Here is a 57,671-nt window from a genome sequence, read left to right as displayed (position 1 = left end):
GGCTGCCACGTCGAGCCCTTCACGCCGATCGGCGAATGCCACGGTGCATCGGCCACCGGCGCCGACGCACTGCCGTCGCCGTTGCCGTCCTGCGTATCGGTCACCGGCGGCGGCGCGATCACCGGATCGAAGCCGCCCGGCAGCAGATCGACGATCGCGACGTTGCCGACGTTCGCCGAACCGGTCGCGCGAATCTTCAGGTGTACGTCGATCTCCTGGCCGAGCGCGATCCTCGCGAGCGGCTTGCCGTCGGTATCCGTGTAGTCGCGCACGATCTCCAGCCCGTTCCTGATCGCCTTCGTCGACGTGCCGCGGTCGTAGCCCGACTGGCTCGCGACCCACCACGCCGGCAGCGCGCTGCCGTTCACGAAGTCGACGCGCGACGCGCCGGCCGCCCACGTGCCCGAGCGCACGAGGTTCGCCTGAATCGACGACACGTCCTTCGGCGCTGCGCCCGCACGCACCTCGTTGATCGCGAGCCGGTCGAGCTGGCCTGCGTTCGACGCCGCATACGCGTCGAGCGCGAGAATCGTCATCGCCGACGACAGCGTGTTGTAGCGGTTGTCGACGAGCGGCGCGGCGAGGTTGTCCATCGCGCGCGGCGACAGCTTGCGCACGCGCTCCGGGAAGTGCTTCGCGAGCAGGTACAGCACGCTCGCATCGCGCGTCAGCGGGTCGATGTAGTAGCCGGCCGCGTCACCGCCGTCGGACGCGCGCTTGCGTTCGAGCAACGCCTGCGGGCCGGCAATCAGCGCGGCGGCCTCCTTGTCCTGCTTCAGCAACTGATACGACGCGGCGAGCCACGCGGCCGCGAGATCGTTGTTCCAGTCGTTCGGATAGGCCGCCTGCAGCCGCTTCTGCACGGCCGCGAGGCTGTTGGTCGTCACGTTGCCCTGGCGCGTCAGCAGGTACACCGCGTACGCGCGCTGCCGCAACAGGTCGAGCGAGCCGAGCGAATCGTTCGCGGCGAGCCGCTGCAAATACGCGTTGCCCGCGTCGAGCATGTCCTTCGGCACCGCGATGCCGCGCTCGCGCGCATCCAGCAGCACGTGCATCGCATACGCGGACACGAACGGATCGGCATCGGGCGTCGCGCTCCACAAGCCGAAGCCGCCCTGCGCGTTCTGCCGGCCGCGCAACACGCCGAGGAACTGCGCGATCGCGCTCGCGTTCGCCGTGTCGGCGCCGGCTTCCGGCGCATGCATCGCGCTCGTCAGCGCGCGCACCGACAGCCATTTCGCCGCGAACACGCGCGGCACGGCCGCGCTCACCATCTGCTCGCTGCAGGAATGCTCGAAGTTGACGAGATACGACGACAGCCCTTCGGACAGCACCAGCGGCGCCGTGGAAATACTCGCGTCGCGCGACGCATACGCGTCGTACATCGACCGCAGGTTCGGCACGCCCGTCTTCTTGCCCGGGTCGAGCCGCGCGATGTCGAGCTGCGTGCGGAACGCGGCGGCCGGCCGCACCGACACGTCGACACGCTGCTGCGCACCCTTCGCGCCGTAGCGCGCGCCGAACGACAGCGCGCCGGAGCCGAGCGTATCGGTCGCCTTCACGCGGAACAGCGCGACGCCTTCGTGCTGCGGCGCGAGCGCGACGTTCTGCGTCGCCGGCCCGATCACCTGCAACTGCGGGCCCGTCTTCAGCGTGACCGCGACCGGCACCGGCTGGTTGCCGACGCCCGTCAGGTTGTTCGCGACACCGACGCTGACGTCGGCCTCGTCGCCCGGCGCGAGCGTCGTCGGCACGTTCGGCGACAGCACGAAATCGCCGCGCACCGTCGTCGCGCCTTCGAACGTGCCGACGAGATCCGGCGACACCGACACGGCCATCACGCGCAGCTTTCCGTTGAAGTAGTCGGGCACCGTGTAGCTCAGGCGCGTGTCGCCGTTCACGTCGACGATCCCCGACCAGTAGACGACCGGCTTGTCGCGCTTGCGCTTGAACGGGTTCAACTGGCGGCCGATCGCATCGTCGGCGTCGCCGCCGGGCGCGGCCATCGCCATCAGCTTCTCGAAGTCCGGCAGGATCAGGTCGAGGATCTGCGACGTGCCGACTTCGAGCATCCGCTTGCGGAAGAAGAACTTCAGCGGATCGCCGAGCTTGTAGCGCGCGACCTGCAGGATGCCCTCGTCGACCGCGAACACCACGACCTTCGCGGGCTTCGCCGAATGCACGGTGAAGTTGACGGTATCGCCCGGCTTCACGAGCGCCGGCGCATCGACGCTCACCGCGTTGCGGCGCGCATCGAGGTTCACCGAGAACGGCACGACGCCGTAGCTCAGCGGGCTCATGAAGATCTCGTCCGACGACGGATCGCGAATGTATTGGACGTTGATGTAGCCGTTGCCTTCGAAGCCGGCCGGCACCGTGATGTGCTGAATCGAGCTCGTCGTGTCCGCATGAAACCACGCATGTGCATACACCTTGTCGCGCTCGATCGTGATCAGGCCGCTGCCCGCGTAAGGCGCGCGGATCGCGATTTCCACCTGTTCGCCCGGCTTGAAGTCGTGCTTCGCGAGGCTTACCTGAAGCTCCGCGTTGCGGTCGAGCGAACGCGTGACGTTCGCGGCGCCCGTGACCGAATACTCGATCCGGTTCACCGCGGCGCCATCGGCGCGGCGGATCACGAGCGCATAGCTGCCCGGCTTGTCGGTGCGCAGCGCGTAGTCGAGCCCGGCTGCCGGAATCGACAGCGGCTTCTCGTCGACCGGCACTTCCTTCAGCCGCGAATCGTATTTGTACGCGCCGGAATCCTGCTTCGTCAGCACCGACACGTAACGCTGCTCGACGAGCTGCGCGCGCAGGTCCTTCACGTCGATCGCCTTCGCGCCCGGATCGATCGCGACGAGCCGCACCGTGCGCGGGCTGCCGCGCTTCACGTAGCCGAGATCGTCGACCGACTTGTAGCCGACGAGCCAGTCGTTGTTCGACACGAGCGTCTGCGCGTTCGCGGCGACGTTGCGGCCGCCTTCCGCTTCATATGCCTTCGCCTGGAAGTAGAGCTGGTAGGTCGCGTCCGCGTACTTGTCGAGATCGAGATCGAATTCGGCATGGCCCTTGTCGTCGGTCGTGCCGTCCTGCAGCGCGGTCGTGTAGCCCTCCTTCGCGCGGCGTGCGTCGAAGAAGTGATACCCCTGCCAGCTGCGGAACGACGGCCACACGGGGCGCAGCGTCAGCGTCGCCGCGACGCGGCGTTTCTCGGCCGGCGTGCCGAACAGGTTCTGCGCATCGACGATGCCCTTCAGCCCCTTCGGCTTCACCCACCCTTCGACGACCTGCTGCGACAGCTTCGCGTCGACCTTCATCCGGTCGGGCAGGAATTCCTTCACCTGCACCGTCGTGCTGCCGATCGGCTCGGCGCCCGGCTGGCCGTCCTTCACGATATACAGGTTGACCGTCCACGTACCGGTCGGCGCCGTTTCGGCGGTCGTGTAGCCGATCTCGGTGAAACCGGTCGCGTCGACGGTCACCGGCTTGCGCTCGACGGTCATCCCGCGCGGGTCGACGATCTCCGCCTGCAGCGGCACGCCGGCCGGGCTGCGCGCCCAGTTGGCCGCACGCACGATCAGGCCGATATGGAATGGATCGCCGGGCCGGTACAGCCCGCGATCCGAGAACAGGTACGCGGACAATTGTCCCTGGCCCATCGCGTTGCGTTCGCCGTCGACGTCGAAGCGCGAGAAGTCGAGCTGGCGGTCGCGGCCGGCCACCGGCAGGAACGACAGGTCGGTGTCCTTCTTCACGACGTAGAGCTGCGGACGCTTCTCGCGGTCGAGCCCCTTGAATGCCGGGAAATGCACGACGCCGTCGGCGCTGGTGGTCTGCGTGAACAGCGCCTGGCCGTTCACCGCGAGTACCGATACGGTTGCGCCCGCAACCGGCTTGCCCGAGCGGATCGACTGGATGAACACGTCCTGGCTGCCATCCAGCGCCTTCTTGACCAGCATCCCGAGATCGGTCACGACGATCAGCCGCGTGTCGCCGAGTGCGTTGTCGCCGTCGTCGCCGTTGCCGCTGCTGTCGCCCGAATCGGCGTTGTCGGACTGATCGTGGCTGCCGTCATCGGACGCCGCGTCGCCATCCTTCGCATCGTCGGCCTTCTTCTTCTCGGCCGCCGGATCGTACTTCGACAGGTGCAGCAGGAACACGCCGCGCTTGCCGTCCTTCAGATACTGGCCGAGGTCGACGCCTTCGTAATGGGCACGGCCCGGGTCGCCGGCCGGGAACGCGCGAGTCTGCACGAAACGCTCGACGATGTGATCCTCGCTGAACGAATACGACAGTTCGGGCCGCGCGTACGTACCGTTGTTGAAGCTCACGAGATGCTGGATCTGGTCGGGCAGCACGCGGCCGATCTCGACCTTCATCCCCGGCAGGTTGCGCGACACGACCGACAGCCGCTTGCTGCCGCTCATCGACAGCAGCGAGCCATCGGCCATGAAGCGCAGCAGCTTCGGATAGTCGGGCACCGTGAACGCGGTCGTCGCCGCCTCGGCGAGCAGGTAACCGCCGGCCGATTTAAGGTTGCCCTCGATTCGCACGACGATACGATCGCCCGGCGTCGCGTGATACTTGAAGCTTTGCAGCGTCGCGTAGTCGTTCTCGGTGGGCACCGCTTCGAGCGGCAGCGGCTTCGACTGCTTCAGCACCGCGTCGCTGACGTCGGCCAGGTTCCATTCGTACGGCGGATCGTCGTCCGACTGATCGACGCCCGGCTTGCGCTTCGGCAACACCCACGCCTTCGCGCGCGCGGCCAGCTCCGCGCTGCGCACGCCGTCGGACGCTTCGGCGACGAGCACCTGCTCCGGCTCGTAACGCTCGTTGTCGACCAGCGTCGGCGCGATATTGCCGATCGACAGGCTGTACAGCCCCGGCACGTCGACCGACGCGTGCAGCACATCCGGCGTGCCGTTGCCGCCTCGCGCGCTCTTCACGCCCTTGTCGACGTCGAGCCGCACTGCCAGCGGATCGCGCGGAATGTCGAGCGGCTGCGAGTAGACCCACGCGCTCGTCTTCATCTTGTCGTAGTTGACCGTATAGCGCAGCGGCGACACGGTCTTGCCGTCGCGGCCGACCAGCGCGAGGCCGATGCGCTTCTCGAACTCGGCCGGATCGACCGGGTAGTTGAAGCGCAACTGCAGCAGCGCCTGCTTCTCCGCCGGATTGTCGGGGTTCTGGTAGAACTGGTTGTCGCCGAACGTCGCGGCGAACGCCGGCACGTCGAACGCGAAACGATCGTCGCGCATCGTCGCCTGCGGCGCGAACACGCGATGCACGGCGAAGCGCACCTCGACGTGCGCGCCGACCGGCCAGTCGGCCGCCGGCGTGAAGCGCAGCGTCTTGTCGTCGGCCCACTCCCACGCGCCCTTCAGCGCGGGTGTCATCTCGATGCCGTCGCCGGCCGGCTTGCCGACCTGTTCGATCGGCGCGGCCGATCGCGAGAACGCCACTTCCAGCGGATGCACGGTGATCTTCGGCTTGTCGGCATCGTCGACCTCGTAGGTCGTGATCGCCGGCGCCTTCACGGTGAAGCCGACGGTTTCGGGCTCCGGCGGCTTCGGGCGATGCTTGAACCAGTAGCCGCCGTAACCGAGCGCGGCCGCGAGCAGCACGATGCCGCCGGCATGCCACGGGCGGCGGCGCACGGCCGCGGCGGTGACGCCCATCCATGCGGGCGCCGTCCACGACACGTCGCCGACCAGCGGCCGCAGCGCGCAGCCGAGCAGCCACCAGACGAAGCCCGCCGCGCGAATCGGCAGGAGCAGCAGGAAACGCAGCAAATCCATTTTGTTATTTCCTTGTCAAGGACATGCTGCCCAAGCGGCAACCTTCCCCGAATCGTTATGGGTCTGTGACGGCGCGGCCCGGTTGCGCCGTGATGATTTGGTATCTTCGACCGGATGCTGGGCGCCATTATCGATCAGACCCGAAACGATGGAAACAGCGGTGTGCCGGCGCGCAACGCCCGCCGGTGACCGGCCGGTCGGGCGGGCATCGGGCGGATGGCGGGCCGCCGATGTCCGGCCTCCGCACGCGGCCGCGCCGCGTTCGCTAGAATGCGCGGCTCGGCAGGATCGAATCGAAACGAAAGGAAACCGCTTGAAACTCCCGTTCGAATGGCAGATCGGGCTGCGCTACGCGCGCGGCGGCCGGCGCTCGGCCGGCGACGGCTTCGTGTCGTTCATCGCCGGCGCCGCGATGGCCGGCATCGCGCTCGGCGTGGCCGCGCTGATCGTCGTGCTGTCGGTGATGAACGGCTTTCGCACCGAGGTGCGCGACCGGATGCTGTCGGTGCTCGCGCATGTGGAAATCTTCTCGCCGTCCGGCGCGATGCCCGACTGGCGGCTCACCGCGCACGAATCGTTACAGAATGCTGCGGTGCGCGCGGTCGCGCCCTATGTCGACGCGCAGGCGCTGCTGACGAACGCGGGCAACGTGACCGGCGTCGCGCTGCGCGGCATCGATCCCGTGCTCGAGCCGCGCGTGTCCGAGATCGCGCGCAAGCTGAAGACGGGCCGCCTCGACGCGCTCGTACCGGGCGAGATGGGCATCGTGCTCGGCGCGGCGCTCGCCGACGCGCTGCACGTGAAGATCGGCGACCGCATCACGTTCTTCGCGCCCGGCAACACCGCGCGCCTGGGCGACGCGCTGCCGCGGTTCCGCCAGTTCAACGTGGTCGGCACGTTCGAGTCCGGGCACTACCAATACGACAGCGCACTCGCGTACATCCACATCCGCGACGCGCAGCAACTGGCCAACGTGCGCGCGCCGACCGGCATCCGGCTGCGCGTCGACGATCTGCAGCGCGCGCCGGAGATCGCGCTGGCGCTGTCGCGCACGCTGTCGGGCAACCTGTATATCCGCGACTGGACGCGGCAGAACCGCACGTGGTTCGAAGCCGAGCGGCTGCAGAAGCGGATGCTGTCGCTGATCCTGATGCTGATCGTCGCGGTCGCCGCGTTCAACCTCGTGTCGTCGCTCGTGATGACGGTCACGCAGAAGCAGGGCGACATCGCGATCCTGCGCACGCTCGGCGCGCCGCCCCGCGCGATCATGAAGATCTTCGCGATCCAGGGAATGACGATCGGCCTCGCCGGCACGCTGGCGGGCGTCGCGCTCGGCTGCGCGATCGCGGTGAGCATCCCGGTGGTGCTGCCGGCGGTCGAACAGTTGCTCGGCATCCGCTTCCTGACGCCGTCCGTGTATTTCCTCAGCGCGCTGCCGTCGAAGCTGTCGGCGCTCGACGTGATCGAGATTGCGTCGGCCGCGTTCCTGATGTCGTGCGTCGCGACGCTGTACCCGAGCTGGCGCGCCGCGCGGGTGCGGCCGGCCGAGGCGCTGCGCGACGAGTAGAGGCCATTGGCGCGGCGTTACGCGGTCTCGTGGAAACCGACGCTGCTGCCGCCGTCGGGCGTGTAGCCGGCGAGCACGTCGAAGCCGACGTTGACGAGTTCCATACGCATGCCGTAGGACGTGTTGCCGGATGCGTCGACGAAAATCGCCGCCCCCGACGACAACTGGCGCGCGGTGCTCAGCAGCGCGAGCGTGCCGCGCGCCGTGCCGGCCGACGGCTCGATCGTCAGCGTCGTGCCGTCCTGCGTGGTGAAGTGCCCGCCGGGCGGCACGGGCGGCGGGTTGTCCGCGACCGACCGGTTGAGCAGGCTCATGAAGTGAAAGCGTGCGTCGGCGCCCTGGCTCGCCGCCGCGCGATCGCTGTCCGTGAACGCGTCGCCGCGCACGGCCGCGCCTTGCGCGGCGATATCGACGGCCTGCTCGTGAAAATCGCGCGTCGCGAGCACGAGGCCGGCGTTCGAATTCAGCGTCGACTCGATCCACGCGCGATCGCTGTCCGTCATCGTCTTCGACACGACCTTGATCCGGCCGTCGTCGGTCATGAAGTCGAACGGCGCATCGGCCAAGTCCGGCCGCTTCGCGACGATGTCCTGCAGGCTCGTCGCGAGCATATCGGTCACGCCGCGCAGCTTCATCGTCAAATCGCCCACCATCGACAACTGTTTCGTCATCGCCGCCTGCAGCGCGTCCGGATCGATTGCCCGGACGCTGATCGGCGTGTCTTGCTGCGCGCCGGACGCCGTCGTGTCCGGTGTCTCGCGCCCGGCGAGCGCCGCCTGCGCCATTTGCGCCATTTGCGCCATTTGCGCGAGCGTAAGGCCGCCCGCCGCCGTAACCGGTATCGTCATTGCCCTCTTTCTCTCTCGTTTTCAGCCTGTTTTTCCCTGTTTACGGACGGATTGCCGGGAAGTTAAGCGCGCATGCCGCACCCTCACCGAAACTTTGTTTGATTCAAGCTAAAAAAGTTTGACACGGACATTTCACTGAGATAACTTTTGCGCAAGCTTCCGGAAAGCAATCCGGCCAGCGTGCCGATTCGCGTCGCGCTTTCCTGCCGTTGCAGCACCGTCGTTCGCAACACTCCCGCCTCATCGCATCGTGCCGTTCCGTTTCATCCGAAACCTGAAGGAAGCCAGGGCATGCCCGCATTTGATTCGCACTCCTGTATTCGTAGCGAACCGCCGCACTGACGATTCCCGTTCGGGGCGATGCGCTCGCCTCGACGCCGGCCGGATGCGCGCCGCCCGACGCACGCCGGCACCGGGCGAGATCCTTATCCATCTCGTCCGCCGTTTTTGATGGTGCAGTTCCGCTTCATCCGACGCAGCACCCGGCCAGGCCGCAGGGGGCGTATCGCGAGCCGGCCGGTTCCAGACAAACACAAGAGACGAGGTCGATTCCATGAACATTCATCGAACCGGAGTACGGCGCGCATGGCTGCCCGCGCTCGTGGCGGCCGCGACGCTCGCCGCGTGCGGCGGCGACGACGGCGGCAGCGTGGCGGGCGTGTCAGCGCTCGCGCAGGGCCAACAGGCGGGGGCCGCCGCCGCGGCCGATCAGTCCAATACGCAATCGCTCGCGTCGCGCTTTTCGCCGTCCGGCGTGCCTTACGCGAATCCGGCGAGCGGCGGCCGCTACAAGCCGGTGATCAGCAACGGCCAGGTGCAGCCGTCGCTGTCCGGCGGCACGATCGAAGAGAACGCGTGGGTCGACACGCCGGTCGATTCCGACGGCGACGGCACGCGCGACCGCATCCACGTGCGCATCGTGCGGCCGTCCGAAACGGCGAACGGCGCGCGCACGCCCGTCATCGTGCTCGCGAGCCCGTATTACGCGGGGCTCGCCGACAGCCCGAACCACGACGTCGACGTCGAACTCGACGGCACGCCGCATCCGGCCTCGACCGCCGGCGCCGCGGCATCGGCATCCACGCGCATCCTCGCCGCCGCACCGCAAACCCGGATGCTGCAGCAGCTCGAGGCGGCCGCCGCCGGCCGTTCATGGATCGAGAGCTACTTCGTGCCGCGCGGCTTCACGATCGTCTATGCGGATTCGCTCGGCACCGCCGGCTCGGATGGCTGCCCGACGATCCTGACGCGCGACGAATCGGTCGCGATGGCGTCGGTGATCCGCTGGCTCGGCCGCGACGCGACCGCGAAGGACGCGAACGGCAAGACGGTCGTCGCGAACTGGTCGACCGGCCACGTCGGCATGTACGGCGTGTCGTACGACGGCACGCTGCCGAAGATGGTCGCGAGCCTGCGCACGCGCGGGCTCGACGCGATCGTGCCGATCGCGGGGCTGTCGAACATGTACGGCTACTACCGCTCGGGCGGCCTCGTGCGCGCGCCGGAAGGCTATCAGGGCGAGGATGTCGACGTGTACATCAAGGCGCTGCTGACGAACGCGCATCCGGAGCGTTGCACGCACCTGATCGACGAAGCGCTGCAGCAGGAAGACCGCAAGACCGGCGACTATTCGCCGTTCTGGGCCGCGCGCGACATTCCGACCGCGTTCGCGGTCGCGCCGGCGCTCGTCGCGCAGGGGCTCACCGACGACAACGTGCGCGTCGACCAGTCGACGTCGTGGTATCTGGCGATGCGACGTCAGGGCGTGCCGACCCAGCTGTGGCTGCATCGCCTGAAGCACACCGATCCGACCCGCGTGCCGGCGATGGCCGACGCGTGGACGGCGGAGGTGAACCGGTGGTTCACGCGCTACCTGATCGGCTATGACAACGGCGTCGAGCAGGATCCGCGCGCGGTGGTCGCGCAGGCGGACGGCACGCTGCTGAAGGAAGCCGACTGGGCCGCGCGCCACGCGACGCCGGTCACGTACTTCGCCGGCGGCGACGGCGCGAGCACCGGCACGCTGCTGCGACTGCCGAGCGGCGGCCCGCTCGCGCGCTTCACCGACGATGCGCGCATTCCCGCGCTCACGCTGGCGAACACGCCGACCGGCGAAAACCGCAGCCGCTTCGAGACCGCACCGCTGACGGCCGCGGCACGCCTGTCCGGCACCGCGACCGCGCGCGTCAGGCTGACCTTCACGGGCGTCGCGAACGTGACGGCGCTACTGGTCGACCGTGCGCCGGACGGCACGGCGACGATCGTCACGCGCGCATGGACCGACCCGCGCAACCGGCTGTCCGAGTGGGTGTCGCAACCGGTGCTGCCCGGCATGCCGTACGACCTGAAGCTGACGTTCATGCCGCGCGACTACCAGTTGGAAGCAGGCCACCGGCTGGGACTCGTCGTCCTCTCCAGCGACTATGAAGCGACGTTGCGGCCGACGCCGGGCACCGGGCTGGCGCTCGATCCGGCCGGCACGTCGGTGACGGTGCCGCTGGCGTCGCCGTCGACGGGCGCGTAATCGTGCACCGTCTGCCGGCGTAACGGCGCCGCGTCCCCCGCCCGCATGCCCGTCGATGCGGGCGGGGGATCGCTAGATGAAAGGAGTGTCAGGCCGATCGTCGCGAAATCGTGCTGAGCGGCGAACACAATCCGTTCGGCTGGATCGACGTCGATGCCGACAAGCCGGCGAATCGGCCGGATTTCTACCGGGAATGCTGCAAACAGGCGGACTGATTCAACGCCGCCGCCTGTTCCTCACACCGGCGTCAACACCGGCTGCCCCGCGAAGTGCCGCGCCGCGTTGTCGAGAAACTGCCGCACCGAACGATCGAGCGCCTCGGGCGACCAGCCGCCCATGTGCGGCGTCAGCACGACGCTGTCGAGATCCGACAGCGCGCGCGGCGGCTCGGGTTCGCCTTCGTACACGTCGAGCCCCGCGCCCGCGATGCGCCGCTCGCGCAGCGCGTCCGCCAAAGCAGCGGTATCGACAACGCTGCCGCGCGACACGTTGACGAGAAAACCGCCGGGGCCGAGTGCGTCGAGCACGGTCCGATCGATCAGATGCCGCGTGAGCGCGCCGCCCGGCGTCGCGACGATCAGGAAATCGGCCCACTGCGCGAGCGCGTCGACCCGGTCGAAATAGCGGTACGGCACGGGCTTCTCCGACCGGTTGTGATAACCGATCTCGATGTCGAAGCCGACCGCGCGACGCGCGCATTTCTCGCCGATCTTGCCGAGCCCGACGATGCCGAGCTTCTTGCCCGACACGTTCGGCGGCATCGACAGCCCGTCGCGCCACACGCCCGCGCGGGTCTTCGCATCGAGCTGCACGACGTTGCGCACCGCCGCGAGCAGCAGCGCGAACGCGTGATCGGCGACGCAATCGTCGTTGGTGCCGGCGCCCGTGACTACGACAATGCCGCGCGCCTTCGCGTGCGCGACGTCGATGTGCTCGTAGCCCGCGCCGAGCGCGCTGACGAACGTGAGCTGCGGCAGCCGGTCGATCTCGGCGGCGGTCAGCCCCGTGCTGCCGTTGGTCAGCACCGCGCGAATCGTGCTGCCGTGTTCGGCGATCGCGCGTTCGCGCGCGTCGGGGGTCGGGGCATAACGCACGTCGAACGACGCGACGATCTCGCGATGCGCGTCGCCGCGCAATGCGATGAGGACCAGCAGCTCGGGCTTCATGTCGGCAAGTGTCCGCAGGCGGGAGTGAATTCCAGTGTAACAAGCCCGTACGGCGGTTGCGGGTTATCCTCACATCGGCTGTGGACACGCCGCCGCACGCGGTTTGCCAAAGCCCGCTCAGTCAAGTAACTTTCGGCGTACGCCCCCTCCTGGAGATTGGCCCCGATGAAGCTCGCCCTGCCCGCCCGGATCCTGGGCCTCGCGTTCGCCGCCGCGATCGTGGCGCCTGGCGCGCACGCCGACACGCCCGTCGTGGTGTCGTCGAAGATCGACACCGAAGGCAACCTGCTCGGCAACCTCATTTCGCAGGTGCTGAAGGCCCACGGCATTCCCGTCACCGAAAAGATCGCGCTCGGCACGACGCCGATCGTGCGCAAGGCGCTCACGAGCGGCGAGATCGACGTCTACCCCGAATACACGGGCAACGCCGCGTTCTTCTTCAACAAGGCCGACGATCCGGTGTGGAAGAACGCGAGCCAAGGCTACGACACCGCGAAGCAACTCGACTACGCGGCGAACCATCTCGTGTGGCTCGCACCGGCGCCCGCGAACAACACGTGGGGCGTCGCGCTGCTCGCGCCCGTCGCGCAGTCGCAGCACCTGAAGACCTTCTCCGACTTCGGCAAGTGGGTGGCCAGCGGCGGCAAGGTGAAGCTCGCGGCCTCGGCCGAATTCGTGAACAGCGCGTCCGCGCTGCCGTCGTTCGAGAAAGCGTACGGCTTCAAGCTGAAGCCCGAGCAGCTCGTCGTGCTGTCCGGCGGCGACACGGCCGCGACGATCAAGGCCGCCGCGAACCAGACCGACGGCGTGAACGCGGCGATGGTCTACGGCACCGACGGCGGCATCGCGTCGAGCGGCCTCGCGGTGCTCGACGACGACAAGCACGTGCAGCCCGTCTACGCGCCGGCGCCGGTGATCCGCGAAGCCGCGCTGAAAGCGCATCCGCAGATCGCCGACTTGCTGAAGCCCGTGTTCGCGAGCCTCGACCTGAAAACGCTGCAATCGCTGAACGCCCGCATCCAGCTCAACGGCGAGCCGGCGGCCGGCGTCGCGAAAAGCTACCTGAAAGCGAAGGGTTTCGTGAAATGACGGCGCGCGCGGCAGCGTCCGCGCGGCGCGTCACGCTCGACAAGATCGGCATCCTGATCGGCATGCTGACGATCGTCGCGGTGTTCGGGCTGTCGTTCGCGGTGCTGCGGCCGAACCGGATCGCGGCCGGCACCGGGCTGTCGGTGTTCGCCGCGTTGCCGCCGATGCAGGGCGCCGTGCTCGCCGCGCTGTGGACCGTCGGCGCGCTGTGGGTGATGACGGCGAGCCGTCCCGCGTGGCGGCTCGCGGCCGGCTGTACGGGGCTCGCGACGCTCGCGTATGCGGTCGGCGCGGCCGCGGCGCATGTCGTCGCACCCGACGACATGCTGGCCCGCGTGTCGCCCGACGCCGGCGTCTGGCTGCTGCTGTTCGCATGGGCCGTGCTGATCGCCGACGCGCTCGCGCGCCTCGCGTTCGGCCCGTGGCGGCGCCTCGCCGCGCTCGCCGTCGCGATAGCAGCGGTTTCGGTGCCGCTTGCGAGCGGCGGGTGGGACGGCCTCTCCGTGATGCGCGAATACGCGGTGCGCAGCGACGATTTCTGGCGCGAAGCGATCCGTCACGTGTCGCTCGCGGGCGGCTCGGTCGCCGCCGCGCTCGTCGCGGGCGTGCCGTTCGGCATCGCCTGCGCGCGCATCGCGACGGTGCGCACCGTCGCGATGCCCGCGCTCAATATCGTGCAGACGATCCCCAGCATCGCGATGTACGGGCTGATGATGGCGCCGCTCGGCCTGCTCGCCGCGCACGTGCCGCTCGCGGCCGCGCTCGGCATCCGCGGCATCGGGGTCGCGCCGGCCGTGCTTGCGCTGTTCCTCTACTCGCTGCTGCCGATCGCATCGAGCGTCGTGGTCGGGCTCGAACAGGTGCCGCCGCACGTGACCGAAGCCGCGCGCGCGATGGGCATGACGCGTGCGCAGCGGCTGCTGCGCGTCGATCTCGTGCTCGCGCTGCCGGTGATCCTGAGCGGCGTGCGCATCGTGCTCGTGCAGAACATCGGGCTGACCGCGGTGGCCGCGCTGATCGGCGGCGGCGGGTTCGGCACCTTCATCTTCCAGGGGATCGGGCAATCGGCCGCCGATCTCGTGCTGCTCGGCGCGATCCCGACGATCGCGCTCGCACTGGCGGCCGCGGTCGTGTTCGAAGCCGCGACGTCGCTCGCGAAGGGGCGTGCAGGATGATCGAGATCGAACGAGTCGGCAAACGCTTCGGCGACGCGGTCGCCGTCGACGACGTATCGCTGACGATGCAACGCGGCACGATCACCGCGCTCGTCGGCGCATCGGGCAGCGGCAAGTCGACGCTCTTGCGCATGATCAACCGGCTGATCGCGCCGACCAGCGGCACGATTCGCATCGACGGCGTCGATACGGCGACCGTCGCACCCGAGCAACTACGCCGCGGCATCGGCTATGCGATCCAGGGGCACGGGCTGTTTCCGCACTGGAGCGTCGCGCGCAACATCGCGACCGTGCCGCGCCTGCTCGGCTGGCCGGCGGAGCGCATCGACGCCCGCGTGAACGAACTGCTCGACCTGTTCCATCTCGCGCCGGCCGAATTCGCGGGCAAGCTCCCGCACGAACTGTCGGGCGGCCAGCAGCAGCGCGTCGGCGTTGCGCGCGCCCTTGCGGCCGAGCCTGCGATGCTGCTGATGGACGAACCATTCGGCGCGCTCGATCCGATCATCCGCAACAAGGCGCAGGACGATCTGTTCGCGCTGCAGCGCCGCCTCGGCATCACGGTCGTGATCGTCACGCACGATATCGAGGAAGCGCTGAAGCTCGGCGACACGATCGCGGTGATGGACGGCGGCCGGCTGCTGCAGGTCGCGTCGCCGGCCGAGATTCTCGGCAAGCCGGCGGCGGGTGTCGTCGAACAGCTCGTCGCGGGCGTCGATCGGCCGCTGCGCCTGCTCGCGCTCACGCCGATCGACGCCGTGGCCGAAGCCGGCCACGCCGACGGCGAACCGATCGCGGCGACGCGCACGCTGCGCGATGCGGTGTCCGAATTGTTGTGGCGCGGCGTCGATGCGCTGCCCGTCGACGATACGGCCGACGGCTACCGCCACGCACACGGCCCCCGCCGCATCACGCTCGACGCGATCCGTTCACACGCGAGGCAGCCCGCATGACGACGCGCGGCAGCATGGGCCCCAAGCGGTCGTCGCTTCCCGCGTACGTCGCCCGCGCGGCCGCGCTCGCGCTGCTGCTCGTGCTGCTGTTGCGCCCCGTGTGGCTGCAGGGTCTGTTCGCGCCGTTCGCGGACAACGGCGCGCCGGTGATCTACGATCGCGCGAGCCTGCTCGATCTCACGCTCGCGCATCTCGGCACGGTCGCGCTGTCGAGCCTGATCGGCACGATCGTCGCGGTCGCGGCCGGCATCGCGGTCACGCGGCCGTTCGGTGCGGATTTCCTGCCGGTCGCGCGCAGCGTCGTCGATATCGGCCAGACCTTCCCGCCGGTCGCCGTGCTCGCGCTGGCCGTGCCGGCAGTCGGCTTCGGCCTGAAACCCGTGCTGATCGCGCTCGTTTTGTACGGGCTCCTGCCGGTTTTCGAAAGCACGATCGCGGGGATCGAGGACGTGCCGCGCGACGTCGTCGACGCCGCGCGCGGGATGGGGATGAGCGGCTGGCAGCAGCTGGTGTCCGTCGAGCTGCCGCTCGCGTTCCCGGTGATCGTCAACGGCATCCGCCTCGCGGTCGTGATCAATCTCGGCACCGCGACGATCGGCTCGACGGTCGCCGCGCGCGGGCTCGGCGACGTGATCATCGCGGGCCTGCAGACGTCGAACACCGCGTTCGTGCTGCAAGGCGGCGTGATCGTCGGCTTGCTCGCGGTGCTCGTCAGCGATGCGATCGGCGCGATCGCGCGGGTGGCGAGCGCGCGGCGCGCGTAGCAGCCGTCGCAAAATTTTTCGAAGGAGAAACCATGGCTGCCCTGGACACCGGCCCGTTTTTTCATGGCACGAAAGCGGATCTGCGGACCGGCGACTTGCTGACGGCAGGCTTCAGATCGAATTATCGGGATGACGTCGTGATGAATCACATTTATTTCACGGCCCTGCCCAAAGGCGCCGGCCTGGCTGCGGACATGGCCAAAGGCAATGGCCGGCCGCGGGTCTACATCGTCGAACCCACCGGCGAATTCGAAAACGACCCGAACGTCACGGACAAGAAATTCCCGGGCAATCCGACGCGATCGTATCGAAGCACATCGCCTTTGAAGATCGTTGGCGAACTCGATAGCTGGGAACCGTACGATCCGGCGTTCATCCAGCAGCTCAGAATCCGCATCGAAACCGGCATCGGCGAGATCATCAACTAGCGCGCGTCCGGACTCCGATGCGTGTCCGCGCAACGATCGGCACGTCGATGATCGCGAACGCGACAAGCCTACACGTCGCTTTCATTCGAGCCGGCGCTCGACCACGCGCCGCGATTGGTCGATATACTATGCGCCTCCCATTTCCCCGCACTCGACCATGCGACGACGGTTCTTCTGGCTGATCGTGCTTTCGCTCGGCATTGCGCAACAGGCCGCGGCGCAGCAGGCGCCCGCTTTGCCTGCTTCCGCGCCCGACGCACTGGCATCGGCGCCGACTGCCGCGTCCGCGCCGCTCGCGAGCACCAACGATCAGCCTAACGAAGCAAACCGCCGCATCACGTCCTACCTGACGAAGAAATTCGGCGTCGCAAGAGAAAAGGCCGCGAAGCTCGCCGATATCGTGAGCGTCACTGCGACGAAATATTCGCTGCCGCCGGCACTCGTTTACGCGATTATTTCGATCGAATCGCGCTTCCAGGAAAAGGCGCGCGGCCAGCATGGCGCGACCGGATTGATGCAGGTCGTGCCGTCCGCGCACCGCGGCATGCTGCGCGACGTGAAGGACCTGACCGAGCCGAATGCGAACGTCGAGGTCGGCTCGCGCATTCTGTCGGGCTATGTGAAAGCGGCCGGCGGCAACGTGCAGGCCGGGTTGAGGAGCTACAGCGGCGGATCCAGTGCGTATGCGGCGAAAGTGATGCAGCGGGTCGATTCGTTCCGGTTCGTGCTCGAACCCGATGATGATGCGAAAAGTGCGAATACCGCGAACGATGCGAACAACGCGAAGGCGCACATGGTGCCGGTCAGCGATCCGTCAGCGGCGCCGGCCGCGAACCGCAACGCGAAGTAAGCAATGGGCACCCCCGTTCGCACGGCCCCGGCCCGACGCCGCGCGGTCCGGCTGTTCGCCATTGTCGCGCTGTCGGCCGGCCCTGTATCGGCTTTCGCTGTCGTCGACTGCGAACAGGCAGGGCCGACGATGGAAGCCGTGCGGCGCTGCGTGCTCGATCAGCAGCAGCAGCAAGTGGACAGCGCGTACCGGTCGCTCGCTCGCAAGCTGCGCCAACGCAACCCCGACGCAGCCGCCCGACTCGCGAAATCGCAGACGAGTTGGGCCGCCTTTGCCGGCGATACTTGTGACTACGTGAAGACCGCCAATCCGCAGCAGACGATTCCGAGTGACGCCTGGCTCAACTGTTGGGTGGATTTCAGTCAGGCACGCGTGCGCATCCTGAAGAAGTGGGAAGCGCAACTGACGCAGCCGAACTGACCGCCGGCCGTGCCATATCGCCAATTGTTCCGATATTTCAGGAACAAAAACGCCAAAGGCCAGCGGTAGCCCATTCTTCTCATATTTCAGGAACTGTAAACGAGTACGGCGGCGCATTCGCGCCGCCGCCCCATGGCGTCACCGGATCACCTCCCTCGTGCCTTGATCCGGCCCCCTCTGATCAAAGCTGCCCCGCCGCCCCCGTCCACCGCAGGTAATCCCCGCGCGTCCAGTCCAGCGACACACCCACGCGCTTCGTCCCCGGCCGGATCTTCGGCTTGTACACCGACAGCGTCAGCGACTCCAGCGCCGGCCATTCGCGAAACGACAGCACCGCGATATCCGCAACGAGCGTCTCCAGCAACCGCGTATGCGGCTTGTGCGACAGAAACGACGCGACGCGCGCGCAGTAGCCGTCGTAATCGATCCACTCGCCCTGCTCGCTCGGCTCGCAGCGATACCCGAGCCGCGCATCGATCACGATCGGCTGCGGCGCCTCGTGTTCGTGCGCATGGATGCCGATCCGCGCGGGCACCTTCAGTTCGTCGACGAACACGCTCCAGCCGCGCCCGCGCAGGCGCGGCGCGTCGATCGCCACGAACGGTTCGTCGAACGGCTTCATGATGCGAGCGGCGCCGCGGCGTCGAGCATGATGCGCACGAAATAGTCGGCGAAGCTGCGGCGCAGGACGATCTCGAACGTGTCGTCGCCGGTCGGGATCAGCGTGATCGGCGACTTGAAGTAGTGCGACTGCGCGCACTGGCCCGGCTTGAACACGCGCGGATGCAGATCGAGCGGACAGCCGCGCGCGATCACGTCGCGCACGCGTTCGCCGGTGATCTCGACGACCGTGTAGCCGCTGCCGACGTCGACGGCCGCCGCGTACAAGCCCTGCACGGCCTCGGCCAGCTTCGCCTCGAGCACGCCGGCCTGCACCGGCCCGTTCGACCGCACGAGCCATTCGTCGGGGCCGAGCCACAGCACGTCGTACTCGGCGCCGCGCGCCACCGTGTTCGGCTCCGCGGGCGGCCGGCAGCCGACCACGCGCTCGAACGCGGCGACGAATGCCGGATCGCCCAACTCGCCGCGCACGTTGACGAGATCGAGGAACGGCCGCTCGCGCAGCGTGAACTTCTTCGAAGCGCGCGCCTGGTGCGGCTTCAGCACGTCGGCCGCGCCGACGAACGGCGATTCAAGCGTCACGCCGCCCGCGCCCGCCACCTGCGTCTGGTTTCTCGTTTCATTCCACATGCTGACGCACCCCTTCGGTATCGTAGAAAACCGGGCTCGAGATCTTCGCGGTGATGCGCTTGCCGTTGGCCAGCGGAATCACGACGCTCTCGCCCATCTTGTTCAGGCCGCCCTTCACCACCGCGAGCGCGATCGAGCGCTTCAGGATCGGGCTGTAGTAGCTCGACGTCACGTGGCCGATCATCGGCGTCGCATCGGTGGCCGACACCTGCGTGTCCTTCGCGATGATCTGCGCGCCTTCCGGCAGCACGAACTGTTCGTCTTCGGTCAGCAGGCCGACGAACTGCTTGCGGCCTTCCTTCGCGGTATCCGAACGCGACAGCGAACGCTTGCCGAGGAAGTCCTTCGACTTCGCGACGACCCCGCCCATCCCGAGGTCGAACGGCGTGATCGAGCCGTCGGTATCCTGGCCGACGATGATGTAGCCCTTCTCCGCGCGCAGCACGTGCATCGTTTCGGTGCCGTACGGCGTGATGTCGAACTCGGCGCCGGCCGTCATCAGCGCTTCCCACACCGCGCGGCCCGCATTCGCCGGTACGTTCACTTCGTAGGCCAACTCGCCCGAGAAGCTGATCCGCATCACGCGCGCCTTCGCGCCGGCGACGGTGCCGTTGCGATAGCTCATGAACGGGAACGCTTCATTGCCGAAGTCGATGTCCTGGCACACCTTCTGCACGACCTTGCGGCTCTTCGGGCCGACCACCGCGAACGTCGCCCAGTGATCGGTGACGGACGCGAGCCGCACCTTCATGTCGGGCCATTCGGTCTGCAGCCAGCGCTCGAGCCACGTCAGCACGCGCGCCGCGCCGCCGGTGGTGGTGGTCATCATGAAATGCTGGTCGGCGAGGCGCACGGTCACGCCGTCGTCGAACACCATCCCGTTTTCGTCGAGCATCAGCCCGTAGCGGCACTTGCCCACTTCGAGCTTGTTCCACGGGTTCGTGTACATCCAGTTCAGCAGCTTCACCGCGTCCGGGCCCTGGATGTCGATCTTGCCGAGCGTCGACGCGTCGAGGATGCCGACGCTGTTGCGCACCGCGAGACATTCGCGCTTCACGGCCGCATGGAGATCCTCGCCGTTCTTCGGGAAATACCACGGCCGCTTCCAGTTGCCGACGTCCTCGAACATCGCGCCGTGCTCGACGTGCCATTCGTGCACGGCCGTCTTGCGGATCGGGTCGAGGAAATCGCCCGTCTCGCGGCCCGCGAACGTACCGAACGACACGGGCGTGTAGTTCGGGCGGAACGTCGTCGTACCCGTTTCCGGAATCGTCTTGCCGAGCGCGCCCGCGAGAATCGCCATCCCGTTGATGTTGCCGAGCTTGCCCTGGTCGGTGCCGAAGCCCATCGCCGTGTAGCGCTTCACGTGCTCGACCGACTCGAAGCCTTCGCGCGCGGCGAGCAGGATGTCGGCGGCTGCGACGTCGTTCTGGAAGTCGACGAACTGCTTCGGCCCGCGTGCGGCGGCCTCGCGGCTGCCGACGAGCCACAACGGCTGCAGCGCACCTTCGACGGTTTCCGCGACCTGCGGCGCGACGGGGCGCTGCGCGGCCGTGAAGCCCGCGGCCTTCGCCGCTTCGGCACCCGCGTCGACCGCGAGCCGCAGCGCACGGGCGAGACCGAACTCGCCCGCGGCCGCACCGATACTGGCCTCGGCCTGCACGGGCTTGCCCGGCAGGAAGCACGCCTTGTCGTCGTTCCAGCACGCCTTGCCGCCCGACTGCGCGAACAGGTGCAGCACCGGGCTGAAGCCGCCCGACATCGCGACGAGGTCGCACGGCAGCGACTGCATCTTGCCGCCGGTCTGGCCGTTCGAGTAGGACGCGACGTCGACCGACGATACGCGCCACTTGCCCGAAGCGGCCGTGACGACCGCACCGCTCATCACCGTCACGCCCTGCCGCTTGGCCGCCGCCGGCAATGCGCCGTTCGACGATGCGCGCGAATCGACGACCGTCACCTTCGCGCCGCACGCCTTCAGGTCGAGCGCGGTCTGGTATGCACGGTCGTTGTTCGTGAACACGACCACGTTGCGGCCCGGCAGCACGCCGAAGCGATGCACGTAGGTCGACACCGCGCCCGCCAGCATCACGCCCGGCAGGTCGTTGTTGCCGAACACGATCGGCCGCTCGTGCGCGCCGGTCGCGAGGATCACGCGCTTCGCACGGACCTTCCACAGCAGTTCGCGCGTGCCCTTGCGCATCGACACCGGCAGGTGATCGGTCAGGCGCTGCGTGACCGTCACGAGGTTGTGGTCCTGATAGCCGAACGCGGTGCTGCGCGACAGGATCGTCACGTCGGGCAGCTTGCGCAGCTCGGCCTCGATCTTCTCGACCCATTGCAGCGCGGGCTTCGCGTCGATCTCCGCACGGCACGACAGCAGGCTGCCGCCGAGTTCGCGCTGGTCGTCGACGAGGATCACGCGTGCGCCGGCCGTGGCGGCCGCATGCGCGGCGGCGAGGCCCGACGGGCCACCGCCGACCACGAGCACGTCGCAGTGCGCGTAGCACTTGTCGTAGCGATCGGCGTCGAGCACCTCGGGCGCCTTGCCGAGGCCGGCCGCTTCGCGGATCTTCTCTTCGTACTTCGGCCACATGTTGCGCGGCCACATGAAGGTCTTGTAGTAGAACCCGGCCGGCATGAAGCGCGAGAACTTCTGGTTGATCGCGTACTTGTCGTTCTCGAGCGTCGGCTCCGCGTTCACGCTCGTCGCGACGAGCCCCTGGTACAGCTCGATCTCGGTCGCGCGCGCGTTAGGCACGGTGTACGGGCCGGTTTCGAGCTGCACGACGGCATTCGGTTCCGCGACGTCCGCCGTCACGATTCCGCGCGGACGGTGGTACTTGAAGCTGCGCGCGACGAAGTGCACGCCGTTCGCGAGCAGCGCGGACGCGAGCGTGTCGCCCTGGAAGCCCTGATACGTGCGGCCGTTGAACGTGAACGTCAACGGAATCGCGCGATTGATGCGGCCACCGGTGCCGAGGCGGTCTTTCTGGCTCATTTGCTGGTGCCCTCTTCGTGTGCGTTGCCGGCAGCGGCGCTACCGAACTTTTCGTAGCCCTTGATATCGTAGGTGACCGTGTCGCGCGTCACCTTGAACCAGCGGCGGCAGCCCTGCGTATGCAGCCATTGCTCCTTGTGCAGCCCGCGCTTGTTCTCGCGCATGAACACGTATTCGCCCCATTCGCGGTCGGTCATGGTCTCGTTCGCCACCGGGCGCACGATGTCGGCTTCACCGCCGCACGTAAACTCGGATTCGGCGCGCGGCCCGCACCACGGACATTCGATCAGCAACATGTTTCTTTCTCCTCAGTGCGGTTAGTGCGCGACGGCGGCAGCGCCGTGCTCGTCGATCAGGTGGCCCGTGTAGAAGCGGTCGAGCGCGAACGGCGCGTTCAGCGGATGCGGTTCGTCGCGGGCGATCGTGTGAGCGAACACCCAGCCCGAGCCCGGCGTCGCCTTGAAGCCGCCGGTACCCCAGCCGCAGTTGAAATACAGGCCCTTCACGTCGGTCTTGGTGATGATCGGGCACGCGTCCGGCGACACGTCGACGATGCCGCCCCACTGGCGGTTCATCCGCACGCGCGAGAACACCGGGAACATCTCGACGATCGCCTGCAGCGTACTTTCGATGATGTGGAAGCTGCCGCGCTGGCCGAAGCCCGTGTACTGGTCGATACCGGCGCCGATCACGAGGTCGCCCTTGTCGGACTGGCTGATGTATGCGTGCACCGCGTTCGACATGATCACCGAGTTGACGACCGGCTTGATCGGCTCGGACACCAGCGCCTGCAGCGGATGGCTTTCGATCGGCAGACGCACGCCGGCCATGTCGGCGAGCGTCGTCGTGTTGCCGGCCGCGACCACCGCGACCTTCTTCGCCTTGATGAACCCCTTCACCGTATCGACGCCGACCACCGCGCCGCCTTCGCGGCGAATGCCCGTCACCTGGCAGTTCTGGATGATGTCGACGCCGGCGCGATCCGCGCCGCGCGCGAAGCCCCAGGCCACCGCGTCGTGGCGTGCGACGCCCGCGCGGCGCTGGATCGATGCGCCGAGCACCGGGTAGCGGCTGTTCAGGTTGATCGTCGGCTCGATTTCCTTGATCTGCGCGGGCGTCAGGAATTCGGCGTCGACGCCGTTCAGCCGGTTCGCGTTCACGCGGCGCTCGGTGTCGCGCACGTCCTGCAGCGTGTGCGCGAGGTTCATCACGCCGCGCTGGCTGAACATCACGTTGTAGTTGAGATCCTGCGACAGCCCTTCCCACAGCTTCATCGCCTTCTCGTACAGCGCGGCCGATTCGTCCCACAGATAGTTCGAGCGCACGATCGTCGTGTTGCGCGCGGTGTTGCCGCCGCCGATCCAGCCCTTCTCGAGGATCGCGACGTTCGTGATCCCGTGCTCCTTCGCGAGGTAGTACGCGGTCGCGAGGCCGTGGCCGCCGCCGCCGACGATCACGACGTCGTATTCCTTCTTCGGCTCCGGGCTCTTCCACTGCTTTTCCCAGTTCTCGTGATACGAGAGGCCGTTGCGGAACAGGCTGAATATCGAGTAGCGGCTCATGTTTGGATCCTTCGTTAGCATTCGATGACGTTCACGGCGAGGCCGCCGCGCGACGTTTCCTTGTATTTCGTCTTCATGTCGGCGCCGGTTTCGCGCATCGTCTTGATCACGGAATCGAGCGACACGTAGTGCTGGCCGTTGCCCTTGAGCGCCATGCGCGACGCGTTCAGCGCCTTGATCGCGCCCATCGCGTTGCGCTCGATGCACGGGATCTGCACGAGCCCGCCGACGGGGTCACAGGTCATCCCGAGGTTGTGCTCCATGCCGATCTCGGCCGCGTTCTCGACCTGGTCGGGCGTGCCGCCCATCACCGCGGCGAGCGCGGCGGCGGCCATCGAGCACGCGACGCCCACTTCGCCCTGGCAGCCGACTTCCGCGCCGGAGATCGACGCGGTTTCCTTGTAGATGATCCCGATCGCCGCGGCCGTCAGCAGGAATTCGACGATGCCGGCTTCGTTCGAGCCCGGCACGAACTTCACGTAGTAGTGCAGCACCGCGGGAATCACGCCAGCCGCGCCGTTGGTCGGCGCGGTGACGACGCGGCCGCCGGCCGCGTTTTCCTCGTTCACGGCCATCGCGTACAGGTTGACCCAGTCGAGCATCGACAGCGGGTCGCGCAGCGACTCTTCGGAACGCGAACGCAGGCGGCCGTTCAATTCGGCCGCGCGGCGCTTCACGCGCATCGGTCCCGGCAGGTCGCCCTCGACCTTGCAGCCGCGCTCGACGCAGGCGGCCATCGTGCGCCAGATCGCGAGCAGCCCGGCGCGCACTTCGTCGGCGGGGCGCAGCGCGCTTTCGTTGCGCAGCATCAGTTCGGCGATCGACAGCCCGTGTTCGCGGCACTGGCGCATCAGGTCGTCGCCGGTGCGGAACGGATACGGCACCTCGACCGCCGCGCGCACGCCGTTCACGCGATCGCCGTCGCGGTTCACGACGAAGCCGCCGCCGACCGAGTAATACTCTTTCTCGACCAGCAGCTGGCCGTGCTCGTCGAATGCCTGGAAGCGCATCCCGTTCGGGTGCACGATGCTCGTGCCGCTCATCAGCTTGCGATAGAAGCCGATGTGTTCCTTCTCGTCGAAGCGCACCGTCTGCCTGCCGAGCAGCGACAGCGACTTCTCCGCGCGGATCGCGGCCAGCCGCGGCTCGATCAGGTCCGGATCGATCGTGTCGGGCAGGTGGCCCTCGAGGCCGAGCAGCACGGCCTTGTCGGTGCCGTGGCCCTTGCCGGTCGCGCCGAGCGAGCCGTACAGCTCGACCCGCACGCGGCGCACGAAGCCGAGCAGGTTCGCGTCCTCGACGTGCGACGCGAAGCGGCACGCGGCGATCATCGGGCCGACCGTATGCGAACTGGACGGGCCGATGCCGATCTTGAACAGGTCGAACGCGCTGACGTTCATCTGGCTTCCTTTGGGTTGCATGCGTGAAATGTCGTTGGGCACCAGTACATCAAAGCGTAAAATCGGCCGATAGAACAAAAACGGCATCGGCGTGGGATACCGCCGCCAAGCGCCGTGCCGGCCGGCCCGAAAGTGCGTTTTGGCGATGGTTCGCGACGAAAAACCACAAGTCCGGCCGCGGCCGATCGGCGACGCTGGCTGCATCCGCGCCGCCTCCGGCAGCCGCAACCCGCAAACAGTGTGAAACGAGTGAGACCGCCTGCCCGGCGTGACGAGATTGGCCGCGATGACCCCCGACGTACCCGCTTCCCCCCTCGCAGAACCCGCGCCGCGGCGCATCCGCTTCGGCATCGTGCTGCTGCCGAACTTCACGCTGACGGCCTTCTCCGGCTTCGTCGACATGCTGCGGCTGTCGGCCGACGACGGCGACTACAGCAAGCCCGTGCGCTGCGCGTGGAGCGTCATCGGCGAGACGCTCGCGCCGGTGCGCGCGAGCTGCGGGATCCAGATCACGCCGTGGGAGACGTTCGATGCGGCCGAGCCGTTCGACTATGTGGTGGTGGTCGGCGGGCTGCTGCATTCGGGGCCGCAGGCCGGCCCTGAAACGCTCGAGTTCATCCGCCGCGCGGCGGCGGGCGGCGCGACGGTCGTCGGCATCTGCACCGGCGTGTTCACGCTGATGCGCGCCGGCGTGCTCGACGGCTACCGCACCTGCGTGAGCTGGTTCCATTACTGGGATTTCATCGAGCGCTTTCCGTCCGCCGATCCCGACCTGCTGATCGCAGACCGGCTGTTCGTGATCGACCGGCGCCGGATCACGTGCTCGGGCGGCCGCGCGTCGATCGACGTCGCCGCCGCGATCCTGCTGCGCCATTTCGATCACGCGACCGTGCAGAAGGCGCTGCGCATCCTGCTCGTCGGCGAGATGCAGAAAGGCAATGCGCCGCAGCCGCATCCGCCGGGGCTCGAGCCGGCGACGCACCCGAAGGTCAAGCGCGCGATTCTTCTGATGGAACAGCACGTCGGGCGTGCGCTGCCGCTCGAGGAACTCGCGTGCAAGCTCGACCTGTCGACGCGGCAGCTCGAACGGCTGTTCAAGGCCGAGACCGGCAGGAGCCCGCAGGCCTTCGCGAAGCAGGTGCGGCTGCGCACGGCCGCGTGGCTGCTGACGAGTTCGGACCGCACGGTCGCCGATATCGCGTCGAGCTGCGGATTCGCCGATGCGTCGCACCTGGGGCGCGAATTCCGCAAGCAGTTCGGCGTGCCGCCGGCGACCTATCGCGAGCGCGGCGGCGACGTGGCCGAAGTGGCCGCGATGCCCGACGCGTCGGCCGACCCCGTCGAGGACATCGCCGAGTGACGGGGCCGGGCAGCCAGCCCCTTCCCTGATCGATTGCAGAACGACGCATGTTCGCGTCGGTTTCCGTTTTTTGGAACCGGTTCCAATCAATTTAGCCGACGTTACCTCTCTTGAACGAGGGTTATCCCGGATGCTGATGCTCGCTCAAATTTGTATGATGACCACATCACCTTACAAACCTGAGCATCATGTTCGAGAAAATTCCCGCCCGTGCGATGAGCGACCACGTCGCGCAGCAACTGCTCAAGCAGATCGAAGTGGGCAGCTTCTCGGCCACCGGCAAGCTGCCGACTGAAGCCGTGCTCGCGCAGGAATTCGGCGTGAGCCGCACCGTGATCCGCGAGGCGATCTCGCGGCTGAAGAACGAAGGCGTGGTCGAGCCGCGCCAGGGCAGCGGCGTATTCGTGAACCAGCACGGCGCGATCCGGCCGTTGCGGATCGACTACGCGGAAGCCGTCGAGGCGAGCTCGCTGCCGCATCTGCTCGCGGTGCGCCGCGCGATCGAGGCGGAAGTCGCGGCCGAGGCCGCGCTGCACCACACCGCCGACGACATGGCCGACATCGACGACGCGCTGCGCAAGATCGACGCAGCCGTTGCCGAAGGGCGCGACGGCGTCGCGGAAGACGTCGCATTCCACCGCACGATCGCGGCCGTCACCGGCAACCCGTATTTCCTGAAGACGCTGCAGTTCCTGAACCAGTACCTCGAGGCCGGCGTGAAGGTCACGCGCAGCAACGAAGCGACGCGCGAGGATTTCTCGCGTCAGGTGCGCGAAGAGCACGCGGCGATCGCCGACGCGATCCGCGCGCGCGACCCGATGGCCGCCCGCAACGCGGCGCGCACGCACATGTACAACGCCGCCCGCCGTCTCGCGGAAGCCGGCATCTGCTGAAGCCGGCGGCGCCCGCCGCCGTTGTCCAGAACCTCTTTCGAATCGATCAAGGTTGACCATGTCACGAAATGTTGGAGTCATCGGCCTCGGCGCGATGGGCCTCGGCGTCGCACGCTCGCTGCTGCGCGCCGGCCTGCGCGTCCACGCATGCGACGTGCGCGACATCGTGCTGCAGGCGTTCGCCGCCGAAGGCGGCATCGCGTGCGCGACGCCGGCCGAACTCGGCGCGCAGTGCGACGTCGTCGTCACGCTCGTCGTCAATGCCGCGCAAACGGAAACGGTGCTGTTCGGCGAACACGGTGCGGTCGCCGCGATGAAGCCGGGCGGCGTCGTGATCGCGAGCGCGACCGTCGCGCCCGAATTCGCGGTCGCGCTCGGCGCGCGCATCGAAACGGCCGGCCTGCAGATGCTCGACGCGCCGGTATCCGGCGGCGCCGCGCGCGCGGCCTCCGGCGAGATGACGATGATGACGTCGGGCCCGGCCGCCGCCTATGCGGGCTGCGAGGACGTGCTCGCCGCGATCGCCGGCAAGGTGTACCGTCTCGGCGACGCGCACGGCATCGGCTCGAAAGTGAAGATCATCAACCAGTTGCTGGCCGGCGTGCATATCGCGGCCGCCGCCGAGGCGATGGCGCTCGGCCTGCGCGAAGGCGTCGACGCCGACGCGCTGTACGACGTGATCACGCACAGCGCGGGCAATTCGTGGATGTTCGAGAACCGCGTGCCGCACATCCTGAACGGCGACTACACGCCGCTGTCGGCCGTCGACATCTTCGTGAAGGATCTCGGCCTCGTGCTCGATACCGCGCGCCGCAGCAAATTCCCGCTGCCGCTCTCCGCCACCGCGCACCAGATGTTCATGAGCGCGTCGAGCGCCGGCCACGGCGGCGAGGACGATTCCGCCGTGATCAAGACTTTCCCCGGCATCACGCTGCCGCCCGCCCGCTGATTCGAACGACGTGCCTGCCATGACCGCTTCCGCTTCCCGTCCCCTGCTCGGCTGCATCGCCGACGATTTCACCGGCGCGACCGATCTCGCGAACATGCTCGTCAAGAGCGGCATGCGCACCGTGCAGACGATCGGCGTGCCCGCCGACGGCGCGACCGACACGATCGCCGACGCCGACGCGATCGTCGTCGCGCTGAAGTCGCGCACGATCCCCGCCGCCGACGCCGTCGCGCAATCGCTCGCCGCGTACGCATGGTTGCGCACGCAAGGATGCCGCCAGTTCTTCTTCAAGTACTGCTCGACGTTCGACTCGACCGACGCGGGCAACATCGGGCCGGTGGCCGACGCGCTGCTCGATGCGGCCGGCGGCGACTTCACGATCGCGTGCCCGGCGTTCCCCGAGAACGGCCGCACGATCTATCGCGGCCACCTGTTCGTCGGCGACGTGCTGCTGAACGAATCGGGGATGGAGCATCATCCGCTCACGCCGATGCAGGACGCGAACCTCGTACGCGTGCTGCAACGGCAGACGAAGTCGCCGGTCGGCCTGATCCGCTACGACACGATCGCGCTCGGCGCGGCCGCCGTGCGTGCGCGGATCGACCAGTTGCGCGCGGAAGGCGTGCGCTTCGCGATTGCCGACGCGCTGTCGGACCGCGACCTCTACGTCCTCGGCGAAGCATGCGCGGGCCTGCCGCTCGTCACCGGCGGCTCCGGCATCGCGCTCGGCCTGCCCGCGAATTTCCGCCGCGCGGAGCAATTGCCCGAGCGCGACAACGCGGCATCGCTGCCGCGCATCGACGGCCCGTCGGCCGTGCTCGCCGGCAGTGCATCGAAGGCCACCAACGCGCAGGTCGCCGCGTGGCGCGCGACGCGGCCGAGCTTCCGCATCGATCCGCTCGCGGCGTCGCGCGGCGAGTCCGTCGTCGAGCAGGCGCTCGCCTTTGCGCGCTCGCACCTGCCGCAGCCCGTGCTGATCTACGCAACGGCCACGCCCGACGAAGTGAAGGCCGTGCAGCAGGCGCTCGGCGTCGACGCGGCCGGCCGTCTCGTCGAAAGCACGCTCGCGGCGATCGCCCGCGGGCTGCGCGAGCTCGGCGTGCGCAAGTTCGTCGTCGCGGGCGGCGAGACGTCCGGCGCCGTCGTGCAGGCGCTCGACGTGAAGTCGCTGCAGATCGGCGCGCAGATCGATCCGGGCGTGCCGGCCACGGCCACCATCGACACGCAGCCGCTCGGCCTCGCGCTGAAATCCGGCAACTTCGGCACCACGGACTTTTTCGACAAGGCGCTGCGCGCGCTGGATGGAGCCGCACGATGAGCGACGAAGCAAAACTGCGCGAAGAGATCTGCGTGGTCGGCGCGAGCCTGTATGCGCGCGGCCATGCGGTCGGCAGCGCCGGCAACATCAGCGCGCGTCTGAACGACGGCTGGCTGATCACGCCGACCGACGCGTGCCTCGGCCGGCTCGACCCGAACGACATCGCGAAGGTCGGCGCCGACGGCCAGCCCGTATCGGGCGGCAAGCCGTCGAAGACGCTCGCGCTGCATCGCGGCATCTACGCACGCAACGCGGAGGCGCACGGCGTCGTCCACACGCATTCGACGCATCTCGTCGCGTTGACGCTCGCGGGCGTGTGGCGCGATACCGACGTGCTGCCGCCGATCACGCCGTACTACGTGATGAAGGTCGGCCACATTCCGCTGATCCGTTACCGCCGCCCCGGCGACCCGGCCGTCGCGGCCGAAGTCGCGGCGCTGGCCGACCGGGTGCGCGGCGTGCTGCTCGATCGCCTCGGCCCGGTGATGTGGGGGCCTTCGGTATCGCACGCGTCGTATGCACTCGAGGAACTCGAGGAAACCGCGCGGCTGTGGCTGATGACGAACCCGAAGCCCGAACCGCTGTCCGACGCCGCGCTCGACGAACTGCGCCAGAGCTTCGGCGCGCGCTGGTAACGCACCGCGACCCGATCATGCAGTAGTCCGTATCGATTTATCTACCCGCCGTGTGCGCGGGCCTTTCCGTCAGCACACACGACTGGCGGCGTACGCGCCGCCGGCACATAACATCATTGGAGACGACGATGACTGCTCTCGACGCGGCCGCAAGCCGCTCGCCCGCCGCGGCCGCCCAATCGGGCGAACTCGACCGCACCTACAAGAAAGTGTTCTGGCGCATCGTGCCGTTCCTGATGCTCTGCTACGTGGTCGCGTATCTCGACCGCGTGAACGTCGGCTTTGCCAAGCTGCAGATGTCGCAGGATCTCGCGTTCAGCGAAACCGTATTCGGCCTCGGCGCGGGGATTTTCTTTCTTGGCTACTTTCTGTTCGAACTGCCGAGCAACCTGCTGATGCACCGCCTCGGCGCGCGCATCTGGATCGCGCGGATCATGATCACGTGGGGGCTGCTGTCCGCGCTGTTCGCGTTCGTGCAGACGCCGACGCAGTTCTACGTGCTGCGGTTCCTGCTCGGGCTCGCGGAAGCCGGTTTCTATCCGGGCGTGATTCTGTACCTCACGTACTGGTTCCCGTCGCATCGCCGCGCGAAGATCATCGCGGTGTTCATGTCCGCGATTCCGGTGTCGGGCATCTTCGGCAACCCGCTGTCGGGCTGGATCATGGAGCGCTTCCACGGCGGCTCGGGCTTCCACGGCTGGCAATGGATGTTCATGATCGAGGCCGTGCCGGCCGTGCTCATCGGCATCGCGACGATCCTGTATCTCGACAACAGCATCCGCGGCGCGAAGTGGCTCGACGAGCGCGAGAAGCAGTTGCTCGAGGACGAAATCGCCGCGCAGCCGCAGGAACAGCAGCAGCACGGCCATTCGCTGAAGGCCGTGTTCTCGGACCCGCGCATGTGGTGGATGTCGCTGATCTACTTCGCATTCGTCACCGGCCAGTACGGGCTCACGTTCTGGATGCCGACGCTCGTCAAATCGACCGGCATCACCGATACGCTGCAGATCGGCCTGCTGTCGGCGATTCCGTTCGTCGTCGCGATCGTCGTGATGAACCTGTTCGGCCACAGTGCGGACAAGCGCCGCGAACGCCGCTGGCACCTGATCGTGCCGGCGCTGATGGGCGCGGTCGGGTTTGCGGTCGCCGCGTCGTACTCGCACAATACGGCAGTGTCGATCGTGTTCCTGTCGCTCGCGGCAGGCGGCGTGCTGACCTGCGCGCCGCTGTTCTGGTCGCTGCCGACCGCGTTCCTCGCGGGCTCCGCGGCTGCCGCCGGGATCGCGATCATCAACTCGGTCGGCAATCTCGCCGGTTTCGCGAGCCCGTACGTGATCGGCTACCTGAAGGACGCCACGCACAGCACTGCGTCCGGCATGTACGTGCTCGCGGCGATGCTCGTGATCGGCGCGATCGCCGTGTGGCTCACGCCGCCCAAGCTCGTGAACCGCTGATCCGCCGCCGGCCGATTCATCATTCGACGCGGGGCGCGCGGCGCCCCGCCCCATTCATTCACAGGACCCGCTGCCATGCCACGCTTCGCCGCCAACCTCTCGATGATGTACACCGAGCATGCGTTTCTCGACCGCTTCGGCGCTGCCGCCCGCGACGGCTTCAAGGCCGTCGAGTACCTGTTCCCGTACGACTTCGCCGCCGAGGACATCCGCGCGCGCCTCGACGCGCACGGCCTCGAACAGGCGCTGTTCAACGCGCCGCCGGGCGACTGGGCCGCGGGCGAACGCGGCATTGCATCGCTGCCGGGCCGCGAGGACGAATTTCGCCGCGGCATCGACCAGGCGCTCGACTATGCGCGCGTGATCGGCAACAAGAAGCTGCACGTAATGGCCGGCATGGTGCCGCCGGGCGCCGACCGCGCACGCCATCGCGATACGTATCTGACGAACCTGCGTCATGCGGCGCAGGCCGCCGCCGCGCACGGCGTCACGATCCTGATCGAGCCGATCAACCCGCGCGACATGCCCGGCTATTTCCTGAGCCGCCAGGACGACGCGCAGGCGATCCGCGCGGAAGTCGGTGCGCCGAACCTGAAGGTGCAGTTCGACTGCTACCACTGCCAGATCGTCGAAGGCGATCTCGCGATGAAGCTCAAGCGCGATTTCGCGGGCATCGGCCATATCCAGATCGCGGGCGTGCCCGAACGCCACGAGCCGGACGTCGGCGAACTCAACTACCCGTATCTGTTCGCGCTGATCGACGCGCTCGGCTACGACGGCTGGATCGGTTGCGAGTATCGGCCGAAGGCCGGCACGTCGGAAGGCCTCGGTTGGCTCGAGACATACCTGTAATTCCCGTATTTCCCAGAGGGTCAAGAACATGAAAGTACTGATCACCGGCGGCGCCGGCTTTCTCGGCCAGCGTCTCGCACGCAAGCTGCTCGAGCGCGGCGACCTCACCGGCCCCGACGGTCGCATCGAGAAGATCGACGAACTGGTGCTGCTCGACGTCGTCCAGGGCAGCGATTTCGGCGATGCGCGCGTGACGTCGATCGTCGGCGACATCGCCGATCGCGCGGTGCTCGAAAGCGCGATCGACACGCGGACGGGCGCAATCTTCCACCTCGCGGCGATCGTCAGCGGGCAGGCCGAAGCCGATTTCGATCTCGGCATGCGGATCAATCTCGATGCATCGCGCACGCTGCTCGAAGTGTGCCGCGCGCGCGGCCACCAGCCGCGCGTCGTGTTCACGAGCTCCGTCGCGGTGTACGGCGGCGCGCTGCCCGACGTCGTGCAGGACGACACCGCGCTGAATCCGCAATCGTCGTACGGCGCCGAGAAGGCGATCGCAGAACTGCTGCTGTGCGACTACGCGCGACGCGGCTTCGTCGACGGCCGCGTGCTGCGGCTGCCGACCATCAGCGTGCGGCCCGGCCGCCCGAACGCGGCCGCGTCGTCGTTCGCGAGCGGCATCATCCGCGAGCCGCTGAATGGCGAGGAAAGCGTGTGCCCGGTGCCCGGCTCGACGCGGCTGTGGCTGCTGTCGCCGCGCGGCGCGATCGAAGCGCTGGTCGCCGGGTGCGAGATCGACGGCGCGACGCTCGGCACCAAGCGCGTGATCAACCTGCCGGGGCTGTCGGTGTCGGTCGACGAGATGATCGCGGCGCTACGCGACGTCGCGGGCGACGAGGTCGTGAAGCTGATCCGCCATGTGCCCGACGAACGCGTCGAGAAGATCGTCGGGAGCTGGCCGGGCCGTTGGGATACGTCGCGCGCGGAAGCGCTCGGGCTGAAGGGCGACACGTCGTTCGCGGACGTGATCCGCAGTCATATCGCGGACGAACGGCACTGATTGACGCCGGGTCGGGCCGCATCGACGCGGCCTGACCGATTCCCCGACGCGCAACGACGCGCGTTGCATCCCCGCCCGCCTGCATGAAGGGCGCATCGGCGCCGCGTCGACACCGCACGCCCCTCTCCACGATTCGTCTCCGCACGACACGCTGCGCACGTGCCGCGTTCCGCCGCGACGCCGACGGTCTCGCGCAACACGGGTACATGCCGGCACCTAGTTGGCGACCTGCGCCGGCATGCCGGGTCCGGCCTCCCGCGTGGCCGACACCGCCAGCCGCGCGCGGTCCTGGTCCGCGAGCTTCGCTTCCGCGGCCTGGATATCGGCCGGATACGCGCCGTCCTCGCCCTTCGCCGGGTCGTACCCGGCCGCTTCGACGCGGATCAGTTCGTCGCGAACCTGCGCACGCGTCAGCGGCGCGGCCGATTGCGCGAATGCCGACTGACCGACGATCGCCCCGATCCTCATCAGTAGTGCGATATATGTTTTCATCATGGACTCCTTCAATGTGACGTATCGATCAACCACGGGACAGGCGTGACCTGCGGATGCAGGCGGGTGGATCAGCTTCCGAAATAGATCGTGCAGAAACTCGCGGGGCCGACGCATGCGGCGGCGCTTCGACGCGGCGACATCGTCGCCGGCTTGCCCGCTTCGGACGACATGGCCGGATCGCCGCCGACCGCCGTGCTCGCCTGCCGCTGCGGCATCCGATCGGCCTGGTGCTGGAACAGCGGGCTCACGTCCGGATACGACGTATCGGTCACGAAGCGCAGCCCGTTGTTTTCCGCGTCGACGAGTTCCTGCCGGACCTGTTCGCGCGTGAGCGCCTGTGCCGACGCTTGCGTCGCGACACCTGCGAGAGAAATCGCCGCTACCGTGGCGGCCACCAGCCAGTGCGTGTTCATGCTCCACTCCTTCATCAGTCAACGAAACGATGTGCTACACCCGTATGACGACGGAGAGGCGCGGTTTATTCCCGGCTTTCCATTCGCGCCGACCCAACATTCATGAAACTGTCATTCATTCGTCAGCCGGCGTAACCTGACGTAACGCAGTGCCCGTCGTGCTTCGGGCAGACTGACCACCACTTCATCCGGACCGCCCCTCGATCGACCATGTCCGCCGCTTACGACCATGCAGCCGCCCTGCTGCGCAGGCTGTACGACCGCCATATCGACAGCGGCGCGGTGCTCGACGCGGCCGCGTTCCCGGATGCCGAGCGCTTCGTGCGCGCGTGGCCCGCGATCCGTGCGGAGGCGCTCGACGTCGCACGCGACATGCCGCGCATCCCGCGCTTTCACGAAATCATGCGCGAGCAGTACGACATCTCGGCCAACGACGCGCGCGACTGGCGCATGTTCATCATGCAGGCGTACGGTCAACCGTTTGCACGCAACCTGTCGCGCTGCCCGACCGTCGCGTCGCTCGTCGCGGCGTCGCCGGACGTACTGTCCGCGTCGCTGTCGTTCCTCGCGCCCGGCAAGCACATCCCGCCGCATCGCGGGCCGTTTCGCGGCATCTTGCGCGGGTATCTCGTGCTGTCGATGCCGACCCGCGCGGACGGCACGCCGGCCGCCGTGCTGAAGGTCGACGGCCGCGAATACCGGCTCGACGAAGGGCGCTTCCTGCTGTGGGACGACACGTTCACGCATGAGGTGTGGAACGACAGCGACGCGGTGCGGATAGTGCTGCTGCTCGATATCCGCCGGCGCGGGATGCCGCGCTGGCTCATGTGGCTATCGAATGCGGTGATCGGCGTCGTGCGGCTCGGGATCCGGATCAGGGGACGGTCGATTCCGGTCTAGCGAGGACGCCACCCACGCCGCGCACGGCGGCTGCGTTCCGCCTTTCGGCGTCCGCCGGATCGCCTAAACTACAAGCCGTCCCTTCGTGCGGCTCCTGCCACCTACCGCCATGGCGCACCTCTTCTTCGCCGCGTCGATCCAGCGGCACGTCGACACGCCCGAGCGCGACATCGACGCGCATACGGTCGGCGAAGCATTCGACACCATTTTCAGCGAACAGCCGCGGCTGCGCGGCTACATCGTCGACGACCAGGGCGCGCTGCGAAAGCACCTGTCGGTATTCATCGACGGCCAGCCGATCCGCGACCGCCAACATCTGTCCGATGCGCTCGAGGCCGCCAGCCGCGTGTATGTCGTGCAGGCGCTGACCGGCGGATAAAGGGACCGATGCACGGGCGCATTCCCCGATACCAAGCACCGTCGCGCCAAGGCCGACCATCCGGAGACATCCCACATGAACGATCGACTGCTCGTCGCCACCCGCAAGGGCCTCTTCGTCCTGCAACCCGACGGTCATGGCGGCTGGACGCCCGGCGAACCGCATTTCATCGGCGAACCCGTCAGCATGGCGCTTGCCGACCCGCGCGACGGCACGCTGTATGCGGCGCTCAATCTCGGCCATTTCGGCGTGAAACTGCATCGGCTGCGTGCAGGCGCCCGCGATTGGGAGGAATGTGCAGCCCCGGTTTATCCGCCGCAGCCCGCCGACGCGTCGCCTCCCCGTGCCGAACCGCACGCAGGCAGCGGCGATACTGATGATGAAGCTGCCGCTGCCGGGACGTCGCAGCCAACGTGGACGCTTCAGCAAATCTGGTCGCTCGAAACCGGTGGCACGGACGAACCCGGCGTGCTGTGGGCCGGCACGATTCCCGGCGGCCTGTTCCGCTCCGACGACCACGGCGATTCGTGGGTACTGAACCGCGCGCTGTGGGATCGCCCCGAACGCCTCGAATGGGGCGGCGGCGGGTACGACGCGCCGGGCATTCACTCGGTGATGGTCGATCCACGTGACAGTCGGCACGTCACCGTCGGCATCTCGTGCGGCGGCGTGTGGCAGACCGCGGACGGCGGCTCGACATGGCGCGTCACGGCGGAAGGCATGGAAGCCGACTACATGCCGCCCGAGCGACGCGGCGAGGCGAACATGCAGGACCCGCACCGCGTCGTGCAGTGCGCGGCCAATCCGGACGTGCTGTGGACGCAGCATCACTGCGCGATCTTCCGCTCGACCGACGGCGGCGAACAGTGGCAACGGATCGAAGCAGAGCCGTCGAGCTTCGGTTTCGCGGTGGCCGTGCATCCGCACGAACCGGATACCGCGTGGTTCGTGCCGGCCGTGAAGGACGCGTGCCGGATTCCGGTGAACGGCCGGCTCGTCGTCACGCGCACGCGCGACGGCGGCCGCAGTTTCGAGAGCCTGTCGAACGGGTTGCCGGCCGCGCCCGCGTACGACCTCGTGTATCGGCACGGGCTCGCGGTGGACGATTCCGGCACGCGCCTCGCGATGGCGTCGACGACCGGCGGGCTATGGACGTCCGATGATGGCGGCGAGCACTGGCAGCAGGTATCGGCGCATTTGCCGCCGGTGTATTGCGTCAGCTTCGGGTAGCGGCGCGAGCATCGTCCGGCGCCATCCGCGCCACCGCCTCGCGCGTCGTTGCGATTTCCGCTTCGAGCCAGTCGAGAAACCGCCTGACCTGCGGCTCGCGCTCGCGCCCCGGCCGGCACAGTGCGACGAAGCGCGCACCGTCGAGCCGCACCGTGGGCTCGATCGGCATCAACGCGCCGCGCTCGACATGCTCGGCGGCCAGCACCGAGCTGAGCAGCGCGATACCCTGCCCGTGCAGCACGGCCTGCAGTGCATAATGCTCGTCGTCGTAATGGCGAAACACCGCACGTTCGAGCCATGCTTCTCGCCCCGCCGCACGACACCACGACGCCCAGTCGATTGACACGGGCAGCGGCGTATCCCACACGGTTTCGATCAGGTCGAGCGGCGCGTCCGCACGATGCATATCGAACCCGGCGGCCGCATACGCGCCGAAATACTCGTCGATCAACGCAATCTCGTGCAGCGCGGGAAACGTGCGCGACGTCGCGCGAATCGCGAGATCGACGCGTGCATCGCGTTCGAGATCGACGAGCGTGTTCCCCGTTTCGACCTTGATGTGCAGGTGCGGATCGACGCGGCGAAACGCACCGAGCCGCGGAATCAGCCACATCGCCGCAAACGCGGGCGTGGTGGTCAGCACGAGCGGGCGCGCATCGGCCGCGTCCGGACGCAGCGCATCGAGCCCGCGGCTCAGTGCCAGCAACGCATCGTGACTCGCACGAAACAGTTGCTCGCCTTCCTCCGTCAGCCGCACGCCGCCCGCGCCGCGCTCGAACAGCAGCACGCCGACGCGGCTTTCGAGCGACTTGATCTGGTGCGACACGGCGGCCGGCGTCACGGACAGTTCTTCCGCGGCGGCCTTGAACGTGCCGAGCCGCGCCGACGATTCGAAGACACGCAATGCGGTCAAGGGAATTTTCGAGAACACGGGGCCTCGCGGGCCGGATGCGGCCGGGTTGAATTCGATTCAATCCGGGTGAGATTAGGTGAATTGAAGCGGCTGCGCAACGCGGCTAGCCTTCCGGAACGTCGCGGCACGTCGCCGCGGCGGTTGCCGTCGAACCGGAGGAACCCCGTGCAAGGCCTATCGCGCAGGATCACGCAGGCGGTGCTCTACGAAGCGATCGCCATTTCCTGCATCTCGCCCGCGATCGCGGCGATCTTCAAGCAGGACCTCGTCTACTCGGGCGCGCTGTCGGCGACGATGTCGGCGATCGCGATGCTGTGGAACATGCTCTTCAATGCGCTGTTCGAGCGCTGGGAAGCATCGCGCCGGCAGCCGGCGCGTACGCTCGGGCGGCGGATCCTCCACGCGACCGGATTCGAGGGCGGGCTGATCTTCATCCTCGTGCCGGTCGTGTCGTGGTGGCTCGACATCTCGTGGTTCGATGCGTTCGTCGTCGATATCGCGCTGTTCGCGTTCTTCTTCTGCTACGCGTTCGTGTTCCAGTGGGCGTTCGATCGCGTGTTCGACGTGCCGGCGGCGACGAAGGGGTCGTGAGTCGGGCGCCTATGCGCCCGCGGCAATTTTCGGCAGTTGCCAGCCGAACCGCACCGCCGCCATCCGCAACGCAAAGCATGCGACGCCGCCGAGCACGGCCGCGACGACCGGCGGGCAACCGAGTCGCCGGCACAACACAACGACGACCGCGCCGAGCAACGCCGCGCTCGCATAGATGTCGGTGACCAGCACGACCGGTATCCGCGCGAGCAGCAGATCGCGCACGACGCCGCCGCCGCAGCCGGTCACGGCGCCCATCAGCGTTGCAATGAACGGGTGGACACGGAATTCGAGCGCCTTCACCGCGCCGGCGACCGCGAACAATGCGAGGCCGGCCGCATCGAGCGTCGTCAGCAGCGACGGTGAGAACGCGGCGACCCGCGCATGAAACACGAAGGCGAACAGCCCGGCGGCGAACGCGAGCGCCGGATAACGCCAGTCGCTCACGGCGCTCGGCGGCCGCGCGCCGATCAGCAGGTCGCGAATCACGCCGCCACCGAGCGCGACGACGAGCGACAGCACCATCACCCCGAACAGGTCGAGGCCGGCGCCGATCGCCGCATTGGCGCCCTCGATCGCGAACACCCCCGTGCCCGCGAGATCGGCGGCGAGCACGACTTGCTCGATGCGCTTCATGCGAATGAATGGTCGAAGCACCGGACGGTCCGGTTGCAGCCTGCGTCGACCGAAGCGGTCGCGTGATTCGGCCACGTGCCGGCTGCATGTTGCCGTCCGGATGCATCCAGCGGGTTGCGGGCCATGGCCGTCTCCTCGATCGTGGATCGAGCAGTCTAGCGCATCGCCCGCCCGCCGTCGGCGCGAGCACGAAGCACGTAGCAAAAAACCGGCGCAAGCAGGTCACCCCGCTTACGCCGGCTCAACATTCACGTCAGGCTTCGGGCCGCAGCCGCAAAGCCCGACGCGTCATGCTCAATGCGCGCCGAGATACGCCTTCACCGCCGGCAGGCCCGGCTTGCCGTCGATCGTCGTCACGCCGGCCAGCCACTTGTCGAGTGCGTCCGGGTTCGCCTTCAGCCACGCGGCGGCAGCCTTGTTCGGGTCCTGCTTGTTCATGATCGGCACCATCACGTGGTTCTCGATCGCCGTCGTGAACTGCAGGTTCGACACGAACTTCGCGACGTTCGGGCAGCGCTGCGCGTAGTCGGGCGGCGTCGCCGTCAGCACCTTCGCTTCGCCGTAGTTCGGGCCGAACACGTCGTCGCCGCCGGTCAGGTAGTCGATCTTCATCTGCACGTTCATCGGATGCGGCTCCCAGCCGAGGAACACGATCCACTGCTTGTCGCGGATCGCGCGATTCACCTCGACCAGCATCCCGGCCTCGCTCGACTCGACCAGCTTGAACTTGCCGAGGCCGAACTGGTTGCCGTCGATCATCTTCTTGATCAGCGCGTTGCCATCGTTGCCGGGCTCGATCCCGTAGATCTTGCCGTTGAGCTTGTCCGCGTATTTCTGGATGTCCGCGAACGACTTCAGGCCGCCCTGGTACACGTAGTCGGGCACCGCGAGCGTGTATTTCGCGCCGGTCAGGTTCGGCGTCGCGAGCACCTTGATCGTGCCGGCCTTCGTGAACGGCTGGATGATCGGGTCCATCGTCGGCGACCAGTAGCCGAGGAACACGTCGATCTGCTTGCTCTTGATCCCCGCGAACGTGATCGGCACCGACGCGATCGTCTTCGTCGGGTTGTAGCCGAGCCCCTGCAGCATCGTCGATGCGAGGCCCGTGGTCGCCGCGATGTCGGACCAGCCGACATCGGCGAAGCGCACGTTCTTGCACACGGGCGGATCGGCCGCATAGACGGCCGACATCGGTGCGGTCATCCCGATCCCGCACACCGCTGCGATCAATAGGCGCTTCATCTTGCTTCTCCTCAAAGTGATGTCGTTTGCTTGAATCCGGGATCGTTTATTGAAGCCGCGCGCCGCGATCCCGGCGACGTCGCGGACCGAATGATTGCCCCGTTCAGCGCCCCGGCAGCCGGCGCTCGTAGCTCGGCGCATGGCCGAACTGCGCGCGGTATGCCTTGCTGAAATGACACGGCGAATGAAAGCCGCAGACCGTCGTCACGCGCGCGATCGATGCGTCGGTCGTGCGCAGCAGGTCGCGTGCGCGTTTCAGGCGCAGCGTCAGGTAATAGTGGGTCGGCGATACGTTCAGGTACACCTTGAACATGCGCTGCAGATGCCGCTGCGACAGCCGCACGAGCCGCGCGAGTTCCTCGAGCGACAGCGGCTCCTCGATGTTCGCCTCCATCAGCCGCACGACCTCGATCAGCTCCGCGCGCGAGAAGCCGACGCGCGCGTCGACCGGAATCGGCTGCGTATCGGTCGAACTGCGGATGCGCTCCAGGATGAACTGCTCGGAGACCTGCGCGGCGAGCTGCTGGCCGAACCGCATGCCGACGAGGTTCAGCATCAGGTCGAGCGGCGCGGTGCCGCCCGTGCAGGTCAGCCGGTCGCGATCGACGACGAACAGCTCGTCGGCGAAGCCCACCTGCGGAAATTCGGAATGCAGCGCGGACAGGTTCTCCCAGTGCACGGTGCAGCGATAGCCGTCGAGCAGGCCGCTCGACATCAGCGCGTACGCGCCCGTGCAGATGCCGCCGAGCGGCAGCCCGCGTTCGGCGAGCGCCGCGAGCGTATCGCGCGCGCCCGCGTCGACCACGTCGCGGATGCGGATGCCGCCGCACACGATCATCACGTCGGGCAGGTTGTCGTAGTCGAGCGCCTGCGTGGGCCGCACCGCGATGCCGTTGCTGGCATGCGCGGGCGCGCCGTCGAGCGAGTAGATCGACCACTTGTAGTGATCCGCCCGCCCGACGTAGTTCGCCATCCGAAGCACTTCGACCGCGCTCGAGAACGCGATCATCGAGAAATTCGGCAGCGTGAGGAAGCCGAAATGGGCGAGGGACGAAACCGGTGAAACGCAGGCGGCGGGCGCGACAGCGACGGCGGACGTCACATCGGTCTCCTGGCGAGGAGGTTGTAGAGGGCCAGCCCCGCGGCCGAAGCCGCGGGAGCCGTTATCCATTCAGGGTGAGCGGCAGGAGCGTGGTCCGGCCGCCGGAGATCAGGCCTGCGCGGGCGAAGCCTTCACGCGAAAGAGCTGCTTGAGGCCCGAGAACAGCGGCGCCTTCACGGTGCCCGGCGCGCGGCCGAAGCTCTCGGTGATGCGGTCGAGAATGATCGCGAGCAGCACGACCGACAGGCCGCTTTCGAAGCCGAGGCCGATGTCGAGACGCTGGATACTCGCGAGCACGTCGTTGCCGAGGCCGCCGGCGCCGACCATCGACGCGATGATCACCATCGACAGCGCCATCATGATCGTCTGGTTCACGCCCTGCATGATCGACGGCAGCGCGTTCGGGAACTGCACCTTGTACAGCAGTTGCCACGGCGTGCAGCCGAACGCCTGGCCGGCTTCGACGATCTCGCGGTTCACGTGGCGGATGCCGAGGCTCGTGAGACGCACCGCGGGCGGCATCGCGAAGATCACCGTCGACAGGATCCCCGGCACGCGGCCGAGACCGAACAGCATCGCGGCCGGAATCAGGTAGACGAAGGCCGGCATCGTCTGCATCAGGTCGAGGATCGGGCGAACGATCGCGGCGACCCACTTGCTCTTCGCGGCCCAGATGCCGAGCGGGATGCCGAGCACGAGGCTGATGATCGTCGACGACAGCGTGAGGCCGAGCGTGATGACCGTCTGGTCCCAGAAGCCGGTCGCGAAGATCAGCAGCAGCGATGCGGTGGTGAACAGCGCGAAGCGCCAGCCCACCCGCCACAGCCCGACGCCGATGAAGATCGCCATCATCAGCCACATCGGGATCGCCTGCAGGCCATGCTCGACGAATGCCGCGAGCCCCTCGATCGCTTGACCGATCGCGTCGAACGTCTTCGCGTCGTGGTCGAGCAGGTAGTGAACGGACTGGTCGACCCAGGTACCGAGCGGAATCATTTCAGACATGGGAACCTCGCGAACGCGTGATGGCCTTCAGGATGAGCGCGCGATCGACCGAGCCGCAGTAGCAGCCGTCGTCGTCGACGACAGGCAGTGCATTCGGGCTCGCGACCACGCGCGCGACGACATGTTCGAGCGACGCATCGCGCCGGATGCTTTCGATCGGCCGCACGGACGGCGTGTCCTGACCGAGCGCCTCGCGCGTGACGAAGCCGCGAATCTTGCGTGCGGCATCGAGTACGAACGCGTAGTCGGCGCTGCCGTTCAGCGAAGCGGCGACGTTCGCGGCATCGCACTTCGACATGGTCGGCACGGCGCCCGTCTGCATCAGGTCGCCCGCCGTCAGATAGCGGCTCGTGTCGATGCCGTCGAAGAACGCGCGCACGTAATCGTCGGCCGGGTTCGCGATGATGTCCTGCGGCGTGCCGACCTGCACGAGGCGGCCGCCTTCCATGATCGCGATGCGGTTGCCGATGCGCAGCGCTTCCTCGAGATCGTGCGACACGAACATGATCGTGCGGCGCTGCTCCTTCTGCAGTTGCAGCAGCACGTCCTGCATTTCGCGGCGCTTGAGCGGATCGAGCGCGGAGAACGCCTCGTCCATGATCATCAGCGACGGGTTCACGGCCAGCGCGCGGGCGAGGCCGACGCGCTGCTGCATGCCGCCCGACAGCTCGGACGGCAGCTTGTGCGAGAACGGCGCGAGACCCACTTGCTCGAGCACTTCCATCGCCCGGCGCTCGCGCTCCTTCTTGCCCATGCCGCCCACTTCGAGCCCGAACGCGGCATTCGACACGACGGTGCGATGCGGCATCAGCGCGAACGACTGGAACACCATGCTCATGTCCTTGCGGCGCAGCGCGGTCAGCGCCGAGCGGCGCGCCGACGCGACGTCGAGCCCGTCGATCAGCACCTTGCCGGCGCTCGGATCGACCAGCCGGTTCACGAGGCGGATCAGCGTGGACTTGCCGGAGCCGGACAGGCCCATCAGCACGAAAATTTCGCCTTCCTGCACATCGAAGGAGACGTTGTGCACGCCGACGACCTGGCCGGTGCGCTTGAGCACATCGTCCTTCGTCGCGCCGGCGGCGAGCATGTCGAGCGCCTGCTGCGGGTTACTTCCAAATACCTTGCACAGACCTTCGACCACAACCTTGGGGGCATCCATCGAAACCTTCTCCTCGTGTAGCGGGGACTCGCGCTTGTCATAGCGTGCCTACATAGTTGCCAGAAAAAACCCCGGCCTGCCGACGAATTACGACAAACGCTTGCGCAAATACGACACACCCGCCAGCCCCGCCCGGCGGGCCGCGCCGCCGATTGCGGCGGCGCAATACGCGCACGGCCAGCAATGACGGGCATCCCCCGCCGGACTTGTGCGCAGCAGCGCGGCGGATGGCGCATGAGGTTTTGCGCCAGACCGTATCGGGCACGCGTCGCTTTGCGACAAGTTGACGTCCGTTCCGGCGTCGATCTATTCAGACGAAAGCGACCACCGCATGCGTCAGTAAAAAGCATGACCGTGCAAAAAGCCGGATGGCGACACCGGACGGCGCACGCCGCGATACCGCGCCAACCCCGGAAATAGGAGCATGCGCGCTGTGATACATTCCCGCAAACACGCCGATCGCGACGTTGCCGCGGGCCTTGCGCACGAGGACCCGGCCGCACGGCGCGCGCATGCCGGTTCGCCTGCCGGCCGTGCTGAAACTGCCTCGATCCGGTGTGATCCGCGATCGAAGGACGATAACGATAGTGAGAGGGAGCAAGGCGTTGAACTGGGCATTCGCCGTAATCGGCTTCATCGTGGGCGGCATCGCCGCGTTGATCGGGGATTTCTCTGCCGCGAGCGGCTCGCTGCTCGGGGCCGCCGGCGGGTTCTGGCTCGGACACGCGCTGCGGCAACGCAAGCTGCAGAAGCCGCGCGCCGCGCCCGACGCATTCGCGATCGCCGCGACGACGTCGCCCACTCCGTTACCGCTCGCCGATCGTGTCGCGCGCCTCGAAGCAACCGTCGACACACTCACACGCGAACTCGACGCGCTGCGCGCTCAACTGGCGGGCGCGAAGGCCGGTGGGGCGACCTCCGGCGGCATCGCGCAAACGGCTTCGGCCGACGCTGCGTCCGCGCCGCTGCCGGGGTACTTCCCGACACCGCCCGCGCAACAACCTGTCGCCGTGCGCGCCGACACACCGGCATCCATTTCGACGACGACGCCCGCGACACCGCCCACACCGGCCACCGCAGCACGCACCTCGGCTGCGTCCGCTCACGCCGCAGCCACCGCACAAGCCACCCCGATCCGCCCTGCCCCACCGCAACCGCCCGCGCCGCGCGAACCCGGCCTCGCCGAACGCGCGTTCGGCGCCGCGCGCGACTGGCTGCTCGGCGGCAATACGGTCGTGCGTGTCGGGATCATCGTGCTGTTCTTCGGCGTCGCGTTCCTGCTCAAGTACGCGGCCGACAACGCGATGCTGCCGATCGAATTCCGCCTCGCGGGCACGGCGCTCGCCGCGGCCGCGCTGCTCGCGATCGGCTGGCGCGTGCGGCCGCGCCGCGCCGCCTACGGCCTCGTGCTGCAAGGCGGCGGCGTCGGCATCCTGTACCTGACCATCTTCGCCGCGACCAAGCTTTACGCACTACTGCCCATCGGCGCCGCGTTCCCGCTGATGGTCGCGGTCTGCGCGCTGAGCGCGTTCCTCGCGGTGCGGCAGAACGCGCTGCCGCTCGCGTTCATGGGCAGTGCGGGCGGCTTTCTCGCGCCGATCCTGCTGTCGACCGGCCAGGGCAACCACGTCGCGCTGTTCAGCTATTACGCACTGCTGAACGCGGGCATCTTCGCGATCGCGTGGTTCAAGGCCTGGCGCCCGCTGAACCTGCTCGGCTTCGTGTTCACGTTCACGATCGGCTCCGCGTGGGGCGTGACCGCCTATCGCCCCGCGCTGTTCGCGAGCACCGAGCCGTTCCTGATCCTGTTCTTCCTGATGTACGTCGGCATCGCGCTGCTGTATGCGGTGAAACGCGAACTCGCGCTGCGACACTACGTGGACGGCACGCTCGTGTTCGGCACGCCGATCGTCGCGACCGCGCTGCAGGCGGCGCTCGTGAAAGGCATGCCGTTCGCGCTCGCGTGGAGTGCGGTCGCGCTGTCGGCGTTCTACGTCGCGATCGCCGCATGGCTCGCGCGGCGCCGCGACCGCCTCGGGCTGCTGTTCGAATCGATGCTCGCGCTCGCGGTCATCTTCGCGACGCTCGCGGTGCCGCTCGCGTTCTCGGGACCGACGACCAGCGCCGCGTGGGCCATCGAAGGCGCGGCCGTCGTATGGCTCGGCGTGCGCCAGAAACGCCTGCTCGCGTTCGGCTTCGGGCTGCTGATGCAGGTCGCCGCGGCCGGCGCGTTCTTCACGAGCCTGCTGAGTCCGGCCGACGCGACCGCGCTGCCCGTGCTCAACGGCCCGACCATCGCGATGCTGCTGATCGCGCTCGCCGGCCTGTTCACCGGCTGGTGGCTGCACGGGCGCGGCGAAGCGCGCGCATGGCACGCGTGGATGCCCGAGATCGGCGTCGCGGCTGCCGCGTGGGGGCTGCTGTGGTGGGTCAGCGGCGGGCTGCACGAGATCCTCGTCCATGCGAGCCGTCACGTCGATCTGCATGCCGATCGCTTCGTCGTCGATACGACCGCGCTGTTCGCGGCCGGTACCGCGTGGCTCGCGCACGTCGCACGCCGCCGGCTCGCGTGGCCGCTCGCCGAATGGCCCGCACTCGCGCTCACGCCGGTGCTGGCGCTGCTCGCGCTGCGCGCGTTCGATGCGCACGAAGCGCCACTGTCGGGCATGGGCGCGTTCGCGTGGCCGGTGGCCGTCGGCGCGGGGCTTGGGCTGCTGTGGCGCCAGTCGCGCGGCACGACCGGCGCCGCTGCCGCGAACGGCGCGACGCCGTCCGTTGCAACGCGCATCCTCGCGCCGCTGCATACGCTGACGTTCTGGACCGTGTGCGGGCTGCTGTCGCTCGAAGGTTTCTGGCGCCTGCGCGCGTTCGTCCCGGAAGGCGCATGGAGCTGGAGCGCATGGGCGTACGGTTTCGGCACGCTGCTCCTGCTCGTGTCGGGCCCCGGCTCCCGGCTGCGCTGGCCGGTCGCGGCGTTCCCGCGCGCATACCAGGTGTGGGGTGCGGCGCCGCTCGCCGCGCTGCTGTGGCTGTGGAGCCTCGCCAGCACGGTCAGCGACGGCGACGCAGCGCCGCTCTTCTGGCTGCCGCTGCTCAATCCGCTCGACATCGCGCAAGGTCTCGTGTTCGTCGCCTTCGCCGCGTGGCTGCGTCGCCTCAAGACGCTCGGCATCGCGTGGCATCCGCGCGTCGTCGACTATCTCGCGATCGCGACCGTGTTCCTGTGGTTCAACGCGCTGATGCTGCGCACGCTGCATCACCGCTTCCACTTCGGCTACGACGTCGACACCGTGCTGTCGTCGTTCGGCATCCAGCAGGTGTTCATGGTCGGCTGGAGCCTGTTCGCATTCGCCGGGATGTGGCTCACGCGCCGCGACGGCATCGCCCGCCTCTGCGCGCTCGCGTCGCTGCCGCTGATCGTCGTGATGTGGGCGTGGACCTTCTACGCGAACTTCACGCAGGACGGCGGAAGCTGGGCGCGCGTGCCGCTGTTCAACCCGCTCGATCTCGTGCTCGCGGTCGTCTATGCGCTCGCCGCGTCGTGGTTCGTGCGCGCACGCAAGCTCGGCTGGTCGTTCGGCGCGTATCGCGTCGAGCTGCTCAGTGCGGCCGGCGCGACCGGCTTCCTGTGGCTGAACGCGATCCTGCTGCGCACGCTGCATCACTGGGCCGGCGTGCCGTACGCATTCGGCGCGATGGCCGAATCGACGCTCGTGCAGGCATCGGTGTCCGTGTACTGGACGGTCTGCGCGCTCGCGATCGCGATCTGGGCCACGCGCCGCGGGCTGCGCCCGCTGTGGTTCGTCGGCGCCGCGCTGCTCGCGCTGACGGTCGTCAAGCTGTTCCTGTTCGACCTGTCGCACGTCACCGGCATCGAGCGCATCGTGTCGTTCATCGGCATCGGCGTGCTGCTGCTGTTGATCGGCTATTTCTCGCCGCTGCCGCCGAAGGCCGCCGCGCAACAGGACGGCCAGCCATGAAACGACTCGCCGCCCTGCTCGGGCTGAGCCTGCTCGCGTCGTTCGCGGCGGCCGACGGCGCATCGAACGCCGGGCGCGTCATGCAGCGCTTCGCGCTCGACCTCGACGGCAGCGCCGCGTATTACCAGCTCACCGTGCCGCAGCCTGTGTATGCGGCGAGCCGGCGCGACGATCTCGGCGACGTGCGGATCTTCAACGGCGCGGGCGAGCCGGTGCCGTATTCGCTCGACGCGCCGGCCGCGCCCGCCGTGCCGCCGTCGCGCGCGCCGGTGCACTGGTTCCCGCTGCCGCCCGCGCGCGCCGAGAACGGCAACGCACCGCTCGGCGTGACGGTCGGCCCGGACGGCGCGCTGCGCGCGGCCGTCGCCACCCCTTCGCGCACTCGGCACGGCGCAGACCTCGTCGACCTGTCGCATACCGACGGCAGCATCGATGCGCTGCTCGTGCACGTGAACGACGACAGCTACCAGGGGCGCGTGTCCGTCGAAGCCAGCGACGACCTGCGCAACTGGCGGCCGCTCGGCAGCACGCAGTTGCTGAAAGTCGGCCGCGGCAACGACCTGCTGGTGCAGGAGCGCATCGCACTCGACGGTGCGACGCCGCGCTACCTGCGGCTGGACTGGCTCGACGGCGCGCCGGCGATCGCGTCGATCGACGCCGACACGCATCCGCGCGACGCACGCGGCGCCGACACGGCGTCCGTGCCGCGCCAGTGGCGCGACGCCGTGCGGATACGCGCCGGCGCTGCGCCGGGCGAGTATCTGTTCGACACCGACGGCGCGTATCCGGTCGACCGCGTGCGCATCGACCTGCCGCAGCCGAACACCGTCGCGCGCGCGACGCTGCAAAGCCGCGCCGATGCGCAAGCGCCGTGGCGCGACGTCGCGGCCGCGGTGCTGTTCCGGCTGCAGGGCAAGGGCGGCGAGCAGCGCAATCCACCGTTCGAGTTCGCGGCGAATACGGATCGCGCGTGGCGGATCGTCGTCGACATGCGCAACGGCGGGCTCGGCGGCGGCCGGCCGGCGGTCGCGATCGGCTGGCATCCGGCCGCGCTGATCTTCGTCGCGCGCGGCACGCCGCCATTTACGCTCGGCGTGGGCGATGCATCGCTCATGTCGTCGGCCGTGAACCGCGACGCGCTGCTGGTCGGTATGGCGCCCGAAATACGGCCGGCCCGCGTCGGCGCGGCGCTACCCGTGTCGGCGGTCGCGCCGGTGGCAGCCGCCGATGCGGACGCCGGGCGTCGCTACGTGCTGTGGGGCGCGCTGATCGTTGCGGTCGGCGTGCTCGGCGCGATCGCGTGGCGCGTCGCGAAAGGCGGCGGCGACACGCGCAGCCGCGACGAGTGACGTCCACACGCATTTGCGAGCCGCTTGACGCGCCGGCCGGTTCCTTGGGCCATCGCCATGCGCGGTCGCACCGATTCATCGAGTGCCCGCGCCCGTCTTTACGTGAAGGCGATGCGACGCGTCAGCGGCGCGAATCGGACCCCGCCCGCCGCTCTCTGGCCACGAAGCGGCCGTGCTGACGCGGTCGCCACGGCGACGACCGGCAACTGGCCGCCCCGGCCGCGCGGCGCGCCGCGAAACCCCCGCCGCGACGCAGGCCCGACTCGCGCCGGCCCGTCGCGACGACGCGCGGCGCCCACGCATGCATGATCCACCGCACGGCCGCCACACGCGCCGCCAGCCGCGACGCCGGCGACACGCGCCGCGCGGCACGTGCAACGGGCCGCTTGCACAGGATCGCGCTGTCGTAGCGCTTGCCGGCAAAGCGCATCACGTCGACCACCTCGAAGCCCTGCGCGCCGTAGAACGCCAGCAGGTGCGAAGCCGGATGCGGCGTATCCAGCGCGAGCAACGCATAGCCGCGCAACGCGGCCCACTGCTCGGCGAACGACAGCAGCAACGCGCCGATCCCGCGACTCTGGCAAGTCGGGTCCACCGCCACCTGGCGCACGCTCGCGACGCCTTCGCGCCGATACAGCGAGCAGGCCGACGACGGATCGGTCGCATACAGCGTGGCCGTGCCGACGACACGCCCGCCGCATACGGCGACATAACACTCGCCCGCTTCCGCGCGACGGCGCGTGACGTCTTCGTCCTGATCGACGCACGTGCAGTTGAGCCCCATCGCACCGAGCCGCGCGAACGCACGATGCAGCATCGGCGTGAGTTGCGCATAGCTGTCGATTGCCGGATCGAAACGCCGGACGATCACCCGATCGGCGCACGCGGAAGGCGGCGCGGCAGGGGTGCGTTCGGCGATCGCGTTCCAGGGTATCGACATGGCCATGCTCCGTGGTGAAGATGCCCGAAGTCTAGGAGCGCGCCGGTCGCCGTCGCAAGAAAAAATGTCGTAAAAATCCGGGGTAACACGGCTGGTGGAGACGGCGAGTACGGTGCGTTTCGAAGCTGTGCGGACGTCATGCGCGAACGCATCGAAGCGCCGATCGTTGCTCGCGCAAGCAACGCACCAAGCGATGAAATCGACGCCCGGCGCGCACGCGCGTTGACACGTACCGCCCCACGCTCCAGACTCGCTGCTCCGTCACCGCATCGCGAGCGCCCATGATCACCTGCTTCCTTCGCTACGTCGTCGATCCGTACAAACTCGTCGAATTCGAAACCTACGGGAAGATGTGGATTCCGCTCGTCGAGCAGTTCGGCGGCACGCATCATGGCTACTTCCTGCCGTCCGAAGGCGCGAACAACATCGCGCTCGCGATGTTCTCGTTCCCGAGCCTCGCCGACTACGCGCGCTACCGCGAACGCTCGAAGGACGATCCGGCCTGCCAGGCCGCATTCCGCTACGCGGAGGAAACACGGTGCATCGTCAGCTACGAGCGCAGCTTCTTCCGGCCGGTGTTCGAGTAACGGACGAAACAGGCGCATCGCCGCACATCGCGCCCCGTTTTCCGGCCGAGGACGAAAAAAAGCCCCGCCAGCATCCGCGCGGCGGGGCCAACCCATGTCAGTAGAGACATCATGGAGGAGACGAGCCCATCTTATCGACCGCGGCGCACCGTCCCAACCAAGCATTTCTGCTATCGATCTGCGCGGCCGCGCACACGATTGCCCCGCCGCGCGGCATATCGATAGAACGAAAAGTCGTTTTCAGAGTGGCGGCGGGGTCGTTACCATCTGGTTTTAAGCCTGTGCTTAGCCGGGCAAGCCACTCCCAGGAGCGCCCCTTGACTGCATTCGATCAACACCGCCGCCCGTTCGTCGTCGGCATCGGCGGGACCACCCGGGCCGCATCGTCCACCGAACGCGCACTGTCGTTCGCGCTGCGCGGCGCGCAAGCCGCCGGCGCGCGCACGCGCCTGTTCGACGGCCCGTTCCTGCATACGCTGCCGCACTACGCACCCGAACACAAAACGCTGACCGACGCGCAACGCGAGCTGATCGACGCCGTGCGCGAGGCCGACGCGATCATCATCGCGACGCCCGGCTATCACGGCGGCGTGTCCGGCCTCGTGAAGAACGCGCTCGACACGCTCGAGGAACTGCGCGCGGACAGCCGCCCGTATCTCGACGGCCGCGCGGTCGGCCTGATCGTCACCGCGTACGGCTGGCAGGCGGCCGGCACCGTGCTGACGTCGCTGCGCTCGATCGTCCACGCACTGCGCGGCTGGCCGACACCGTTCGGCGCAACCGTCAACACGCTGGAAACGCGCTTCGAAAGCGCCGATAGCTGCTCGGATCCGAAGGTCGGCGCGCAACTCGAGACGGTCGGCGCGCAAGCCGCCGAATTCGCGCTCGCGTTCGCGTCGCATCGTGCGGCCTCGCATGCGGCCTCGGTCGATGCGCTCGCGCCCGTGCTGAAGGTCGCCAACCAGTAAGCTCCGCATTCCGCCGCGCCCCTTCGGTCGACACGGTTCGACGCAGGTGCGCGGCGCGTCTTCCGACGCACGGCGATGTGCCGGGCGCGTCCGTCTCGCCGCTCGAACACATCGTTGCCGCGCACCGCCCCGATAACGATTCAGCCCACCGCATGATTTGCATTGGCCGAAAGATTGGTTCACGCGGCCGGCAGGTTTTCGTACGCTGAAAGTCCGAACTTTTTGTGCGCACGCCATGAACCGTACGATCCGCTACAAGGGCTATGAAGTCGCTCCCGCTGCCGCCCGGTTGCCGAACGGGCTGTTCGCCGCCAACCTGACGATCGAACGCGCGAGCGGCGGGCCGTCGCCGCGCTCCGTGTCGTTCGACGCCATCGATTTCTTCTTCGAGGAAGAGCACGCCCTCGCGTACGCATCGCGCTGGGGCCGCCTCTGGGTCGACACGAACGCGTGACCCGCGCGGGCCGCGTGCACATGGCCGCCCGAAAATACGCGATGACGGAAGCTGTGCCAGAATCTTTCGATCCGTAATCGCATAACAATAGCCATGACCGACACGCTGCAGGAAGAGCATGCAGCCGCAGATCACGCGATGCGCAACTGGACCTTCGAGAGGCAGGGTCCGGTCCGGATCGGTTCCGATGCGCACAAGCAGATGTTCTGTCGGATGCTGCTCGACACACACAATCCGTACAAGCCGGCGGTAATCGACTGGCCGGCGCTCCAGCCGGCAGAACTCAGGCGGCTCACGTCGCTGCCGATCTGGGACATCGCGGTGCAAACGGAAGGCCGCGCGTCGATTCGCGTCGCGACCTACGCCGCGACGGTCGACGATCCGCTGTTGCGCCGCGCGCTCGAGATGGACGGCGGCGAGGAAGCCCGCCACAAGGTCGTACTGTCGAAGCTCGTCGAGGCGTACGGTATCCGGCTCGCGCCCGAGCCGGCCTATCCGGCGCCCGCCGATCCCGAATGGTCGTGGATGATGACGGGCTTCAGCGAATGCATCGACAGCTTTTTCGCATTCGGCCTGTTCCGCTCCGCGCAGCGCTCCGGCTATTTCCCGCCCGAGCTCGTCGAGACCTTCGAGCCCGTGATCCAGGAAGAAGGCCGCCATATCCTGTTCTTCGTGAACTGGTACGCATGGTACTGGCGCACGATGCCGTGGTGGCGCCGGCCGTGGTTCTTCGCACGCGTCGCGGCCGTGTGGGTGCAACTGATTCGTGACCGCATGAATATCGCGCGCGGCATCGATGCCGACGGCGCCGCGCGTGACGCGAATTTTCCGGCGACCGGCACCGCCGATATCGGCGATGCGCTGAACCCGCGCGAACTGATCGAGCTGTGTCTCGTGGAGAACGACCGGCGGATGGCCGGTTACGACAAGCGTCTGCTGCGTCCGATGTTCGTGCCGCGGATGGCGCGGCTCGCGCTGCGGTTTCTGAAGAAGTGAAGTCGGGCGCTTGCCGCGGATCATGCGGCAAGCGCCCGGATCGGCCCCCGCCCGTGGTTCGAGTGTGGCGCGCCCGATACATTCGCTCCCTCCCTCTTTTTCCTCGACACATCGAGCGCCAGCGGCACGGCAGACACATTGCCGCACGCCGGATCTGACATTTCAGACACCGCCGCTCCCGCCAACGCTCGATCTTCGACAGCCTGTCGACGCCGCACGGAACACCCGCCGCGTGCGCGCCCGCTCGACTTCCGGTATGCGCGCCGATTCCGCCTCAACACCGACGCCAACGCGATCGTCAATAGGACAAAACCGATAAATTGACGCGAATTGTTTCGTCTGCGTGTCTGTAGCACTTTTTTACAACTTCCACGGCCCGGGCAGCCCGCAACGCCCGTCCCTCGGGCTCCGGCGCCACGCGAAATGCGCAGATCAGCACAAACCAATGCACCCGACATCAGACAAATTCAATTACCAGATAACTAGTAAATACAAACACAAATTCAACACAAACCAAAATATTAATAAGTTAATAAAATATCAATAACATTATACACGGCCCCACCCTCAAACATTACAAACATGAAAGTATTCAATGGTGCGCAAACGTTTGCGCTCCGTTTCGTCTTACTTTTAGGTGGATCGATCGTGTTGCCTATCGCACACAACCATCATAAGCCATTGATTTATATGGATAATTGTCGCAACGCCAACAGTAACACGAACCCTGCCCGGCCCATCCTCATATCTTTGACATTCGTTTCTCCGCAGCACGTCAAAACGTGATGTATTAACCATTTTTTAACTTTAAAAACACTTCATTTATCACTGTTTGTCAATCTACAAAATCCGCCTCCAATAAACTCCGCCCATCAATTTTGAGATTCGCGCGAACGCACGGAGCAATCCTCTAACAAAAGAGACCGGTGTGTGGCGTGCACATTTGGAGGTAGCAGGACATGAACCGCACATACCGCTCGATCTGGAACGAAGCGCTCGGCGCCTGGGTTGCAGCATCGGAAATCGATTCGGCACGGGGCAAGCCGAACAAGTCGGCCGTCGTGGTCGCCGCCGTCGCGGCGCTGGCGATCAGCCTGCCCGGATTGGCCGAAGCCAATACGCTCAACACCCAGCAAACCTGCTTCACCGGAAGCAACAGTGCGGTCGGCCGCGTCAACCCGGGCGGTACGCAAAACCAGGCCGGCGACGGCTCCGGAACGTATTCGGTCGTCGCCGGGTGTAACGCCAACGGCAACGGTTGGACCGGTGTCACGGTGTACGGCTCGTTCGCGCAGGCGACCGGCAACGGCGCCGTCGCCACCGGCATGCAATCGTCGGCCGGCCTCTGGGGCGTCGCGGCCGGCCTCGAAACCACCGCCAGCGGCGCTGGCGCGACCGCACTCGGCTTCGGCTCGACGGCGAACGCACTGAACTCCGTCGCGATCGGCGGCGCGGGCGGCAACGGAACGACGCCGCTGTCGCAGGCAAACTCGACCATCGCATCGGGCGCAGGCGCAGTCGCCATCGGCAGCAACGCAACGAAGGGCTCGCAGTCCGCCGCGTCGGACGGCATCGCGATCGGCGGGCAGTCGTCCGTCGCATCGGCCGCCACGTCGGGCATTGCAGTCGGCCGCGGCGCAACCGTCAACGGTGCGTACGGCATCGCCCAAGGCGACGGCGCGGTTGCGGGTGTCGCGGGGAACACCTCGATAACGAATAACGTCGCAGTCGGGGCTGCAGCATCTTCGACAGGCGCCAATGCAATTGCACTGGGTGGCAGCGCCAAGGCATCCGGGGCCAACAGCATGGCAACCGGCTTCAACGCAAGCGCCACCGGAGCCACAAGTTACGCGGGCGGCTTCGGTGCGGTTGCGTCGAACACGGATGCAACGGCTATCGGCAATCAAGCCACTGCCAGTGGTGCGCAAGACACCGCCATCGGTGTGACGGCCATTGCGACGGGGGGGAACGGGGTCGCGCTCGGCAACAAGGCGGCCGCAACGGCCGGTAATGCAACCGCCGTTGGCGCGTCAGCCAGCGCGTCGGCCGGACAAGCATCGGCATTTGGCCTCGGCGCCAATGCAAGCGGCACGAACGCAACGGCGCTGGGTATCGGAACTGTCGCGTCGAATTTCGCTACGCTGGCTGCCGGCAATCAGTCGACCGCCGCGGGTTCCGCCGCTGTGGCACTGGGAAGTACTTCAACAGCGGGGGCGAATTCGTCGGTTGCAATCGGCGACACCTCGAGCGTTTCGTCGACGGCCGGTTTGGGTTCAACGGCGATTGGTTACCGTTCGACTGTCAAGTCCGGGGTCGGCGCCGTTGCGATCGGCAGTCAACAGACCGCGAGCGGTAACGGCGCGGTGGCGATCGGCGATCCGAACATTGCGAACGGCACGGGCGCCGTGACGCTGGGTGCAAACAACATCGCCGCAGGCAATGCGGCGGGAACGACAGCCGCGAACGGTGCCGTGGCAATCGGCAACAGCAACAGTGCGATCGGCCAGGGCTCGGTTGCACTGGGCAATAGCAGTACGACCACGGCGGCCGGCGGCATCGCGATCGGCGATACCGCAGTATCCGGCGCGACGAATGCACTGGCATTCGGGGCTGGCGCCAATGCGAACGTGACGGGCTCGGTTGCGCTCGGCTCAGGTGCGACCACGACCGCCGCCGCCGGTACAGCGACGGGCGGCACCGGTGCCGTCAGCAGCACGACGATCGGAAGTCAGACATTCGGGACCTATGCCGGCGCGAATTCGGCCACTGGTGTTGTGAGTGTGGGCGCCGCCGGTTCCGAGCGCCGCATCCAAAATGTGGCGGCCGGCTTGATCAGTGCAAGCAGCACGGACGCAATCAACGGCAGCCAGCTTTACGCGGTGGCCAGCACCACGACGTCGAGCATCGTCAGCTTGTCGACTTCCACGTCGACGGGCCTGTCGTCGGCTAACAGCTCGATCACTTCGCTGTCGACGTCGACCTCGACCGGCATCAACTCGCTCTCCACCGGCCTCAGCTCGGCAAACAGTTCGGTTACGTCGCTTTCGTCGTCCACGTCGACGGGGCTCTCGTCGGCGAATAGTTCGATCGCTTCGCTGTCGACGTCGACTTCGACTGGTATCAACTCGCTGTCCACCGGCCTCAGCTCGGCAAACAGTTCGGTTACGTCGCTTTCGTCGTCCACGTCGACGGGGCTCTCGTCGGCGAATAGTTCGATCGCTTCGCTGTCGACGTCGACTTCGACTGGTATCAACTCGCTGTCCACCGGCCTCAGCTCGGCAAACAGTTCGGTTACGTCGCTTTCGTCGTCCACGTCGACGGGGCTCTCGTCGGCGAATAGCTCGATCACTTCGCTGTCGACGTCGACCTCGACTGGCATCAACTCGCTGTCCACTGGCCTCAGCTCGGCAAACAGTTCGGTTACGTCGCTGTCGTCTTCCACGTCGACGGGGCTCTCGTCGGCGAATAGTTCGATCGCTTCGCTGTCGACGTCGACTTCGACCAGCATCAATTCGCTGTCCACCGGCCTCAGTTCGGCAAACAGTTCGGTTACGTCGCTTTCGTCGTCCACGTCGACGGGGCTCTCGTCGGCGAATAGTTCGATCGCTTCGCTGTCGACGTCGACTTCGACTGGCATCAACTCGCTGTCCACTGGCCTCAGCTCGGCTAACAGCTCGATCACTTCGCTGTCGACCTCAACCTCGACCGGCATCAACTCGCTCTCCACCGGCCTCAGCTCGGTCTCGACGAAGACAGACAACCTGGGTAACAGCAGCGCGTCCGCACTTGGCGGTGGTTCGACGTACGACCCGACGACGGGCACGGTCTCGGCTCCGGCGTACACCACGTACAACGCGAACGGCACGACGTCGACGGCCAACAGCGTGGGCTCGGCGATCAACAACATCAACAGCCAGGGCATCAAGTACTTCCACGCAAACTCGACCGGCGCCGACAGCACCGCGACGGGCACCGACGCCGTCGCCATCGGCACCGGTGCCGTCGCCGGCACGAACAACTCCGTCGCGCTCGGCGCGAACTCGGTGACTGCCCCGGCCAGCCCGACGAGCAGCGCGACCGTCAACGGCGTAACGTTCGGCGGATTCGCTGGCGCCACGCCGGTCGGCACCGTCAGCGTCGGCGACTTCAACAAAGAACGGCAGATCACCAACGTCGCCGCCGGCCAAGTAACCGAGACCAGTACGGACGCGATCAACGGCAGCCAGCTTTATTCCGTCGCCCAACAAGTCGGTACCGCGACCAGCGCCATTTCGTCGCTGTCGACGTCGACTTCGACGGGGCTGTCGTCGGCGAATAGCTCGATCACCTCGCTGTCCACTTCGACTTCGACCGGCCTGTCGTCGGCTAATAGCTCGATCACCTCGCTGTCCACGTCGACCTCGACCGGCCTGTCGTCGGCCAATAGCTCGATCACGTCGCTCTCGACTTCGACCTCGACGGGCCTCTCGTCGGCGAATAGCTCGATTACGTCGCTCTCGACTTCGACTTCGACCGGCCTCTCGTCGGCTAACAGCTCCATCACATCGCTCTCGACTTCGACTTCGACGGGTCTGTCGTCCGCCAACAGCTCGATCACCTCACTGTCGACTTCGACCTCGACGGGTATCAATTCGCTGTCGACCGGCCTCAGCTCGACCAACAGCTCGGTGACGTCGCTGTCGACTTCCACGTCCACCGGCTTGTCGTCGGCGAATAGCTCGATCACCTCTCTGTCCACGTCGACCTCGACCGGCATCAGCTCGCTGTCGACGGGCCTTAGCTCGACCGATAGCTCGGTGACGTCGCTGTCGACTTCCACGTCCACCGGCTTGTCGTCGGCGAATAGCTCCATCACGTCGCTGTCCACTTCGACCTCGACAGGTCTCTCGTCGGCGAATAGCTCGATCACGTCGCTCTCCACTTCGACTTCGACCGGCCTCTCGTCAGCTAACAGCTCTATCACGTCGCTCTCGACCTCGACCTCGACGGGTATCAATTCGCTGTCGACGGGCCTCAGCTCGACCGATAGCTCGGTGACGTCGTTGTCGACCTCCACGTCGACCGGCCTGTCGTCGGCG

Annotated in this window: 46 protein-coding genes and 1 pseudogene (1 of these 47 only partly in view); 28 read left to right on the top strand and 19 right to left on the bottom strand. The window is 67.5% G+C overall.

Annotated elements, in window-relative coordinates:
- Window positions 1-5,795, bottom strand: the 5' portion of a protein-coding gene (locus J8I35_RS27695; RefSeq protein WP_209927928.1) for an alpha-2-macroglobulin. The gene continues 202 nt to the left of window position 1, outside the view; only the first 5,795 of its 5,997 coding nucleotides appear in the window; its start codon is at window positions 5,793-5,795; its stop codon lies beyond the left edge, outside the window.
- A 313-nt stretch (window positions 5,796-6,108) separates the two neighbouring features.
- Between J8I35_RS27695 and J8I35_RS27690 the strand changes: the two genes are divergently transcribed.
- Window positions 6,109-7,362, top strand: a complete 1,254-nt coding sequence (locus tag J8I35_RS27690; protein WP_176016360.1) for a lipoprotein-releasing ABC transporter permease subunit — start codon at window positions 6,109-6,111, stop codon at window positions 7,360-7,362.
- 17 nt (window positions 7,363-7,379) lie between these two features.
- On the opposite strand, the gene J8I35_RS27685 is transcribed toward J8I35_RS27690, so the two are convergent.
- Window positions 7,380-8,210, bottom strand: a complete 831-nt coding sequence (locus J8I35_RS27685; RefSeq protein WP_209927923.1) for a hypothetical protein — start codon at window positions 8,208-8,210, stop codon at window positions 7,380-7,382.
- Between the two features lie 553 nt (window positions 8,211-8,763).
- Between J8I35_RS27685 and J8I35_RS27680 the strand changes: the two genes are divergently transcribed.
- Window positions 8,764-10,734 carry a Xaa-Pro dipeptidyl-peptidase gene (locus tag J8I35_RS27680; protein ID WP_209927919.1) on the top strand — a complete coding sequence of 657 codons (1,971 nt, stop codon included), beginning with the start codon at window positions 8,764-8,766 and terminating at the stop codon, window positions 10,732-10,734.
- 236 nt (window positions 10,735-10,970) lie between these two features.
- Here J8I35_RS27680 and J8I35_RS27675 read toward each other — a convergent pair whose 3' ends face one another.
- Complete coding sequence (locus J8I35_RS27675; protein WP_209927911.1) at window positions 10,971-11,900, bottom strand: 2-hydroxyacid dehydrogenase; 930 nt, start codon at window positions 11,898-11,900, stop codon at window positions 10,971-10,973.
- Between the two features lie 165 nt (window positions 11,901-12,065).
- Between J8I35_RS27675 and J8I35_RS27670 the strand changes: the two genes are divergently transcribed.
- The 7 genes from J8I35_RS27670 (at window position 12,066) to J8I35_RS27640 (ending at window position 17,576) form a co-directional block, all read left to right on the top strand.
- Entirely contained in the window at window positions 12,066-12,989 is a 924-nt protein-coding gene (locus tag J8I35_RS27670) for an ABC transporter substrate-binding protein (protein ID WP_089489659.1), read from the top strand.
- A complete protein-coding gene (locus tag J8I35_RS27665) occupies window positions 12,986-14,164 on the top strand; it encodes an ABC transporter permease (RefSeq protein WP_209927905.1) in 1,179 nt (392 codons plus the stop codon). Before J8I35_RS27670 ends, J8I35_RS27665 begins: the two co-directional genes overlap by 4 nt.
- The gene (locus tag J8I35_RS27660; RefSeq protein WP_124595462.1) at window positions 14,161-15,114 is read left to right on the top strand and encodes an ABC transporter ATP-binding protein; all 954 of its coding nucleotides are present in this window, start codon (window positions 14,161-14,163) and stop codon (window positions 15,112-15,114) included. Before J8I35_RS27665 ends, J8I35_RS27660 begins: the two co-directional genes overlap by 4 nt.
- A complete protein-coding gene (locus J8I35_RS27655) occupies window positions 15,111-15,878 on the top strand; it encodes an ABC transporter permease (protein WP_050012241.1) in 768 nt (255 codons plus the stop codon). Before J8I35_RS27660 ends, J8I35_RS27655 begins: the two co-directional genes overlap by 4 nt.
- A 32-nt stretch (window positions 15,879-15,910) precedes the next feature.
- Window positions 15,911-16,306 (top strand): NAD(+)--rifampin ADP-ribosyltransferase, encoded by a 396-nt coding sequence (arr, locus tag J8I35_RS27650; protein ID WP_209927898.1) that lies wholly within the window; start codon window positions 15,911-15,913, stop codon window positions 16,304-16,306.
- Window positions 16,307-16,463: 157 nt separating this feature from the next.
- The gene (locus tag J8I35_RS27645; protein ID WP_209927892.1) at window positions 16,464-17,156 is read left to right on the top strand and encodes a lytic transglycosylase domain-containing protein; all 693 of its coding nucleotides are present in this window, start codon (window positions 16,464-16,466) and stop codon (window positions 17,154-17,156) included.
- A gap of 3 nt (window positions 17,157-17,159) precedes the next feature.
- Window positions 17,160-17,576, top strand: a complete 417-nt coding sequence (locus J8I35_RS27640) for a lysozyme inhibitor LprI family protein (RefSeq protein ID WP_124638478.1) — start codon at window positions 17,160-17,162, stop codon at window positions 17,574-17,576.
- Window positions 17,577-17,757: 181 nt separating this feature from the next.
- Here J8I35_RS27640 and J8I35_RS27635 read toward each other — a convergent pair whose 3' ends face one another.
- The 6 genes from J8I35_RS27635 to J8I35_RS27610 are packed head-to-tail and all read right to left on the bottom strand — an operon-like array spanning window position 17,758 to window position 24,790.
- On the bottom strand, window positions 17,758-18,198 hold the full coding sequence (locus J8I35_RS27635) for a dihydroneopterin aldolase (protein ID WP_034186032.1): 441 nt from the start codon (window positions 18,196-18,198) through the stop codon (window positions 17,758-17,760).
- Window positions 18,195-18,827: a sarcosine oxidase subunit gamma gene (locus J8I35_RS27630; protein ID WP_050012237.1), complete on the bottom strand. Its 633-nt coding sequence runs from the start codon at window positions 18,825-18,827 to the stop codon at window positions 18,195-18,197. The genes J8I35_RS27635 and J8I35_RS27630 overlap by 4 nt, the downstream gene beginning before the upstream one ends.
- Window positions 18,817-21,828, bottom strand: coding sequence for a sarcosine oxidase subunit alpha family protein (locus J8I35_RS27625; RefSeq protein ID WP_209927888.1), 3,012 nt, complete (start codon window positions 21,826-21,828; stop codon window positions 18,817-18,819). Before J8I35_RS27625 ends, J8I35_RS27630 begins: the two co-directional genes overlap by 11 nt.
- Window positions 21,825-22,124, bottom strand: a complete 300-nt coding sequence (locus J8I35_RS27620) for a sarcosine oxidase subunit delta (protein ID WP_124654753.1) — start codon at window positions 22,122-22,124, stop codon at window positions 21,825-21,827. The genes J8I35_RS27625 and J8I35_RS27620 overlap by 4 nt, the downstream gene beginning before the upstream one ends.
- Window positions 22,125-22,145: 21 nt before the next feature.
- Entirely contained in the window at window positions 22,146-23,390 is a 1,245-nt protein-coding gene (locus J8I35_RS27615; protein WP_006480591.1) for a sarcosine oxidase subunit beta family protein, read from the bottom strand.
- Window positions 23,391-23,404: 14 nt separating this feature from the next.
- Entirely contained in the window at window positions 23,405-24,790 is a 1,386-nt protein-coding gene (locus tag J8I35_RS27610) for an L-serine ammonia-lyase (protein WP_175973535.1), read from the bottom strand.
- Window positions 24,791-25,076: 286 nt separating this feature from the next.
- Here J8I35_RS27610 and J8I35_RS27605 point away from each other — a divergent pair, with 286 nt between their 5' ends.
- The 8 genes from J8I35_RS27605 to denD all read left to right on the top strand — a co-directional run bounded on the left by J8I35_RS27605 (window position 25,077) and on the right by denD (window position 33,251).
- Window positions 25,077-26,150 (top strand): GlxA family transcriptional regulator, encoded by a 1,074-nt coding sequence (locus J8I35_RS27605; RefSeq protein ID WP_050012446.1) that lies wholly within the window; start codon window positions 25,077-25,079, stop codon window positions 26,148-26,150.
- 188 nt (window positions 26,151-26,338) lie between these two features.
- Complete coding sequence (locus tag J8I35_RS27600) at window positions 26,339-27,043, top strand: FCD domain-containing protein (protein ID WP_006480587.1); 705 nt, start codon at window positions 26,339-26,341, stop codon at window positions 27,041-27,043.
- Between the two features lie 58 nt (window positions 27,044-27,101).
- Entirely contained in the window at window positions 27,102-27,992 is an 891-nt protein-coding gene (gene ltnD, locus J8I35_RS27595; RefSeq protein ID WP_209927885.1) for an L-threonate dehydrogenase, read from the top strand.
- A gap of 19 nt (window positions 27,993-28,011) precedes the next feature.
- A complete protein-coding gene (gene otnK / locus J8I35_RS27590; protein WP_050012233.1) occupies window positions 28,012-29,310 on the top strand; it encodes a 3-oxo-tetronate kinase in 1,299 nt (432 codons plus the stop codon).
- Window positions 29,307-29,945, top strand: coding sequence for an aldolase (locus tag J8I35_RS27585; protein WP_050012232.1), 639 nt, complete (start codon window positions 29,307-29,309; stop codon window positions 29,943-29,945). The genes otnK and J8I35_RS27585 overlap by 4 nt, the downstream gene beginning before the upstream one ends.
- A gap of 128 nt (window positions 29,946-30,073) precedes the next feature.
- Entirely contained in the window at window positions 30,074-31,399 is a 1,326-nt protein-coding gene (locus tag J8I35_RS27580) for an MFS transporter (protein ID WP_050012231.1), read from the top strand.
- Between the two features lie 75 nt (window positions 31,400-31,474).
- Window positions 31,475-32,251, top strand: a complete 777-nt coding sequence (otnI, locus tag J8I35_RS27575; RefSeq protein ID WP_050012230.1) for a 2-oxo-tetronate isomerase — start codon at window positions 31,475-31,477, stop codon at window positions 32,249-32,251.
- 28 nt (window positions 32,252-32,279) lie between these two features.
- On the top strand, window positions 32,280-33,251 hold the full coding sequence (denD, locus tag J8I35_RS27570; protein ID WP_209927879.1) for a D-erythronate dehydrogenase: 972 nt from the start codon (window positions 32,280-32,282) through the stop codon (window positions 33,249-33,251).
- A gap of 216 nt (window positions 33,252-33,467) precedes the next feature.
- Here denD and J8I35_RS27565 read toward each other — a convergent pair whose 3' ends face one another.
- Window positions 33,468-33,743 carry a DUF4148 domain-containing protein gene (locus J8I35_RS27565; RefSeq protein ID WP_209927874.1) on the bottom strand — a complete coding sequence of 92 codons (276 nt, stop codon included), beginning with the start codon at window positions 33,741-33,743 and terminating at the stop codon, window positions 33,468-33,470.
- 71 nt (window positions 33,744-33,814) lie between these two features.
- The gene (locus tag J8I35_RS27560; RefSeq protein WP_124654749.1) at window positions 33,815-34,159 is read right to left on the bottom strand and encodes a DUF4148 domain-containing protein; all 345 of its coding nucleotides are present in this window, start codon (window positions 34,157-34,159) and stop codon (window positions 33,815-33,817) included.
- Window positions 34,160-34,369: 210 nt separating this feature from the next.
- Here J8I35_RS27560 and J8I35_RS27555 point away from each other — a divergent pair, with 210 nt between their 5' ends.
- The 3 genes from J8I35_RS27555 (at window position 34,370) to J8I35_RS27545 (ending at window position 36,668) form a co-directional block, all read left to right on the top strand.
- Complete coding sequence (locus J8I35_RS27555) at window positions 34,370-35,059, top strand: aspartyl/asparaginyl beta-hydroxylase domain-containing protein (protein ID WP_124595454.1); 690 nt, start codon at window positions 34,370-34,372, stop codon at window positions 35,057-35,059.
- 109 nt (window positions 35,060-35,168) lie between these two features.
- Window positions 35,169-35,438, top strand: a complete 270-nt coding sequence (locus J8I35_RS27550; RefSeq protein WP_209927872.1) for a MoaD/ThiS family protein — start codon at window positions 35,169-35,171, stop codon at window positions 35,436-35,438.
- A gap of 75 nt (window positions 35,439-35,513) precedes the next feature.
- Entirely contained in the window at window positions 35,514-36,668 is a 1,155-nt protein-coding gene (locus J8I35_RS27545) for an exo-alpha-sialidase (RefSeq protein WP_209927870.1), read from the top strand.
- Here the strand turns inward: J8I35_RS27545 and J8I35_RS27540 are convergent.
- Window positions 36,655-37,599: a LysR substrate-binding domain-containing protein gene (locus J8I35_RS27540; RefSeq protein WP_209927868.1), complete on the bottom strand. Its 945-nt coding sequence runs from the start codon at window positions 37,597-37,599 to the stop codon at window positions 36,655-36,657. The genes J8I35_RS27545 and J8I35_RS27540 overlap by 14 nt on opposite strands.
- 147 nt (window positions 37,600-37,746) lie before the next feature.
- On the opposite strand from J8I35_RS27540, the gene J8I35_RS27535 reads away from it, so the two are divergent.
- Window positions 37,747-38,172 (top strand): PACE efflux transporter, encoded by a 426-nt coding sequence (locus J8I35_RS27535; RefSeq protein WP_209927866.1) that lies wholly within the window; start codon window positions 37,747-37,749, stop codon window positions 38,170-38,172.
- 9 nt (window positions 38,173-38,181) lie between these two features.
- Here the strand turns inward: J8I35_RS27535 and J8I35_RS27530 are convergent, their stop codons facing one another.
- From J8I35_RS27530 to J8I35_RS34715, 6 genes and pseudogenes are all read right to left on the bottom strand, one after another.
- Window positions 38,182-38,808 (bottom strand): trimeric intracellular cation channel family protein, encoded by a 627-nt coding sequence (locus tag J8I35_RS27530; RefSeq protein ID WP_209927948.1) that lies wholly within the window; start codon window positions 38,806-38,808, stop codon window positions 38,182-38,184.
- A gap of 294 nt (window positions 38,809-39,102) precedes the next feature.
- Window positions 39,103-40,050 (bottom strand): choline ABC transporter substrate-binding protein, encoded by a 948-nt coding sequence (locus tag J8I35_RS27525; protein WP_050012220.1) that lies wholly within the window; start codon window positions 40,048-40,050, stop codon window positions 39,103-39,105.
- 103 nt (window positions 40,051-40,153) lie between these two features.
- Window positions 40,154-41,152 (bottom strand): GlxA family transcriptional regulator, encoded by a 999-nt coding sequence (locus J8I35_RS27520; RefSeq protein WP_050012219.1) that lies wholly within the window; start codon window positions 41,150-41,152, stop codon window positions 40,154-40,156.
- Window positions 41,153-41,260: 108 nt separating this feature from the next.
- Window positions 41,261-42,157: a choline ABC transporter permease subunit gene (gene choW / locus J8I35_RS27515; RefSeq protein WP_021163994.1), complete on the bottom strand. Its 897-nt coding sequence runs from the start codon at window positions 42,155-42,157 to the stop codon at window positions 41,261-41,263.
- Window positions 42,150-43,441 (bottom strand): annotated as a pseudogene (locus J8I35_RS27510) (glycine betaine/L-proline ABC transporter ATP-binding protein); the annotation flags it as partial. The gene choW and the pseudogene J8I35_RS27510, both read right to left, overlap by 8 nt.
- 188 nt (window positions 43,442-43,629) lie before the next feature.
- Complete coding sequence (locus J8I35_RS34715; protein WP_245170452.1) at window positions 43,630-43,956, bottom strand: hypothetical protein; 327 nt, start codon at window positions 43,954-43,956, stop codon at window positions 43,630-43,632.
- On the opposite strand from J8I35_RS34715, the gene J8I35_RS27500 reads away from it, so the two are divergent.
- Window positions 43,925-47,299: a DUF2339 domain-containing protein gene (locus tag J8I35_RS27500; RefSeq protein WP_209927864.1), complete on the top strand. Its 3,375-nt coding sequence runs from the start codon at window positions 43,925-43,927 to the stop codon at window positions 47,297-47,299. The genes J8I35_RS34715 and J8I35_RS27500 overlap by 32 nt on opposite strands.
- Window positions 47,296-48,648, top strand: a complete 1,353-nt coding sequence (locus J8I35_RS27495; protein WP_209927862.1) for a DUF3999 domain-containing protein — start codon at window positions 47,296-47,298, stop codon at window positions 48,646-48,648. The genes J8I35_RS27500 and J8I35_RS27495 overlap by 4 nt, the downstream gene beginning before the upstream one ends.
- A 121-nt stretch (window positions 48,649-48,769) precedes the next feature.
- Here J8I35_RS27495 and J8I35_RS27490 read toward each other — a convergent pair whose 3' ends face one another.
- The gene (locus tag J8I35_RS27490; RefSeq protein ID WP_050012214.1) at window positions 48,770-49,588 is read right to left on the bottom strand and encodes a GNAT family N-acetyltransferase; all 819 of its coding nucleotides are present in this window, start codon (window positions 49,586-49,588) and stop codon (window positions 48,770-48,772) included.
- Between the two features lie 281 nt (window positions 49,589-49,869).
- Here J8I35_RS27490 and J8I35_RS27485 point away from each other — a divergent pair, with 281 nt between their 5' ends.
- The 5 genes from J8I35_RS27485 to J8I35_RS34710 form a co-directional block, all read left to right on the top strand.
- Complete coding sequence (locus tag J8I35_RS27485; RefSeq protein WP_050012213.1) at window positions 49,870-50,175, top strand: NIPSNAP family protein; 306 nt, start codon at window positions 49,870-49,872, stop codon at window positions 50,173-50,175.
- A 317-nt stretch (window positions 50,176-50,492) separates the two neighbouring features.
- Entirely contained in the window at window positions 50,493-51,143 is a 651-nt protein-coding gene (locus tag J8I35_RS27480; RefSeq protein ID WP_209927860.1) for an NAD(P)H-dependent oxidoreductase, read from the top strand.
- Window positions 51,144-51,378: 235 nt separating this feature from the next.
- Window positions 51,379-51,597, top strand: a complete 219-nt coding sequence (locus J8I35_RS27475; protein WP_006480563.1) for a hypothetical protein — start codon at window positions 51,379-51,381, stop codon at window positions 51,595-51,597.
- Window positions 51,598-51,690: 93 nt separating this feature from the next.
- Entirely contained in the window at window positions 51,691-52,593 is a 903-nt protein-coding gene (locus tag J8I35_RS27470; protein WP_050012211.1) for a hypothetical protein, read from the top strand.
- Window positions 52,594-53,552: 959 nt separating this feature from the next.
- Window positions 53,553-57,671, top strand: a 4,119-nt coding sequence (locus tag J8I35_RS34710; protein WP_280884918.1) for an ESPR-type extended signal peptide-containing protein, incomplete at its 3' end; no start/stop codon positions are given.

Source organism: Burkholderia sp. CpTa8-5, assembly GCF_017815045.1.
Taxonomy (GTDB): Bacteria; Pseudomonadota; Gammaproteobacteria; order Burkholderiales; family Burkholderiaceae; genus Burkholderia; species Burkholderia sola.
The sequence above is the reverse complement of the archived record's forward strand: the minus strand, read 5'-3'. Positions and strand labels throughout refer to the sequence as shown.

Bases quoted from the DNA above. Each gene is read 5' to 3' on its own strand.
- denD (WP_209927879.1), top strand. From the start codon at position 32,280: ATGAAAGTACTGATCACCGGCGGCGCCGGCTTTCTCGGCCAGCGTCTC.
- J8I35_RS27680 (WP_209927919.1), top strand. From the start codon at position 8,764: ATGAACATTCATCGAACCGGAGTACGGCGCGCATGGCTGCCCGCGCTC.
- J8I35_RS27560 (WP_124654749.1), bottom strand. From the start codon at position 34,159: ATGAACACGCACTGGCTGGTGGCCGCCACGGTAGCGGCGATTTCTCTC.
- J8I35_RS27600 (WP_006480587.1), top strand. From the start codon at position 26,339: ATGTTCGAGAAAATTCCCGCCCGTGCGATGAGCGACCACGTCGCGCAG.
- J8I35_RS27555 (WP_124595454.1), top strand. From the start codon at position 34,370: ATGTCCGCCGCTTACGACCATGCAGCCGCCCTGCTGCGCAGGCTGTAC.
- J8I35_RS27495 (WP_209927862.1), top strand. From the start codon at position 47,296: ATGAAACGACTCGCCGCCCTGCTCGGGCTGAGCCTGCTCGCGTCGTTC.
- J8I35_RS27470 (WP_050012211.1), top strand. From the start codon at position 51,691: ATGACCGACACGCTGCAGGAAGAGCATGCAGCCGCAGATCACGCGATG.
- J8I35_RS27635 (WP_034186032.1), bottom strand. From the start codon at position 18,198: ATGAAGCCGTTCGACGAACCGTTCGTGGCGATCGACGCGCCGCGCCTG.
- J8I35_RS27685 (WP_209927923.1), bottom strand. From the start codon at position 8,210: ATGACGATACCGGTTACGGCGGCGGGCGGCCTTACGCTCGCGCAAATG.
- J8I35_RS27665 (WP_209927905.1), top strand. From the start codon at position 12,986: ATGACGGCGCGCGCGGCAGCGTCCGCGCGGCGCGTCACGCTCGACAAG.
- J8I35_RS27580 (WP_050012231.1), top strand. From the start codon at position 30,074: ATGACTGCTCTCGACGCGGCCGCAAGCCGCTCGCCCGCCGCGGCCGCC.
- otnK (WP_050012233.1), top strand. From the start codon at position 28,012: ATGACCGCTTCCGCTTCCCGTCCCCTGCTCGGCTGCATCGCCGACGAT.
- J8I35_RS27615 (WP_006480591.1), bottom strand. From the start codon at position 23,390: ATGAGCCGCTACTCGATATTCAGCCTGTTCCGCAACGGCCTCTCGTAT.
- J8I35_RS27605 (WP_050012446.1), top strand. From the start codon at position 25,077: ATGACCCCCGACGTACCCGCTTCCCCCCTCGCAGAACCCGCGCCGCGG.
- J8I35_RS27645 (WP_209927892.1), top strand. From the start codon at position 16,464: ATGCGACGACGGTTCTTCTGGCTGATCGTGCTTTCGCTCGGCATTGCG.
- J8I35_RS27585 (WP_050012232.1), top strand. From the start codon at position 29,307: ATGAGCGACGAAGCAAAACTGCGCGAAGAGATCTGCGTGGTCGGCGCG.
- J8I35_RS27660 (WP_124595462.1), top strand. From the start codon at position 14,161: ATGATCGAGATCGAACGAGTCGGCAAACGCTTCGGCGACGCGGTCGCC.
- J8I35_RS27485 (WP_050012213.1), top strand. From the start codon at position 49,870: ATGATCACCTGCTTCCTTCGCTACGTCGTCGATCCGTACAAACTCGTC.
- choW (WP_021163994.1), bottom strand. From the start codon at position 42,157: ATGTCTGAAATGATTCCGCTCGGTACCTGGGTCGACCAGTCCGTTCAC.
- J8I35_RS27610 (WP_175973535.1), bottom strand. From the start codon at position 24,790: ATGAACGTCAGCGCGTTCGACCTGTTCAAGATCGGCATCGGCCCGTCC.
- J8I35_RS27655 (WP_050012241.1), top strand. From the start codon at position 15,111: ATGACGACGCGCGGCAGCATGGGCCCCAAGCGGTCGTCGCTTCCCGCG.
- J8I35_RS27550 (WP_209927872.1), top strand. From the start codon at position 35,169: ATGGCGCACCTCTTCTTCGCCGCGTCGATCCAGCGGCACGTCGACACG.
- J8I35_RS27670 (WP_089489659.1), top strand. From the start codon at position 12,066: ATGAAGCTCGCCCTGCCCGCCCGGATCCTGGGCCTCGCGTTCGCCGCC.
- J8I35_RS27565 (WP_209927874.1), bottom strand. From the start codon at position 33,743: ATGAAAACATATATCGCACTACTGATGAGGATCGGGGCGATCGTCGGT.
- arr (WP_209927898.1), top strand. From the start codon at position 15,911: ATGGCTGCCCTGGACACCGGCCCGTTTTTTCATGGCACGAAAGCGGAT.
- J8I35_RS27620 (WP_124654753.1), bottom strand. From the start codon at position 22,124: ATGTTGCTGATCGAATGTCCGTGGTGCGGGCCGCGCGCCGAATCCGAG.
- J8I35_RS27640 (WP_124638478.1), top strand. From the start codon at position 17,160: ATGGGCACCCCCGTTCGCACGGCCCCGGCCCGACGCCGCGCGGTCCGG.
- J8I35_RS27545 (WP_209927870.1), top strand. From the start codon at position 35,514: ATGAACGATCGACTGCTCGTCGCCACCCGCAAGGGCCTCTTCGTCCTG.
- J8I35_RS27675 (WP_209927911.1), bottom strand. From the start codon at position 11,900: ATGAAGCCCGAGCTGCTGGTCCTCATCGCATTGCGCGGCGACGCGCAT.
- J8I35_RS34715 (WP_245170452.1), bottom strand. From the start codon at position 43,956: ATGAAGCCGATTACGGCGAATGCCCAGTTCAACGCCTTGCTCCCTCTC.
- J8I35_RS27475 (WP_006480563.1), top strand. From the start codon at position 51,379: ATGAACCGTACGATCCGCTACAAGGGCTATGAAGTCGCTCCCGCTGCC.
- J8I35_RS27530 (WP_209927948.1), bottom strand. From the start codon at position 38,808: ATGAAGCGCATCGAGCAAGTCGTGCTCGCCGCCGATCTCGCGGGCACG.
- J8I35_RS27625 (WP_209927888.1), bottom strand. From the start codon at position 21,828: ATGAGCCAGAAAGACCGCCTCGGCACCGGTGGCCGCATCAATCGCGCG.
- ltnD (WP_209927885.1), top strand. From the start codon at position 27,102: ATGTCACGAAATGTTGGAGTCATCGGCCTCGGCGCGATGGGCCTCGGC.
- otnI (WP_050012230.1), top strand. From the start codon at position 31,475: ATGCCACGCTTCGCCGCCAACCTCTCGATGATGTACACCGAGCATGCG.
- J8I35_RS27490 (WP_050012214.1), bottom strand. From the start codon at position 49,588: ATGTCGATACCCTGGAACGCGATCGCCGAACGCACCCCTGCCGCGCCG.
- J8I35_RS27630 (WP_050012237.1), bottom strand. From the start codon at position 18,827: ATGTGGAATGAAACGAGAAACCAGACGCAGGTGGCGGGCGCGGGCGGC.
- J8I35_RS27525 (WP_050012220.1), bottom strand. From the start codon at position 40,050: ATGAAGCGCCTATTGATCGCAGCGGTGTGCGGGATCGGGATGACCGCA.